This window comes from Leptospira sarikeiensis (genome assembly GCF_004769615.1).
GTDB classification, from domain to species: domain Bacteria; phylum Spirochaetota; class Leptospiria; order Leptospirales; family Leptospiraceae; genus Leptospira_B; species Leptospira_B sarikeiensis.
On record NZ_RQGF01000012.1, the window covers coordinates 172,153 to 229,823 of the forward strand.

At 39.5% G+C, this 57,671-nt stretch carries 50 protein-coding genes and 1 tRNA gene (1 of these 51 running past the window's edge); 22 read left to right on the top strand and 29 right to left on the bottom strand.

Annotated elements, in window-relative coordinates:
• Positions 1-22 precede the first annotated feature (22 nt).
• Entirely contained in the window at positions 23-826 is an 804-nt protein-coding gene (locus EHQ64_RS05220) for a penicillin-binding transpeptidase domain-containing protein (protein WP_135648445.1), read from the top strand.
• Positions 827-838: 12 nt separating this feature from the next.
• On the opposite strand, the gene EHQ64_RS05225 is transcribed toward EHQ64_RS05220, so the two are convergent.
• A tRNA-Pro gene (locus EHQ64_RS05225) sits at positions 839-910 on the bottom strand.
• A 98-nt stretch (positions 911-1,008) separates the two neighbouring features.
• Complete coding sequence (sixA, locus tag EHQ64_RS05230) at positions 1,009-1,491, bottom strand: phosphohistidine phosphatase SixA (protein WP_135648446.1); 483 nt, start codon at positions 1,489-1,491, stop codon at positions 1,009-1,011.
• Positions 1,492-1,590: 99 nt separating this feature from the next.
• Here sixA and EHQ64_RS05235 point away from each other — a divergent pair, with 99 nt between their 5' ends.
• From EHQ64_RS05235 to EHQ64_RS05245, 3 genes are all read left to right on the top strand, one after another.
• On the top strand, positions 1,591-2,511 hold the full coding sequence (locus EHQ64_RS05235) for an ABC transporter ATP-binding protein (RefSeq protein WP_135648447.1): 921 nt from the start codon (positions 1,591-1,593) through the stop codon (positions 2,509-2,511).
• Entirely contained in the window at positions 2,508-3,323 is an 816-nt protein-coding gene (locus EHQ64_RS05240) for an ABC transporter permease (RefSeq protein WP_135648448.1), read from the top strand. Before EHQ64_RS05235 ends, EHQ64_RS05240 begins: the two co-directional genes overlap by 4 nt.
• An 85-nt stretch (positions 3,324-3,408) precedes the next feature.
• Positions 3,409-4,929: an HDOD domain-containing protein gene (locus tag EHQ64_RS05245; protein ID WP_135648449.1), complete on the top strand. Its 1,521-nt coding sequence runs from the start codon at positions 3,409-3,411 to the stop codon at positions 4,927-4,929.
• A 54-nt stretch (positions 4,930-4,983) separates the two neighbouring features.
• Here the strand turns inward: EHQ64_RS05245 and EHQ64_RS05250 are convergent, their stop codons facing one another.
• A complete protein-coding gene (locus EHQ64_RS05250) occupies positions 4,984-5,757 on the bottom strand; it encodes an MORN repeat-containing protein (protein ID WP_135648450.1) in 774 nt (257 codons plus the stop codon).
• Positions 5,758-6,039: 282 nt separating this feature from the next.
• Here EHQ64_RS05250 and rsgA point away from each other — a divergent pair, with 282 nt between their 5' ends.
• Positions 6,040-7,167 carry a ribosome small subunit-dependent GTPase A gene (gene rsgA, locus EHQ64_RS05255; protein WP_135648451.1) on the top strand — a complete coding sequence of 376 codons (1,128 nt, stop codon included), beginning with the start codon at positions 6,040-6,042 and terminating at the stop codon, positions 7,165-7,167.
• Positions 7,168-7,209: 42 nt separating this feature from the next.
• Here the strand turns inward: rsgA and rsmA are convergent, their stop codons facing one another.
• From rsmA to EHQ64_RS05300, 9 genes are all read right to left on the bottom strand, one after another.
• On the bottom strand, positions 7,210-8,094 hold the full coding sequence (rsmA, locus tag EHQ64_RS05260; protein WP_167882359.1) for a 16S rRNA (adenine(1518)-N(6)/adenine(1519)-N(6))-dimethyltransferase RsmA: 885 nt from the start codon (positions 8,092-8,094) through the stop codon (positions 7,210-7,212).
• Positions 8,066-9,961, bottom strand: a complete 1,896-nt coding sequence (locus tag EHQ64_RS05265; RefSeq protein ID WP_135648452.1) for a ComEC/Rec2 family competence protein — start codon at positions 9,959-9,961, stop codon at positions 8,066-8,068. The genes rsmA and EHQ64_RS05265 overlap by 29 nt, the downstream gene beginning before the upstream one ends.
• 59 nt (positions 9,962-10,020) lie before the next feature.
• Positions 10,021-11,001 (bottom strand): tryptophan--tRNA ligase, encoded by a 981-nt coding sequence (gene trpS / locus EHQ64_RS05270; protein ID WP_135648453.1) that lies wholly within the window; start codon positions 10,999-11,001, stop codon positions 10,021-10,023.
• Entirely contained in the window at positions 10,998-12,833 is a 1,836-nt protein-coding gene (locus tag EHQ64_RS05275) for a hypothetical protein (protein WP_135648454.1), read from the bottom strand. The genes trpS and EHQ64_RS05275 overlap by 4 nt, the downstream gene beginning before the upstream one ends.
• A 2-nt stretch (positions 12,834-12,835) precedes the next feature.
• Entirely contained in the window at positions 12,836-13,426 is a 591-nt protein-coding gene (locus EHQ64_RS05280; RefSeq protein ID WP_135648455.1) for a LolA family protein, read from the bottom strand.
• 32 nt (positions 13,427-13,458) lie between these two features.
• Positions 13,459-14,418 (bottom strand): electron transfer flavoprotein subunit alpha/FixB family protein, encoded by a 960-nt coding sequence (locus EHQ64_RS05285; protein ID WP_135648456.1) that lies wholly within the window; start codon positions 14,416-14,418, stop codon positions 13,459-13,461.
• A gap of 11 nt (positions 14,419-14,429) precedes the next feature.
• Positions 14,430-15,191, bottom strand: a complete 762-nt coding sequence (locus tag EHQ64_RS05290) for an electron transfer flavoprotein subunit beta/FixA family protein (protein WP_135648457.1) — start codon at positions 15,189-15,191, stop codon at positions 14,430-14,432.
• A 98-nt stretch (positions 15,192-15,289) separates the two neighbouring features.
• Positions 15,290-15,586, bottom strand: coding sequence for an LIC10362 family protein (locus EHQ64_RS05295; protein ID WP_135648458.1), 297 nt, complete (start codon positions 15,584-15,586; stop codon positions 15,290-15,292).
• Positions 15,587-15,751: 165 nt separating this feature from the next.
• Positions 15,752-18,307, bottom strand: a complete 2,556-nt coding sequence (locus EHQ64_RS05300) for a glycosyltransferase family 39 protein (RefSeq protein ID WP_246048599.1) — start codon at positions 18,305-18,307, stop codon at positions 15,752-15,754.
• A gap of 135 nt (positions 18,308-18,442) precedes the next feature.
• Between EHQ64_RS05300 and EHQ64_RS05305 the strand changes: the two genes are divergently transcribed.
• The 6 genes from EHQ64_RS05305 to EHQ64_RS05330 all read left to right on the top strand — a co-directional run bounded on the left by EHQ64_RS05305 (position 18,443) and on the right by EHQ64_RS05330 (position 24,360).
• Entirely contained in the window at positions 18,443-19,630 is a 1,188-nt protein-coding gene (locus EHQ64_RS05305; protein WP_135648459.1) for an acyl-CoA dehydrogenase family protein, read from the top strand.
• 261 nt (positions 19,631-19,891) lie between these two features.
• A complete protein-coding gene (locus tag EHQ64_RS05310; RefSeq protein WP_135648460.1) occupies positions 19,892-21,019 on the top strand; it encodes an LIC_10091 family lipoprotein in 1,128 nt (375 codons plus the stop codon).
• Positions 21,020-21,069: 50 nt separating this feature from the next.
• The gene (locus tag EHQ64_RS05315) at positions 21,070-22,182 is read left to right on the top strand and encodes a CapA family protein (protein ID WP_135648461.1); all 1,113 of its coding nucleotides are present in this window, start codon (positions 21,070-21,072) and stop codon (positions 22,180-22,182) included.
• Between the two features lie 71 nt (positions 22,183-22,253).
• Positions 22,254-22,601: an ArsR family transcriptional regulator gene (locus tag EHQ64_RS05320; protein WP_135648462.1), complete on the top strand. Its 348-nt coding sequence runs from the start codon at positions 22,254-22,256 to the stop codon at positions 22,599-22,601.
• Positions 22,588-23,139 (top strand): hypothetical protein, encoded by a 552-nt coding sequence (locus EHQ64_RS05325; RefSeq protein WP_135648463.1) that lies wholly within the window; start codon positions 22,588-22,590, stop codon positions 23,137-23,139. Before EHQ64_RS05320 ends, EHQ64_RS05325 begins: the two co-directional genes overlap by 14 nt.
• A gap of 120 nt (positions 23,140-23,259) precedes the next feature.
• Positions 23,260-24,360 carry an alkene reductase gene (locus EHQ64_RS05330; RefSeq protein ID WP_135648464.1) on the top strand — a complete coding sequence of 367 codons (1,101 nt, stop codon included), beginning with the start codon at positions 23,260-23,262 and terminating at the stop codon, positions 24,358-24,360.
• A gap of 40 nt (positions 24,361-24,400) precedes the next feature.
• Here EHQ64_RS05330 and EHQ64_RS05335 read toward each other — a convergent pair whose 3' ends face one another.
• Together EHQ64_RS05335 and EHQ64_RS05340 are read right to left on the bottom strand one after the other, a co-directional pair.
• Positions 24,401-25,477 (bottom strand): SH3 domain-containing protein, encoded by a 1,077-nt coding sequence (locus EHQ64_RS05335; protein WP_135648465.1) that lies wholly within the window; start codon positions 25,475-25,477, stop codon positions 24,401-24,403.
• 238 nt (positions 25,478-25,715) lie between these two features.
• Complete coding sequence (locus EHQ64_RS05340; RefSeq protein ID WP_135648466.1) at positions 25,716-26,243, bottom strand: LIC10415 family protein; 528 nt, start codon at positions 26,241-26,243, stop codon at positions 25,716-25,718.
• A 502-nt stretch (positions 26,244-26,745) separates the two neighbouring features.
• On the opposite strand from EHQ64_RS05340, the gene EHQ64_RS05345 reads away from it, so the two are divergent.
• A complete protein-coding gene (locus EHQ64_RS05345; protein ID WP_135648467.1) occupies positions 26,746-27,270 on the top strand; it encodes a hypothetical protein in 525 nt (174 codons plus the stop codon).
• Between the two features lie 83 nt (positions 27,271-27,353).
• On the opposite strand, the gene EHQ64_RS05350 is transcribed toward EHQ64_RS05345, so the two are convergent.
• Positions 27,354-28,514 carry an LptF/LptG family permease gene (locus EHQ64_RS05350; RefSeq protein WP_135648468.1) on the bottom strand — a complete coding sequence of 387 codons (1,161 nt, stop codon included), beginning with the start codon at positions 28,512-28,514 and terminating at the stop codon, positions 27,354-27,356.
• A 155-nt stretch (positions 28,515-28,669) separates the two neighbouring features.
• Here EHQ64_RS05350 and EHQ64_RS05355 point away from each other — a divergent pair, with 155 nt between their 5' ends.
• Positions 28,670-29,143 (top strand): HEAT repeat domain-containing protein, encoded by a 474-nt coding sequence (locus tag EHQ64_RS05355; protein WP_135648469.1) that lies wholly within the window; start codon positions 28,670-28,672, stop codon positions 29,141-29,143.
• A gap of 10 nt (positions 29,144-29,153) precedes the next feature.
• Positions 29,154-29,915 (top strand): HesA/MoeB/ThiF family protein, encoded by a 762-nt coding sequence (locus EHQ64_RS05360; protein WP_135648470.1) that lies wholly within the window; start codon positions 29,154-29,156, stop codon positions 29,913-29,915.
• Here the strand turns inward: EHQ64_RS05360 and EHQ64_RS20165 are convergent.
• The 4 genes from EHQ64_RS20165 to EHQ64_RS05385 form a co-directional block, all read right to left on the bottom strand.
• Positions 29,909-31,699 (bottom strand): cell envelope integrity TolA family protein, encoded by a 1,791-nt coding sequence (locus EHQ64_RS20165; RefSeq protein ID WP_167882360.1) that lies wholly within the window; start codon positions 31,697-31,699, stop codon positions 29,909-29,911. The genes EHQ64_RS05360 and EHQ64_RS20165 overlap by 7 nt on opposite strands.
• A 123-nt stretch (positions 31,700-31,822) precedes the next feature.
• The gene (locus EHQ64_RS05375) at positions 31,823-33,157 is read right to left on the bottom strand and encodes an LA_0442/LA_0875 N-terminal domain-containing protein (protein WP_135648472.1); all 1,335 of its coding nucleotides are present in this window, start codon (positions 33,155-33,157) and stop codon (positions 31,823-31,825) included.
• A gap of 208 nt (positions 33,158-33,365) precedes the next feature.
• The gene (gene lpxK / locus EHQ64_RS05380) at positions 33,366-34,451 is read right to left on the bottom strand and encodes a tetraacyldisaccharide 4'-kinase (protein ID WP_135648473.1); all 1,086 of its coding nucleotides are present in this window, start codon (positions 34,449-34,451) and stop codon (positions 33,366-33,368) included.
• Between the two features lie 11 nt (positions 34,452-34,462).
• Positions 34,463-36,346 (bottom strand): ABC transporter ATP-binding protein, encoded by a 1,884-nt coding sequence (locus EHQ64_RS05385; protein WP_167882361.1) that lies wholly within the window; start codon positions 36,344-36,346, stop codon positions 34,463-34,465.
• 9 nt (positions 36,347-36,355) lie between these two features.
• Between EHQ64_RS05385 and EHQ64_RS05390 the strand changes: the two genes are divergently transcribed.
• Positions 36,356-37,861 carry an ABC transporter substrate-binding protein gene (locus EHQ64_RS05390; protein WP_135648474.1) on the top strand — a complete coding sequence of 502 codons (1,506 nt, stop codon included), beginning with the start codon at positions 36,356-36,358 and terminating at the stop codon, positions 37,859-37,861.
• On the opposite strand, the gene EHQ64_RS05395 is transcribed toward EHQ64_RS05390, so the two are convergent.
• Positions 37,836-40,223, bottom strand: coding sequence for a transglycosylase domain-containing protein (locus EHQ64_RS05395; protein ID WP_135648475.1), 2,388 nt, complete (start codon positions 40,221-40,223; stop codon positions 37,836-37,838). The two genes, EHQ64_RS05390 and EHQ64_RS05395, sit on opposite strands and share 26 nt — an antisense overlap.
• 201 nt (positions 40,224-40,424) lie before the next feature.
• Between EHQ64_RS05395 and EHQ64_RS05400 the strand changes: the two genes are divergently transcribed.
• Positions 40,425-41,345 carry a class I SAM-dependent methyltransferase gene (locus EHQ64_RS05400; RefSeq protein ID WP_135648476.1) on the top strand — a complete coding sequence of 307 codons (921 nt, stop codon included), beginning with the start codon at positions 40,425-40,427 and terminating at the stop codon, positions 41,343-41,345.
• Here EHQ64_RS05400 and EHQ64_RS05405 read toward each other — a convergent pair.
• Positions 41,335-42,591: an FAD-dependent oxidoreductase gene (locus EHQ64_RS05405; protein WP_135648477.1), complete on the bottom strand. Its 1,257-nt coding sequence runs from the start codon at positions 42,589-42,591 to the stop codon at positions 41,335-41,337. The genes EHQ64_RS05400 and EHQ64_RS05405 overlap by 11 nt on opposite strands.
• A gap of 89 nt (positions 42,592-42,680) precedes the next feature.
• Positions 42,681-44,525, bottom strand: a complete 1,845-nt coding sequence (locus EHQ64_RS05410; RefSeq protein WP_135648478.1) for an OmpA family protein — start codon at positions 44,523-44,525, stop codon at positions 42,681-42,683.
• Positions 44,526-44,765: 240 nt separating this feature from the next.
• Between EHQ64_RS05410 and EHQ64_RS05415 the strand changes: the two genes are divergently transcribed.
• Entirely contained in the window at positions 44,766-44,945 is a 180-nt protein-coding gene (locus tag EHQ64_RS05415; protein ID WP_135648479.1) for a hypothetical protein, read from the top strand.
• Between the two features lie 90 nt (positions 44,946-45,035).
• Here EHQ64_RS05415 and EHQ64_RS05420 read toward each other — a convergent pair whose 3' ends face one another.
• Positions 45,036-45,296, bottom strand: coding sequence for a hypothetical protein (locus EHQ64_RS05420; RefSeq protein WP_135648480.1), 261 nt, complete (start codon positions 45,294-45,296; stop codon positions 45,036-45,038).
• A gap of 202 nt (positions 45,297-45,498) precedes the next feature.
• Positions 45,499-45,864, bottom strand: coding sequence for a DoxX family protein (locus tag EHQ64_RS05425; protein WP_135648481.1), 366 nt, complete (start codon positions 45,862-45,864; stop codon positions 45,499-45,501).
• 560 nt (positions 45,865-46,424) lie between these two features.
• Between EHQ64_RS05425 and EHQ64_RS05430 the strand changes: the two genes are divergently transcribed.
• Both EHQ64_RS05430 and EHQ64_RS05435 read left to right on the top strand, forming a co-directional pair.
• The gene (locus tag EHQ64_RS05430; protein ID WP_135648482.1) at positions 46,425-47,381 is read left to right on the top strand and encodes a methyltransferase domain-containing protein; all 957 of its coding nucleotides are present in this window, start codon (positions 46,425-46,427) and stop codon (positions 47,379-47,381) included.
• Positions 47,378-49,699, top strand: coding sequence for an FAD-binding oxidoreductase (locus EHQ64_RS05435; protein ID WP_135648483.1), 2,322 nt, complete (start codon positions 47,378-47,380; stop codon positions 49,697-49,699). Before EHQ64_RS05430 ends, EHQ64_RS05435 begins: the two co-directional genes overlap by 4 nt.
• Before the next feature lie 90 nt (positions 49,700-49,789).
• Here EHQ64_RS05435 and EHQ64_RS05440 read toward each other — a convergent pair whose 3' ends face one another.
• Positions 49,790-51,025 carry a glycosyltransferase family 4 protein gene (locus tag EHQ64_RS05440; protein WP_135648484.1) on the bottom strand — a complete coding sequence of 412 codons (1,236 nt, stop codon included), beginning with the start codon at positions 51,023-51,025 and terminating at the stop codon, positions 49,790-49,792.
• Positions 51,026-51,144: 119 nt separating this feature from the next.
• Positions 51,145-51,516: a YfeK family protein gene (locus tag EHQ64_RS05445; RefSeq protein ID WP_135648485.1), complete on the bottom strand. Its 372-nt coding sequence runs from the start codon at positions 51,514-51,516 to the stop codon at positions 51,145-51,147.
• Positions 51,517-51,652: 136 nt separating this feature from the next.
• Here EHQ64_RS05445 and EHQ64_RS05450 point away from each other — a divergent pair, with 136 nt between their 5' ends.
• Complete coding sequence (locus tag EHQ64_RS05450) at positions 51,653-52,234, top strand: hypothetical protein (protein ID WP_135648486.1); 582 nt, start codon at positions 51,653-51,655, stop codon at positions 52,232-52,234.
• Between the two features lie 34 nt (positions 52,235-52,268).
• Here the strand turns inward: EHQ64_RS05450 and EHQ64_RS05455 are convergent, their stop codons facing one another.
• The 3 genes from EHQ64_RS05455 to EHQ64_RS05465 are packed head-to-tail and all read right to left on the bottom strand — an operon-like array spanning position 52,269 to position 54,054.
• Positions 52,269-52,634: a cereblon family protein gene (locus EHQ64_RS05455; RefSeq protein ID WP_135648487.1), complete on the bottom strand. Its 366-nt coding sequence runs from the start codon at positions 52,632-52,634 to the stop codon at positions 52,269-52,271.
• 54 nt (positions 52,635-52,688) lie between these two features.
• Positions 52,689-53,234: a hypothetical protein gene (locus EHQ64_RS05460; protein WP_135648488.1), complete on the bottom strand. Its 546-nt coding sequence runs from the start codon at positions 53,232-53,234 to the stop codon at positions 52,689-52,691.
• 40 nt (positions 53,235-53,274) lie between these two features.
• Positions 53,275-54,054, bottom strand: a complete 780-nt coding sequence (locus tag EHQ64_RS05465) for a class II glutamine amidotransferase (protein WP_135648489.1) — start codon at positions 54,052-54,054, stop codon at positions 53,275-53,277.
• 128 nt (positions 54,055-54,182) lie between these two features.
• Between EHQ64_RS05465 and EHQ64_RS05470 the strand changes: the two genes are divergently transcribed.
• Both EHQ64_RS05470 and polA read left to right on the top strand, forming a co-directional pair.
• Positions 54,183-55,310 carry a glycosyltransferase gene (locus EHQ64_RS05470; RefSeq protein WP_135648490.1) on the top strand — a complete coding sequence of 376 codons (1,128 nt, stop codon included), beginning with the start codon at positions 54,183-54,185 and terminating at the stop codon, positions 55,308-55,310.
• Positions 55,307-57,671: the 5' portion of a DNA polymerase I gene (polA, locus tag EHQ64_RS05475; protein WP_135648491.1), read on the top strand. The gene runs 395 nt beyond the window's last position; the window shows 2,365 of its 2,760 coding nt (coding positions 1-2,365); the start codon lies at positions 55,307-55,309; its stop codon lies off the right edge, out of view. Before EHQ64_RS05470 ends, polA begins: the two co-directional genes overlap by 4 nt.

Sequence of the window (57,671 nt, forward strand, 5' to 3'; positions counted from 1 at the left end):
CCTCTGAAAGTAAGAACGAACTATGTTTCGTTTTTCAGCGGGGAAGGTTCTAACCCTGGTTACAGTTTTACTCTTTCAAATTCTCCCTTTTTCTTCCGTTCTATTTTCTAACCCTATAATCATACAACCAAATCCCGACGAATTAATCCTGATCTCTGAGGTTTCTCCCGATCGGGAATCAATTGCGAAGCCAAGGGCGATCGGTGAGCTCAAATTTTTAAAACAAAAATATTCTCCAGCTTCTACCTTTAAAACCTATCTTGTATTATCTCTTTTGGAAAACGGAGCAATCGATCCGGAAGAAAAAATCGAATGTTCCGACAAACATATCCCGAATTCTCCTAGGAGTTTGAATCTAAGAGAGGCTTTATTCTATTCTTCCAATGATTATTTTGAAAAAATATTTCCGAAATTGGGTAAGGAAAAATTGGATCTTACCTTAAGAAAAATTGAATATATGGAAAATGGATCCGAATGGTGGACGGATATGTCGGGTTTAAAACATGGGGGGAAGATCAGGCTCTCTCCGGAAAAAGTCCATTCGTCCTGGTCGAAAATTTTTGAGAACGGATACGGGTTTTCAAAACAAATTCTATCCGATTGGAAACAAAGCCTATTCTGGTCGGAATGCCCGGAAAGAGCGGCTAACGTATATGGTAAAACCGGTTCTTGGGAAGGAAGTTTTTGGTTTCAAGGCGCTATTGTTCGATCTGAAAACAATTATGTCATATATACAATTTTAAACAGAAGTAAATCCGGATATAGAACAGGAACCATTCAAAGGTTTTATGAAATAGCGGGATGTAAGGTTCCGAGTTTGGAATAAAGAAAGAAGACTTCGGAGTGACTGGACTTGAACCAGCGACCCCTTCCCCCCCAGAGAAGTGCGCTACCACTGCGCTACACCCCGGTCCTCTTGCTACGTAAGATTTTTTCCAGTTTATTCAATGTAAACAGGTTTTTAAAACATGCTTACTGAGAGAGTTTAAGGAGAAGAAAAGGAAAAATTCAACAAAGGAAATCAGGTGAAACAAACCAAATGATCTGTCCGCCTTTGAATTTTTCTCTAGCGATGTTTACTGCAAGTGCGGAACCGGGAGTGAATAAGAAAGATTGTCCTACTCCAGAAATTCCTAAAAGAGTTTCTGCAAAAATACTTACGTCAGGGCTATGGCCTACTAAAAGGATCGCGTCAGAATTCGAATTATCTTTTAAGAGAGGACAGATCCTGAAATAGTCTTCTCCAGGTAGAAGATATTCTGCGGATTCTGTTTCTAATTCAGGCTTTAAAATTTTAGTATAAATTTCGGCAGTCGCCCTAGTTCGAACATAAGGACTATGGTAGATCTTTTTGATCTTAAAGCCCGTCTGAAAGAATCGGGCCATTTTTTCTATATCCGATTCTCCCTTAGGTGTAAGGATCCTGGAAGAATCTTTGCCGTCTTCGGACGCGGGATCGGCTTCCCCATGTCTAGCTATGATAATCTTCATACAATAAATGTATAATTGTGCGTACGCGTTCTAATAAAAAAGATTGCTTGGGAAAGCAATGGAACTATCGTCTCCGGCACTTGGTCTAAGGATTTTTGAATGTCTCAATTTGCAATTGAAATAGAACAACTACGTAAATTTTATCCGAAGGTACAGGCTCTTAAGGGGATCAGTTTACAGGTTCCTCAAGGAGGAGTTTTCGGACTCCTCGGACAGAATGGTGCCGGTAAAACAACTTTGATCCGTATCCTTCTTGGATTCTCAAAACAGACCGAAGGTCATTGTAAGATATTAGGTTTTGAACCTTCTGCATTGGCTCGAACTAAAATCGGATATCTTCCAGAAAGAATGGCGGTGCCTACTTATTTGAGTGGGAAAGAATTTTTAGAAGCAAGTTATAAGCTTGCCTTACTTCCTTCTTCTACAGCTAAAAAAAAGAGTAAGGAGTATCTGGAGAAACTCGGTCTTGCAGAAGCTGCGGATAGAAAAGTTTCTACTTATTCCAAAGGAATGTTACAAAGACTCGGTTTAGCAAACGCCTTAGGCGGGGAACCGGATTTATTATTATTGGATGAACCCGGTACTGGCTTAGACCCGGCCGGCTACAAAGAATTTAGGGAACTTATCTTAGAAGAAAATAAAAAACGTGGAGTGACGATACTGATCAACTCACATCGTTTACTTGAAGTGGAGCAGATTTGTACTGAGATAGGGATCCTACACCAGGGCAAATTGATGGCCCAAGGAAAACTGGACGAACTAAGGCAAGGTAAGGATCGGATCCGTATTCGACTAGAATCCGCCCCTGAATCCTATTTAAAAGAAATCTCTTTAGAACATAAACAAGACGGAAAAACATGGGATATCCGTCCGAAACCGGAAGTGGATCTAAAAAAACTCCCTGCAATTTTAGTGGAAAAGGGAGCGGAACTTTTCTTGTACGAAAGAAAGACAGAATCGTTAGAAGATGTGTTTTTCAGACTTACTCAGGGTTCTGCAGAAAAAGGAGAATCAAATTGAACTTCCAATCATCTTTCAAATTTTTTCTCTCTTCTTCTTTCAAACAACTTCCTGTATTGCTTCAGCTAACGTTTACGCAGGTATTAAGACGTAAGGCAGTATTTTTCTACTTTTCCCTTTTAGGTTTTTTCCTTTTGGGAGAATGGACCTGCACCACTTCGGTTGGAGGAGAGACTTCTCATGGAGTTTCCCCTTATATGTATTTTATCCTGACCTCTTTTTGGACTCTGATGTTTTTGATCATTCTGACTTCGGATCTACTACGCCAGGATCTGGATTCTCAGGTGCATACTTTATGGTTAAGCCGCCCTCTGGATCCTTTTGCATTTGTGGGAAGTAAGGGGCTTACATTACTTATATGCGTCGTTGTTTTTATTCTTCTAACTTTCGGAATTAGTACCTGGTTCTCGTTGGAGGCTAGTTGGGAATTTCTTTTTTTCCAAGGAACGATGATGCTGGTGTATTCCTTCTTCGTTTTGTTAGTTCTACAAATTACCTTATCTTCCAATCAGACTCTTGCGATCCTTACCTCCTTAGGTTTGATCGTATTCGCTTTGATCTTGGATTTTGTAGGTTATAATCAGAATATCGATGCTTCCGAAGAGGCAGGAGATATCAAAAAATTCGTACTCAAAACGATCTACTGGGTTCTGCCTCAGATCGGGACCGTTTTTTATCATTCTTTCGCTCTTTTTCTGGGAAAGGCCGATCCAAAAAATTACTACGGACCGTACTCATTCGTCCAAGTAGGAGTATGGATCCTGATTTTAAAATCCACTCTTTGGTGGACCACTCGACGCAAGGAGATTTAACTTCCGGAAGGTTCGGGGAATTTAATCTAGGGTTGACAAAACCTGCTCAACAGTAGGATATAGCAGGCCCTTCCGCCGAGCGAAAATGAATATAAATTGGTACCATTTCGAAAAGGAAGGATACTATCTGAGCGTTCGTAACGTTAACGAACGCATTGAAAAGCTAAATCCTCTCTATATCCGTTTTACCACCTTAAATAAAAGCGTAGATAAATTGTTGAGCGTCTTCTTAGACCGGTACTTGGTCTATCTGGACGCCATATCCCTTAAAGAATCCGTTTTTTCGATCTTAAGAGAAAGCGCAATGAACGCCGTTAAGGCAAATTCCAAACGGATCTTCTTCGCAGAAAATAATCTGAATATCTCGAATCCGGACGATTACACTCGAGGGATGGAGAACTTCAAAAAGGAAATGATCAAGGATAAGGAGAGATACGCTGCCTTATTGGAAAAAGTAAAATTCCATTGTTTGATCACCTTAGCATTCAATCGTACAAGCTTCTTAATGAGAGTATCGAATAACGCACCGATCATCGCAGAAGAATTGAAAAGGGTGGAAAACCGGATCGGTAAAAGTAAAGAATATAACGATTTAGGAGAGGTTTTTGCCGACCACGCGGACGATTCTGAAGGTGCGGGTTTAGGACTTGCCATGTCCCTCCTGATGTTAAAGAACGAAGGGATAGACGCGGATTGTTATAAGTTAAAGGCGGAGAGCGGAATTACTTCCGCCTATATCAAAATTCCGTTGGACTTCAAACATCGCAATGTTTCCTACCAAAGAACAGTCGAGATCATTGCGGAGATAGATAAACTTCCTACTTTTCCTGAAAACTTGAATCAGATCATGAGCCTGATCAACAAGCCTGATTCCTCCATTCAGCAGATCACAGAACTGGTCGGAAGAGACGTTTCTCTTTCTACGAATATCCTGAAGCTTGCAAATTCCGCGTCATTCGCTCAAGGAAGAAAAGTGGAAACCTTGGATGACGCGATCAAGTTGATCGGTCTATCAGAATTAAATAATATTCTCTTAAGCCTCGGGACCAAAAAGATCCTGGAAGAAAGATACAAGGAATTCGAACATATTTGGGAAATGTCCAGCCTTTCCGCTTATATTTGCAGAAGACTTGGCGAAAGAATGGGTTGGAAGAAGACCTTCCTTACCAATTTAGTCTGTGCTGCCTTACTTCATAATATAGGGCTTGTGCTATTACTTTCTTTGGAAGGGGATACGATCGCTAAATTGACCGATATATCCGGTAAAAAACTTTTACCTTCTACTCTTGGACTGGAAGAAGCTGCTCTAGGGATTACTCATACTTCTTTGGGAGCAATGATCTGTGAGAAATGGAATTTTTCGGATACGATCCGAGTCGCTGCGGAATATCACCATAGACCATTAATGGCTAAAAAAGAATCCAGAGATGTAGTGTTTGCAGTTTACTTATCCGATTGGATCATAGAATGTTTGGAAGGAAAAGCGGATCCTGCCGCAATCCATTGGGAAGTCCTACAACATTTCGGATTTAAGAAGGATGAAGAATGGCTGGAGTTCGGTAAGAAGGTGATCGAAGAATATAAGGCCTTCCAAAAATATTCTTAGACCTATCGGTAATTTAGAAAAAGAAAAGGCGGGAATATTTCCCGCCTTTTTTTCTTAGTTAATGTGTTCCGCACATTGGATTGTTTCTTTAGATACTTCCACGTATTGAACCTTAGGACTATCCTTTTGGCGTAATCGATCTAAGGAATTCATTTGTCTGCCGATCTTATATATTCCAGAAGTGAATCTTTTGAATTTGCCGTCCATTCTCCATTCCCCATCCATAAGTTCGCTTTCGTCTGAAACATAAAGCCCTTTCATCAATTCACCTTTAACGAAAGTCCCTTTTTCAAAGGCTGCACAATTCTTATAAATTCTTTTACCAGATCCGTTTTTACAATCCCCGGTTAGGCATATCCAACCCCCGTCGTAAAAATTACCTTCTAAAGATTGCCCGTTAGCCGGGGTGATTTTGCCTTTGCCTTCGGGTTTATTTTCCTTCCATGTGGTTTCTATTTTACTTCCGTCCTTGTAAAATAAGGTTCCTTTCCCGTTGAGTTGGATGTCTTCGTGTTTGTCAATGCCGACTCCACCTTCGTAACGATCTCCCGGATTTCCGACAGAACCATGAATTGGGGAACCGAGCGCATATCCGTTAATATAGATATTGTACCATCTACCTGAACCGAATTCTACAGAGCCTACTCCGTCTGGGATTCCATTCTTTAATTCGCCATGATATGTATGTCCGTACTGACTGATCACCGAACCTTCTTTTATTGCGTTACAAGTTTCTCCACTAACACATTTCCAGGGGACTGTAGCACAATTCCCATAAGAGAACAAAAATAGAGATAAAATTAAGATACATATTAACTTTCGATTCATCAAGGACTCCTTTATTATACTTGAATGAGAGATTTGAACTTATCTAACGTATTATAACAGAACAATAAAATTAAATGTTCCTAACGTTAATTTCGATTTGTGAAGACTATAAAATCTTATGAAAAAAACTTTACAGGATTGGGAGAGTTTTCAAGTTTAAGTAGAACCGCATATGATTGCCTGATTTAATAAACCTTTTCCCCAAAGGACCCTCGATTCTCGAGGGAGATTAAATGAACAAAGTCTGATAGACTACCTATGCATATAGGTTTTGGCAAAACAATGAATCAAGATCGTTCTTTCTATTTATCCGTATGGGACGGTGATAGAGAAAAAGAATTTAACCAAATTTCTATAGAATCCGGGATTTCCGACCCCATATGGGCGAGAGTGATTGGAGAACAAGGCCAGGAATTTCGCCTATCGATCAAAGGGTCAAACGAAGAAGGGACCGGTATATTAACTGGCTCCTTACGTTTTAACGCATCCTCTGCTTTGGAATTTCCGGTCGCAGGAGATTGGGTACTTGCAACTAAACTAGGTGAAGAAGAATTTCTGATCCATTCGGTTCTTCCTCGAAGAAGTTTATTGGTCAGAAAATTTAAGGGAGAAACTCAAAAGCCGGATCCGATTTGCGCGAATATGGATCGGATCTTTCTTCTCCATGGTTTGGATGGAGATTTTCAACCTAGACGATTGGAAAGAACTCTAGTCCAAATTTGGGAAAGTAAAGCGACTCCTGTGATCGTTTTAACTAAAAAAGATCTATATTCCGAAAACGAAGAAGAGTTACAGAATAAGATCCAATTGGTTAGAGAGTCTTGTCCAGGTGTGGAAGTTTTTTGTATTTCCAATCATAATCTGGAAGGATTACAAGAGCTGGATGGTTATTGGAAGGATGAAAGTACTTCAGCATTCATCGGTTCTTCAGGCGTAGGCAAATCTTCTCTATTAAATCTTTTGATCGGAGAAGAAATTCGTTCCGTTAAAGAAGTGCGCGAATCTGATTCCAAAGGAAAACATACAACGACCAATCGGTGGATGTTTCGAATAAGATCAGGAGCTTGGATCTTAGATACTCCCGGAATGAGAGAGATCCAACTTTGGTCTGACGGTTCCGGTTTGGAGGAAACGTTTCCTGAAATTTTTGAGGCTTCGATAAATTGCAGATTCCAAGACTGTTCGCATATCAGCGAACCTGATTGTGGTGTGAAAGAAGCGATTGCCTCCGGAAAAATTTCGGAAGGAAGATGGGCTAGTTTTCTGAAATTAAAAAGAGAATTAGAGAGAAACGCAAATCTTGCCGCTCCGAATTCTTTGGAATTTAGGAACCAAAAAGCGAAATGGAAATCCATCCATAAAGAACAGAAACGGATGCAACAACAACGAGATCGGGAAAGATATCGTTAAACTTTTAGAAGAGGGGAAGATATCGATCTTCCTCTCTTTAGATCAGATCTTCTGTAACGGAAACCCGTCCACAGCCTGATAGAAATTTTCAGCACTTAGCTCTTCCGGCCGTTTATCCAAGGATAGACCTGCTGATTCCAAAGATTCACGAAGTTTTTGTCTTATATCTTCTTCAGAAAGATCTAAAGGCAAACGGTTCGGATAAAAAGATTGTAGAGGAGCTTCCTTGATGGAAGAACCGATCTTTTTTCTTTTTCCCCAAAAGGAGACTCTGCAAAGTAATTCTAAGATTTGATAAGAATTTTTATTTACGAAACGTCTATTTGCGGTAAAAGTCAGGATACTCGAATCCACATTCGGTGCGGGATAAAAACAACCTGCTTTGATAGTTTTTCTACTTTGGAATTTTCCATAAGCCCCGGCATATACGGATAAAGAGGAAATTTCCTGAGTTACTCTTTGTGCAAATTCCTTTTGAACTAAAAAGACAGCGCCTAGTAGTCCGGAAAGTTTCTCCAAAGATAAAAGTATCAATTCGGAAGTTATGTAATAAGGAAGATTTCCGAATAAAAAACAAGTTAGACCATGCGGATCGTCTAAGGTCTCCCTTGCATCTCCCAAGGAGATGTCTATCTCCGGAAGGAACTCTTTTAGCCATTCATAATATACAGGATCGATCTCGTATAATTTCAGCTTCTTATTTAATCGATAAAGAATATGGGAGAGAGCTCCCAAACCGGGACCGATCTCTATTAGTAGCTCGGATTTTTGTAGGAGTTCCGACTCAGCACTTGAGAATAGAGTTTGTACTGCATTAGGATCTATTAAGAAGTTCTGGCCCCATTTTTTCAGAGGTGCAGAAGATTTTTGGGAGAGAAATTCCCGGATCACGCTCGGCTTATAAAACGGGTATTCCGGGGAGTTCATCACTTCCAATAAATCTCCAGCCGGGGCCGATTCCAAGTCGTTTTCTGAATTGATTCCACTCTGAGGATCTTTCAGGGATCCCGAATCTAGGAATAAGCAGGATACTTCCTTTCCCGTTTTTTGTAAGAACTGCTAGCGAGATCAGAGAATCCTTTCCGACTTCGAATCGTATTAACTTTTCTTCCGGATCAGGTAAATTGAACTCTTTTCGTTTAGGGATTAGGATCCAATTCTCGAATCCTGCGATTTTAGGTTTTTCTTTTCCTCCGTATTGTAGGGAAAGATTTTTGTTCCTTCTTATACATTCTTTCACCCAATCTAAACAAGATTCATGTTCTATATAAATGTTCCGTAATTCTTTTTGATTTCCACAGAATAGTTCCGGATCTTTTCCGATCGATTTGTATAAGATCTTTGAACTATATTTACATTTTCCAGCGAGAACTAGTTTCCCTTTTTCTTGGAGTAAAAAGCTAAACTTATCCCCGAAAAAATAAAAAGGTGATCGGATCCAATTGGAAGATCCTGCGATTATAAATTGAAAGAGTAAACATATGCCAAAGCCCAATACCCAAATCGATTTTAAGAAATTGATCTTATAACTTTTTACATTTTGATCCGAGTTTAGATCTAAGTCCGGATTTTCTTCTTTTTCAGGATTTGGAACTGATTTCCAAAGGAATAAGAAGAATAGAAGTAAGACCCAAATTGTTAAGCCGAATAATTTAGTCTTTCCCCTATAATAATGAATTAAATTCCAATCGGATCCAGCCCAATACAATGTAACCTTTTCTAAGACTTCTAAAAGGAAAGACACAACGAACCAAAATGGTTTAGCTAAAATGGAAAAATGGATCGCTTCTAAAACTAAAGAGAAATATAATAAAGGAAGAAGAATCCCGCAGATAGGAACTAAGATTAGATTTAATCCCAAGGATCCGAAACTATATGTTCCGAAGTAAAAGATGAGAGAAGGCATGGTCCCGATCCCTGCGGAAACCGAGACCAAAAGATTTTCTTTTAAAAAGCCAAAGATCCTATTCACGAAACTTTTTTCTTCCGAATTAGGCGGTAAGCATTTTTGAAGACTTGGAAGTATAAGTAAGATCCCCGAGACTGCTCCGAAAGAAAGTAAGAAAGAAACTCCAAAAGACCTGATTGGATCCCAAAGATATACTATACCTGCGGAAGATATCAGCAAATCTGCCGGTCTCGATCTTCTAAAGAATAAAGATTGTAAAAGGATCCATCCAGAAAAGATCCAAGCTCTCGCGAGTGAAATTGGAAATCCTAAAACCGCTAAATATACAAACCCTAATAAAACCGGAAGGATCCTTGGAGTATAATAACCTAAGAATGGGATCCGTTTTAGAATAGAGAACAAACAACCGATCAATATTCCTAGATGAAGCCCAGAAGCCGCAAATAAATGGAGAATACCTCCTTCTCGCGCACTTTTTTTAAATTCCTTATCTAATCCTTTTGCATCTCCTAAAACTAAACCGAGAGAAATTTCCCTTTCTCTTTCATGTATATTCGCTCTATCTAATATACGATTGATTTGATCTGAAAATTCTTTTTTCCAAGATTGAGATTCTTTCAGAAACGGTGCGGTTTTGTAAGTATATCCGGATAGAGCTAATACGAAATATAGTATAATTCCCCAAGAAAAACTTACCAATTTCTTTTTGGGGATTGGAATTAGGGAAAGATATATTAGGAATAAAAGATGGATTGAAACCCAGATCAAGATTAGGTCCGGAAAAAAATGTTCAAAAAAACATCCGGATAAAATTCCTAAAACCAGGTAGGAGAATAAAGAGCTGGGGATCCATTCCTTATAGGTTTCTTCCAGGGATTCGATCATAAGAATACCTGGTTTTGTTGGAAGAATTCGATTGCGGAATTTTCATTCCGCGTCTGATTTTAAGAAGAAATTTTAGAAATTCCGATCCCGAGTCGATCGCGGACCTTATCCAAAATTATGGAAGCCTCCGCTCTGGCCTTATCGGATCCCTTTTTCATTACGGATCTAACATAAGTTGGATCTGCTGCGATCCTTTCTCTTTCTTTACGGTAGGGGCCGAAATAATCCAAAATAGTTTCTAAAAGAGCTTTTTTTAAATCCCCATATCCGGTTCCGGGAGTGGCAAATCTGGATTCTAAATCTTTTTTGCCTGCCGAATCCAAGAAAAGGGAATGGATCGCATATATTATACTTTCTTTATGGTTCTTAGCTTCGTCGACACCCGCGGAATCCGTTACGATCCCCATGACCGATTTTTTCAGCTTCTTCTCGTCATCGAAAAAGTTGATCGTATTGCCATAAGACTTGGACATTTTCGCACCGTCCACTCCAGGTACGATTGCAGTCTCTTCGTCTATCTCTGGTTCGGGAAGTTTGAAAGTTTCCCCGTATTGAGAGTTGAACTTTTCTGCGATGTCTCGAGTGAATTCCAAATGTTGTTTTTGGTCTTTTCCTACCGGAATCTTATCGCTATTGAATGCGAGAATATCCGCGGCCATTAAAACAGGATAAAAGAAAAGTCCTCCACTCGGAACGATCCCTTTTGCGACCTTATCCTTATAAGAATGTGCCAATTCCAATTTAGGAACGGTAATGGACATACTTAAATACCAAGTAAGTTCGGTAACTTCCGGAACCTCGGATTGGATCCAAAAAGAACATTTGTCAGGATCTATCCCGAGAGCTAAAAAATCGCAAACTGCATCATAGGTATTTTCAGTTTGATTTTTTGAAGAAGTGAAAGTTGTCAATGCATGAAGATCGGCGACAAAGCAGAATAGATCGGATTTGTTTTGGTAGTCGACTAACTTGCGTATAACAGAGAAGTAATTGCCTAAATGTAATTTACCAGATGGTTGTACTCCGGTGAGTATCCTCATTGTTCCTCCGAGGAATGGAAACGGTTTTGGTGGGGATCATCGAAAGTTCTTCCGGAAAGACGTTCATACTCCGCTTTTAATGCCGCGAGCTCGCCATCTATTTTTCTGTGAGCGGTCAGTTTATTAACAGTGAATTTATCTTTATAGATGACCGCATAATTGAAGAGCAATTGGGCCATGTCCACAAAAACGTATTCCAAAGTTTTACCGTTCAAACGGTTTCCGGATACCATCGTAGAATCATAATAAGGAATAAAACGGTGAAGCACTTTTACTTCTTCGATCACTTTTTCCTTGGACGCTAACACTCTTTCGTTGAGTTGTCCTTTAGTTTCGTAATCTTTTGCGAGTAAATGGTTTTCTACAAGAACGTTGATCCTTTCCGCAAATTTTCCCATAAACGCGGAAGCTTCCGAAAGTAATCTAAGTAGATTCACAGTGATCTGATCTTCTACGGATCCACCGGAAGTGTTTTGGTTAAAATTGGAGAATGTATATTGGAAGCTAGGATATTTTTTATTAAACGCATCCAATTGTCTCAGTAGATTGTTGATCTCTTCGATCTCCGTTTTGAATAAACCAGGTTGAGTAACCAAAACATCTCTGTTATGATTTTTGGTACCGATCTTTACGGTCCCTTCTAAAAGGGGGGTGTAACAGGACTGAAAATCCCGTAAGAGGATATGAATTAACTTATGAGGCATTCCTTTGTAGGAAGATTTGAATGCAGCAGAGTTCATATTCTCCGGCATATGATGGGCAAAATAATCGTCCACGACCCCATTTAGAAAATCGAAAGAGATCTTTCCGTTATCATCTATCTTAAAGTAGCGCTGTCTTAGCCCGTGTAATTCTTCCTTCTTGTTCATCCTAGTCAGAATATCATCTGACAATTTGATCAAAGTAGTTTCCACTTCTTTGGTAATATCAGGAGAACCCTGGAATTTGGTCTCATTGATCGGAGGAACATTCAAAGAATCTAATATTTCGTCCCAGCTGATTACTTTTTTATTAGAGACTACGTAGAACGCACGGATCGCGTCCGTAAGTTTTGGCCTTCCATTCTCCAGATTGAGCCCGTAGTTTAATCCGGAAATAATTGCGGGAAGTTTTACGGATAATTTTTCATCCTTCTTTACTAATTCAGGAACATGACCTAGGATAATTTCCCTCGCATCGTTCCTGGAAAGATGGCGAGCATAATACATCTGCATCTTTAAGGATCTGTTTAGAAAAATTTCAGGAGAGATCTCATCTATAAAAAGAGAATCCAAAGAGATGAAGTTATTAAAGAATTTATTAAAGTTTAATACTACGTTATAGACTAGAGGTCTCCAATGTCTCCAGCCCTGGCTTTCTGCAAGTCTGAGGGCCTGCAATGTGGAAATGATCTGATCTTCTTTTAAAGCCTTAAATAACCTTTCTACAGAAGGGGCGATCTTGGAATTTCTTCCTAAAAACCCGACTTCTACAGTTCCGGTATCCTTCGCAAATTTTGTAATGTTTGCATTCCCACCGAATAGGTTTGCGAGAAAGCCAAGCCCAGGGCCTGCATCTGGTTGTTTTTTTACAGGTTTAGGCGGAGTTTTAGACGCGGCTCCACCGGACGATTGTTTAGAAGATCTTTCTTCGTCTTCGTTCCTTCTCGGAGCGGATTCTTCTTTTTTCTTTTGTTCGAATTCTTCATCTACCTTTTTCATCAGGTCGATTCGGATGAAGATATCATTCGATTTTTGTATAACTTCGTCTATCTTCTGTTGGTGCTCTGGAGAACGAGTCTTTCTATAAAGATCCGCGAAGGTCTTATGGGCGTCTGTGCGAGAATTCGACAAAACTATTCCCTCTCGTTTAGCGGGTTCTCCACAATTTGTGCATTTGCTGGTGCTCCGAAATTGAAGAGAGATGCTGGCAGACCCACTCCGGTTTGGACTCCGGAAAAACTTACGGAAGTATATTCGCCTGTGGATCTGTTTTTCATTCTAAGAGTGCGAGGTGTATTGTCCGGACCGACGGTAACTACGATCTCTTCGTAAGTTCTGGTCGCAGACTTTAAACGAATAGATCCTCCTACCGGAGTCACTTCTTCGTAACCGGATAATAGCCCGGCCATTCCGCCTGTCATACCTTTGACGTCTTGTTTTCCAACAATCCCTCTTGAAGGAGAATAAAACCAGAGATAACGACCGTTCGAAGCAATGACTCGGCCGTCAGAAAATTTTACATGTATATGATTGGGTTTTTGGTAGGAGAGGGTCCCGGTCAGCTCATTATTAATGGTGATGCTTGCCCGGAAACTCGAGATTTCGCTCATTTTTCCGATGATCGAACCGAGTTTTTCCTTACCAGGATCGGATAAAATAGAAGTGCCGCAGACCAGTAGAGCTGCGGCACCCAAAAAGGATAATATACCCTTGGATGAAGCCATAATCGTTCCTACTATGGCTTCATTAGACGAAATTATCCAAGTACTTTTTTAAACTCGTCGGTAAGAGCCGGAACGACTTCGAAAAGGTCACCTACGACTCCGTAGGTAGCTACTTTGAAAATCGGAGCGTCTCCGTCCTTGTTGATAGCGACGATGTACTTAGAAGATCCCATTCCGGCTAAGTGCTGGATCGCTCCGGAAATTCCGCACGCGATATAGCAGTTAGGGGAAACGGTTTTACCAGTTTGTCCTACTTGGTGGCTGTGTGCGATCCAACCTGCGTCGACCGCAGCACGAGAAGCGCCTAAAGCTGCACCTAAAACATCTGCCAATCCTTGAAGAACAGGCCAGTTTTCAGGTCCTTTAATTCCGCGTCCGCCGGATACGATGATAGAAGCTTCTGCCAATTGAACTTTGTTACCGCCGCTCAGATCAGAAGAAACGATCTTAACTTTCGCATCACCAGCTGCAGGGCTAGCCGCTTCAGCAGCTCCCGCTCCAGCTTTGCTAGCTACTTCTTGAGAGTTCGGACGAACGGTGAAAATAGCGATATCGCTGGTAACTTTGATATTACCGTATGCTTTTCCGGAGTAGATCGGCTTCTTAGCCACTACTTTTCCGCCGTCTACAGAAAGACCAACTGCATCAGCAACGATCCCTGCTCCGACTTTTACAGCTACTCTTGGAGAATAATCTTTTCCTTGAGAAGTGTGAGGAATTAGAACTACAGAAGGTTTTTTGTCTTGGATCACTCCGGCTACTAAATTCGCCCAAGTTTCCGCGTTAAAGTCCCCTGCATTTACAGTAACGATACTGTCCGCACCTACTGCTCCTAAGTCTCCGGCAAATTTTTCAACTCCGGATCCGATAAGAAGAGCGGTTACTTTTCCTCCGAGGGCATCCGCAATTTTGCGGCCCGCAGAAGTGATTTCTTTGGAGATCTTTTTGAGTTCTCCGCCTTTGAGTTCGCCTACGATTAAAACGTTGCTCACGGGTGTTCTCCTTAGATAACCTTAGCTTCTTCGCGAAGAGCTTTTACTAATTGTTCAGCGAAACCTTTTGCGTCCGCTGCTTCCAGTTTGCGACCAGGAATACGAGGTGGAGGAGGTTCAAGTCCTACTACTTCGATCTTGCTTCCAGGATTTCCTAAGTCAGCAGGAGTTTTGGTTTCGATAGGCTTCTTCTTAGCAGCCATCAAACCTTTTAAGTTAGGATAACGAGGTTCGTTTAATCCTTTTTGAGCAGTAATTGCTACAGGTAGGCTGGTTTCTACAACTTGTGTTCCACCTTCTACTTCTTTTGTAGCTTTAACGGAAGTTCCGCTAATTTCTAAACTTACTGCGAAAGCGATATGAGCAATTCCAAGTCCTTCAGCTACTTGGATCACTACTTGCGAACTATCACTGTCGATAGATTGGCGTCCACCGATGATGATATCCGCGTTTTCAGCTTTTGCAAAATTTGCGATTAATTCAGCAGTTAAAACTGTGTCGAATGGAACGTAGTTGTCCACTTTGATCTGAACGGCACGGTCCGCTCCCATTGCGTATGCTTGGCGTAAAGACTCTTGAACGCGATCCGGTCCTAGAGAGACTGCAATAACCTCTCCTCCGTTTTTCTCACGTAATCTAAGTCCTTCTTCAATTGCGAATTCGTCGTACGGGGAAATAATCCATTTAATTCCGGCTTCGTTGATGGACTTGTCCCCGACTTTGATATTCGTTTCGGTGTCAGGCACCTGTTTCACTAAAACGATGATCTTCATGAACCTGGGTTCTCCAATAAAATAGGGCTATAAAACACGAAATTTCTAAAAAGCTCGAATGCAAACTACTTTTTTGTGCGTATTTCGGGAAATAGTGCTTATCGGAACAGAATGAGTGTTCTGCTCCAGAAATAGATCCAAAACAATCCGAATATGATCACTAGTACGTTTGCATCTGATTTCAGATAGAAGGTTAAACCCCAAAAGAATGGCAAAAGGAAAAAGCTTAAGAGAAATAAGAACCAGATCCAAGAATTTCCTACAAGTGGAAGAGAGAAAGAAGCTTCGATATCTAGGCGAATATCATCTAAACTTTTAGGGAATTTCCCAAGTTTCCGGATACCGAGTGAAAGGGTGGTAAGGCAAATAACAGTTAATACGACAGAATACAGCATTTTATCCTCTAATATTCGATCTGAGGATCGACAATAGGTTCGATCCTTTTTGGATCATTTAGAACGATCCGGAAAAGCGGATGTCTATAAGGCTCAGGAAAGCTTGAATGATGTCCAGTCGGATTCGATCCTTTTCGGATCGATCTAAGATCGAATTTTACTCTATTAGATCCTCCGAATTTGGATCGATTTTATGATGGCTTGTTGATCCCTTCTGGTATGAATTCTGATCTGGACATCATCCGTGGTAGGATCTTCAACATTAAACTCTATGATCATTCTTTTATCGTTTCCGTCTCCTGGAGATTCCTGGCGGATCATGGAAGAAGATTGATTTGCAGTAATGCTGAATTTTGCGAGCGTTAAAGATTCTCCTTCGAATTCTACTCTGAATTTTCCTTTAGGGACCGAGCCTAGGTAATGATCGTAAGCACGTACTTCCTCGAATGTAGGCGGTTGATTTTTCCTCTCGGATTTTACAGTTCTTAGTAAATAGGAAAATTTGGAAGTATCTATATCGCTGCTTTTTTCCTTGTTTAAGCTAACTCGATCATTCGCTTTCAATTTATATATCGATGAGAATGTTCCTCTATATAGAAGAGTGTCCGGATATCTGTTTACAGTATCTAACGGAAAATTTCCTTCTAATCGGATCTCATCGATCTTTTCTACGGAAACATTTTCGTCCTCAAGGCTGAAATCCTCATCTATCAAGTAAACATTCCATCCGGATTGGATGAGTTTATTTGCTTCTTGCAGAAACGGCTTAGTCCTTTGGATTAAATATGTTTCTCTTCCGATCAAATATCTAAGAGGGCTTGCTAGATCTTGTTTTTTCGTAAAATAGATCGCCTTGTCGGTCGGAAGAGCAGTTGCAAGTCTCTGGAACTCTTCGGAATATCCGGATAACATTCTTTCGAATAGAATTAACCGATCTCGGTTATATAGGTGATATACATATCCGGTAAATATCACTACGATTATGATCAACTTTAAGAATTGTTTTTTGATCGGTAATGAGAACAGACCAACTACTCCCATAATACACGCGTATGGGATAGGAAATAAGATCCATCTTCTTGAAACCCAAAAATGATCCGGGTAAATGCTCGGATCATAAAAATAAACGAACGATAGTAAAGAGCCTAATAGGATAAAGATGATGGCTCCCGAATATTTTTTCCGAAAAAGTAATAAATCATAACCTCCGATCCCGAATAAGACCAAAATGATCGGAACGTAGAGTAGGAAGAATAGAAAGCCGTTCCGCTTGAAATATGCGAAGTCATTTGCGGATTCTGCAGCGCTAATAACTGGTTGAACGGAATATGAAAATGCAATAAGACAAAACAAGGAGCCGAAAACAAATATTCTGAAAAGAGACTTATGTTTATATATGAAGTTGCGGATCGACTCTATAAATGATCTTCCTTTGGTAGTATTGGAAACCGATACAAAAGCCAAAAGTGCTAAAGAAGAGAAGACGCAAAGTAAGGTCAGCTTATATAGCTGTTTGCTTCTCCATAGATCTAGAATATACGGTTTAGAATTAATGTACCCGTATAAGATCCCTAATATGGAAATTACGGTGAAACCTATTAAGAGATCGATTCCCTTCCACAGATATTTTTCTCTAAAGATCGATAGGTAGATCGCAAAAATAGCGATCGCAGGGAAATAAATAAGACTATCAATCCGATTGAAACTGCTTAGGCCTAAGATACATCCTGCAAAAAACATCCAACCTTTCTTCTTGCGAAAAAAGTACAGAGCAAGATAGCAAGAAAAGAGGATCAATAATTGCCCTAGGGTTTCTGATAGAGTTGCTCTTACATTCCAAAGCTGAGCAGGATTGAACGCGCAGAAGAATACTGCGGTTAAGGCTCCGATCGGGCCGATCATTCTTTTAACGATCAGATAGATGAATAATAAGGAAAGAATTCCGAATACTGTGTTTACTCTAAAAATAGCATCTATGGAAAATAGATCTAATGCCAAGGCGATAAAAGTAGGGTAGAGTGGATAAAAACGTGGGGATAAGGATCCGATCGGAGCATTCGGATCTTGCGGAGACTGATCGGCATGGATCGCAGGATATCCTTGGATCAGATTCGTTCCGAAAATTTTTATTAGTTCTTGGTAACGAGGGTCATCGAAGTTTAATCCGCCAGTCTTCTGGATATGACTTCCAAATACGATATAAACTCCGTGGTCCCTATCCCCTTTGATGTATTCGATCGGGTATAATGAATACATAACTCCTGCAGATAGAATTAATACCGTTAGGCAAATAGATACGAACAGGTTTTGACGTTTACCGGTCCCTTGTAGCGGGTTGAATAGTAATTTAGTTTTACCAAAGAATAAGTAACCGATTAAACCGGCGGTAAGTAAAAATTGTAGTATAACTGTGGACCAGATTGTATAAGATTCGAAAGAGACTAACAATAAAGCGATCGAACCTACGCTCAAAATGCTTAGGGTCAGAGATACTAAGTTTCTTCCGAGAGGTTGTTGGAGTCCTTTTTTATGAAGAATGACCGATATAAAATACGCATTAAGAAAGAGGCTTAAAAAAAATAATAAATTAACCAAGGACGCCATTGCCTGAATACGTAATAATATCGCATACTCGATTTGTAAAGCCTGTATTTGTCCGATTAGAACTTTGACCAATGAAGGATTTTGGTAAAAATGCCTCGCTTCAAAAGTTTGTTTCAAAGTTCGAAACTATTCTAATAAAATCCGAAAAAAATAAGGGAATAAAATAAAAACTAGATAGAATAAGGATTGGAACACGGTTGCAATTTTGCAGGGGGTCCAAAATAATTCAGTTGGAATATAACAGGGCATAGTATGAAGGGAATCCAAGAAAAAAAATTAGATCTATATAATCCAACGGACGATCATCTTTCTCTCAGGGAAAACGTAAGCGCTTTTGCGAAAGAGAATTTAGATCTTCAAGCGAAGGATCACGACGACGAAGAATCCTTTAATAAGGAATTATTCCGTAGGTTAGGATCGGAATTGGGGATTTTTGGAGTCACAGTTCCTCAGGAAGACGGTGGAATGGGATTAGACCCAGTTGCAAGCGTGATCATTCATGAAGAATTCTCCGCTTACGATCCCGGTTTTACTTTATCATATTTAGCTCATGAAGTTCTCTTCGTGAATAATTTTTATAATAGCGGTAACGGAACACAAAAGGCCAAGTATTTGCCTAAAGTCCTATCCGGAGAATGGATCGGCGGAATGGGAATGACCGAACCAGGAGCCGGCACAGACGTTTTGGGAATGGGAACTCTTGCGATTCGGAAAGGAGATAGATACGTATTAAACGGTAGAAAACAGTTTATTACGAACGGGATCGTTGGTCAGATATTTTTGGTCTATGCAAAGACGAGTAAAGACTCGCGTAGAACTAGTTCTTTCATCGTAGAAAGTTCTTCTCCTGGATTTAGTTTCGGAAAAAAAGAAGAAAAAATGGGAATGAGGTCTTCTCCTACTACTCAACTCGTTTTTGAGAATGTAGAAGTGCCTGCTGAAAATCTGATCGGATCCGAAGACGGTGCCTTGACCCATATGATGAGAAATCTGGAGATCGAAAGGGTGACTCTGGCTGCACAGTCCTTAGGGATCGCAAAACGTTGTGTAGATATTATGTGCGAGTATTCCATTCTTCATCGAGAAGCATTTGATAAAAAGTTAATAGAGTTCGGTCAGATCCAGAGATTGATCGCGGAATCGTATGCGGATTACCAAGCTGCTAGAGCGTTGGTTTATGATGTAGCTTCTAAGATCAATCCTGAGAATCGAAACTCTTTAGGAGCAGCTTCTGCAAAATTGGTCGCAACCCAGATGGCGGAAAGAGTCTCAAGAAATGCGATCCAAGTATTAGGCGGTTATGGATATTGCAGAGAATATCCTGTAGAAAGACTTCATCGTGATGCGATCTTACTTTCGATCGGTGGAGGAACAAACGAGGCAATGCAGAAGAATATTGCAGCCGACTTAAAGAAAATATACTCAAGCTCTGGAAGCTGAGTTATCTTTAAGATAATATTCTGCCTATTACAAACGAATGCCAACGAGCGGCGTTGATCCGTTTAAGGAGCCGAAAGGAGCTCTCAGATCCGAGGTTTACCTTTGATCTTTTAACTTAAATAAGCAAGGGCAAAAGTCCCTCGCTTCTAAGCTAATCTCTATACCAAACTCCCGTAAAGTTCTTCCCGTATAAAAGCCACTTAATAAGTTCTGTTTCCAAGGGCCGAGTAAAAAGATGCCCTAGGGATGCACAGGAATTTCATGAGAAAAAAAGGGCCTAAAGCGGTCGCTTTATACAAAAATAAACGAAATCTATTCTTAACGATTTTATTCATTTGTTCGGTTTTTTATCTTTTAGATTGTTCTTCCGGCCAAGGCCAGGGAGAACATTCCGTTTTCGGAAGAAAAGCTTCTTTAACTAGAGAAGGTCTTCAGCTTTTAGCGACGGATCCTCCTCCTGCAGATAGGCATCTTCATGCGGAGCATTATCCTTCTTCTAATGAAAGAAGATTGGATCTATTCAAGTCCAGAGTTGTGGATTTGGGTGGGGGCTATATGGGAGTCGGAACGGATCAGAACTTAACATTGATCGCTTGGGCGAAGAGTGAATTCGCTTATCTTTTCGATTTCGATCCTGTAACGGTTTCTATCAACCGACTACATCTTCATTTTATAGAAATTTCTCCTACATATTCCGAGTTTGAAACACTTTGGGATCCAAAGAGAAAAGATGCAGTTCTTCCTATTATAGAAAAACGTTTTTCTAACGATCCAGAATATCAAGTTATTCTAAAGTCTTATCAGATCGCTCTTAGAAAAGGCGCAGTCCCGCAACGTTTGGGAGATCTTCATAAAATATCTAAGATTTATCCGGAATTTACTTCCTTTCATAATGATCCTAAGGATTACGAATACCTGCGAAATATGATCTTAGAAGGAAAAATTATAGCGATAGACGGGAATCTTTTAGGGGATAAAACCATAAATTCCATTTCCGAAAAGGCGAAAGAGTTAGAAGTGCCTATCCGTATTTTATATACTTCTAACGCAGAAGAGTACTTCAGATATCCGGAAGTAATGAGAAAGAATTTCCTAAACTTATACAGCGATCCTAAAAGTATTGTCGTGAGGACGGTCACTAAGGGAGCAAAAGTATACGGTTTCCCTGACGGAGAAATGTTTCCGAGAGAATTTCCGTTTCATTATAATATCCAAGCATTAGAAAATCTAAAACAATGGCTCTCCAAACCGGATATTCTATACACCACAATACTTTTGAGAAATCGTAAACCTATTGTTAAAGGATTCTCCGTAATCGAAGCGTTGCCGGGTGAAACAAATAAAGCGCCGATTGCTAAGGACTCTAATGCTACAGCTCCCAAAAGGTAACGTTAAAGTTTACCTTATCGTAGAAAGCGGTTAATTTAGGAAAATATCATATGATTCGAAATGTAATTCTCTGTTTTGCCTTATCCTTTTTTGCGGTTCCTTGCTCGTCGCAGAACGTAAAAACCACAGGCAGTTCCGATACAATTCGAGTTGTAGCGGTCGGGGACATCATGTCTCACCAAACACAGATCGATTCGGCTTACGATAAGGAATGTGATTGTTGGAAATTCGACGAAGTATTCCAGGAAGTTTCTTCAATGATCTCGGAGGCGGACCTTTCCGTCGGAAATTTGGAAACTACACTTCCTGGAGATCCGAAACAATATACCGGATATCCTCAGTTTGGTGCACCCGACTCATTGGCAAAAGCGATCAAGGACGTAGGTTTCGACGTATTGTCTACTGCAAACAATCATTCTTGCGATAAGGGAAGATTGGGTGTTGTGAGAACCCTTTCTGTTTTAGATCAACTTGGACTAAAACATTTAGGCACATACAAGGACAAAGAAGAATATGAGAAAAACAGAATATTGTTTGTCCCGGTGGGAAATCTGAACCTTGCTTTTCTGGATTATACGTATGGAACTAATGGGTTGGAGATCCCTGCCGGAACGGTCGTTAATTTAATAGATAAGGATCAGATCTCTTCGGATATCGCTTTAGCAAAAAAATCCAAACCGGATGCGATTATCGTAATGTATCATTACGGCACCGAATATCTACACCAACCGGATCCATTCCAAGTGGAGATGGTGGATTTCGCATTTTCTTCAGGAGCCGACATTGTTTTAGGAGGGCATCCTCATACTCTCCAGAAATTCGGTAAAAAGACGGTTAAGGATAAATTCGGGTCAGTAAAAGAAAGGTTTTATATCTATTCATTGGGGAATTTCGTATCCGGACAAGACAGGCGTCACGTGGACGGAGGGATTATTCTTAAATTCTCCTTATCCAAAGAGAATGATAAATTAAATATTTTTGATATAGCTTACGAACCCGTTTGGGTATATATAGATCGGACCGGATCTAAAACCCAGTTCAGATTATTGCCTGTTAAAAAATACCTGAACAACGACCAGGAAATAAAACTTCCGGATACCGCTTATCAAAGAATGAAACAGTTTTATAAGGATACTACGGAGCTTTTGGGTTCAACGAATTAATGAACTAATTTTTAGTCTATATGAACTAATTTTTAGTTGATATATCATTTTAGTGAGAATATACTTTTCATATGGAAATTATGGAAGGTGTATTCGGTAACCGGACTGCAGGAAGAGTTTTATTGCATATATTTCATTATTCCGAAATACATGCAGCCGCAATTGCAAAAGATTATGGAACCGCAGCAACTCCGATAAAAAATCAACTGATTCGATTTGAAGAAGCTGGAATTTTAATTTCTAAGCAAATCGGAAAGTCTCGGGTGTATTTATTTAACCAAAAATCTGCGTTTATCAAACCTATTAAAGAACTATTAAATATAGTTTATAACACTATGCCGATCTCAGAGAAAGAGCGGCTTTTTTCTGAAAGAAGACGTCCTAGAAGAAAGGGTAAGCCAGTTTATGGACGAGCCTGATTGGGCTTCTGTCACAGAAGAGAAATTATGGAAATTTCTTGCGTGGCATTTATCGGAAAATGGGATCGACTCTGTTTTAGTTGGTGGTGCAGTGGTTTCTGTTTATTCCGAAGGATTGTATCGTTCCGGAGATTTGGATATTGCGTATACTAGCTATGATCGTGCAGTTTGGTTGAAGATCCAAACTCTGATGAAAGGTCTTGGGTTCAATAAAACTTCCCGCCATTTTATTCATCCGAAATGTAAACATCTATTCGTGGAATATGTTTCTCCGCCGATTTCTATCGGAGAAGATTATCAAATTTTACCGGCAGAAAAAGAAATTTCCGGTAAAAGAATTAAACTTCTATCACCAACTGATTGTATTAAAGATCGTTTAGCTTCTTACGTTTATTTTAAGGCTAGAGAATGTTTGGACCAAGCTATACTAGTAGCAAAACGACAACCGTTTCTTTTAAAGGAAATCAAAAGATGGTGTGATGAAGAAGGAGGGGAGGCAAAACAAGCCTTTCTTGAATTCAAAAATTTACTCTCTTAGGCTAAAATTTAAATACCTCAGTCTAGACCATGTTGCAATAGACCGATCCATTTTTTTATTTAGGCTCTATAAAAAAGGTTCATGTTTAAAGTATTTAATGTCTAAGCTCTGAGGCAAAAAATGAACCTATTATTTTCAGAATATACATTAGGAAAAAATAAACTTAAAAATCGGACAGTTATGGCTCCTATGACTCGCTCTAGGGCAATCGGGAATATCCCGAATGATTTGATGGCGGAATATTATTCCCAAAGAGCAGGTGCCGGATTACTAATTACTGAAGGAGTTTCTCCTTCTCCTAATGGTCTAGGGTATGCAAGAATTCCTGGAGTTTTTTCGGAAGCGCAGATCCAAGGTTGGAAAAAAGTCACGGATGCAGTTCATGCAAAAAACGGCAAAATTTTCGTTCAATTGATGCATTCCGGAAGAGTAGGAAACTCCTTAAATTTGCCTGAAGGTGCATCATTAGCAGGTCCTTCCGCAATAGGATTAAAAGGAACTGTTTGGACAGACCAAGAGGGAAATCAACCTTACTCTACTCCAAGAGAAATGACACAGGCCGACATTCAAAAAGCGATCCAAGAATATGTGCACGCATCAAAATCCGCAATCCAAGCCGGGTTTGATGGAGTAGAACTACATGGAGCTAACGGATATCTTATCGAACAATTCTTACATCCGAGCGCAAACCATCGTAATGACGAGTACGGTGGAGATTGGAAAAAACGTAACCGATTTGCTTTGGAAGTTGTTAAAGCAGTAGTAGATGCTATTGGTGCGGACAAAGTAGGAATTAGACTTTCTCCTTATGGAGTATTTAACGATTTAGAAATTCATGATGAGATAGAAGAGCAATACGAAGACTTGGCTTCCGCTTTTGGAAAATTAGGTATTGTTTATATTCATATCGTGGATCATTCTTCTATGGGAGCTCCTAAGCCTAAGGACTCCACAGTCGCAGTGATCAGAGAATCTTATAAATCTGCAAATCCGTCCGGAACTTATATCCTATCAGGTGGTTACGACGTAGAACGTGCAAATTCGGATCTCAAACATAAGAACGCGGATTTGATCGCTTTTGGTAGAAGTTTTATTTCTAATCCTGATCTAGTAGAAAAATTAGAGAAAGGGATCCCTCTTGTCGAGGCGGACCAATCTACCTTCTATACTCCAGGAGAAAAAGGATACACTGATTATCCAGTAGCTGCTTTACAAGTGTAAGAAGAATGATCACCGCTCCGAAAGGGGCGGTGTTCCCCAATTAACAGGCGTCTCCTGCTCCTCTTAATAATAACTGCAAAGTCCCGTTCTTCAATTCATAGAGAGACTTGATAGAAGAGTCAAAACCTATGTCAGTAAATAATAAGATCGGGACCGGATCTTCTTCCCTATAAATGACTCCGATCAAATGGTAGGAGCCTCCGTAAAAACCGAGTTCTTCCGTTAACTTTTCTGATTTCTCATAAGAAACAAGGACACGATCCGTTCCGAATTTGCGGCCTAGTAGATATAAATATCTTCTCTCGGCTCCTTTCTTATGGTAGGAGATCCTACCTGAAATGAATGTTTCTTTTTTATTATTCTTAAAAGAATATACTTCTTCGATCGTGGAATGAAGCCATTCTGTTTCAGGATATCCCCTAGCTTTCCAAATTGTTTCCGCTAAATTTTTAAATAGAGTATAATCGGTATCTGTTTTAGGTAATTCCTGTAAGGGAATGGATTGTAATTTTAGGTCAGGCGAATAGACCAACCAATCTTTTTTAGATTTAATTTCCGCTGAAGGTTTTACTTTTAATGCTGGAAACTCTTGGCAACCGTAAGTTGTAGGAGCCGCGGCTGAAAAGGAAGGACCCTTTTCTCCTTCTTGTAGAGAGAAAGAAGGTAAAGAAGTGTTTACTCCACTTCTGAATTTATAATCAAATTCATATTCATCTTTCGCTTCTTGCCAACCTTTAGGACTAAAGAATGCGAGTGGAACAAAGATAGGAAGATCTTTCGGATCATATCCTGACCAAACAAAACCGATTAATTTATACTCATCCAAAGTTTCCGGCGGAGTAAGACCTAAATACTTTCTGGAAGCGTAACCTACTTTTCCATCTTCGGATTTAATCTTCACCCATTCGAACGCGCCTCCGGATTCTTCCGGAACGATTTTAACTTTATTCCCTCTATTCAAAGTGAAGATGATCTTTCCGTTTTCAGGAGTTTCCCTAACGTTCAAAACTCCGGAAGTGATCAGTACATAGTGATACTGATCGGATGATTGAGCAACCAATGAAACATATAAAGCAGGTAAGAATAATAGGAACAGTATCCGTAGTTTAAGCGACATTGCTAGCCACAGAATCGTTTTGAAGTGGGGGTCCGCAAGCTTTTTAAACGATCTAAAGATGAAAAGAATTCGTATTAGAAATATTAGGCGAATGATTCGATTATCAAAATCGGATAAGAGCCTGTTCTACAAATTTAAGGATTTAGTTATAAGAAAAAGTAGGAGAGAAGATAAAGAGGGTCCCATCCCCCGTTTAAGGGGTATATTCAAAATATTAGATATTGTGGGATCCTCTGTTTTAATCTTGGATCAGTCTTTCTATAGTTTTCTCGGATAGCTGCTTCATTTGAATATCTTTACCAGAAAGATTTTCAATGGATTTCCGGAAATTTTCCGGATTCTTAAGCATTCCGACAGACAGTACGTTTTCAGATTCTACTTCGAATTTACGGATAGAATCAATGAGCTGGTCCTTTTTTACTTGGACCTGTTCGCGCACTTGTTTTAAGTCTTGGTTAGGATTTTCCACCAATTCTCTGAACAAAGGTGTTTCACCAAAAAGGATATTGATTAAACCATCCTTAGGCGTTTCTTCCCTTTCGCTCAATATTCCGAGTTTCATTTGCTCTTTAGAAAGTTCTTCTTGGAGATTTGATAAGGTCTCTTGAACCTTAAGATATCTAGAAGTTAAACTGCTAGAAAACTCGGTTTTGTCGGCTGCGTTCTGGGCTTCCGAGGGCACTCCCGTTCTTCCTGGAACGGAAGATCTCTTGTCGCGGAGAAGTTTCTCTGCTGATGAGACTAGATTCGTAAGTTGAACGTCCATGTTCTTACCCTCCTTTTGGTGTGACCGGCGACTTTTCGGATAATCGGCAGATAAGTCCGATTCTTCTTTTTCCGAAGCGTTTATGTCGCATCTATGCGGTTACTCCACAGGTATATCTGTACTAAGTATCGGATAAACTTTAGGTAACCAATGAATTTTTTTTGCAAATGACGGGTTTTTTAGAAAAAAAGTTCCGAAAAATTAAAGATTCGCTTCGGAGCTAAAAGCTCTTTTGAGGGAATTCCTACCTCTTCTAAAGCTCTATTCTTATATAGAGGACATTTAAGATGTTTTCTATTCGGTAGAGTAGGTGCCCTTATATCCTATTTCGTGCAAACTAAGACAAAGGATAGATGTTTTTTGGAAATAAATTTCTGAAAAATTAAATACGATCCAAACATGCTCTCTTTTCGAAGCGTTGACATTTGCATTGGGAAATAAATTATTCATATTTATTCCGAATTCGTTTCGGAGGAATAGAATAGGTTTCATGGAGTTAAAAATGAAAAACAAAATCCAAATTTTCAGGCTGGTTGCGATCTTCGCATTCTATCTGAGCTTGTTACCAACCGGTGTATTTGCGGAAGAAGATTCCCATTATATCCAACCGGATGATTTTTTCATTTCTAGGGAAGAATACACTGATCAAACTTATATCAATGTTTATATCGGAAAAGAAATGACCCCAGCTTCTGCCACTAAAACAAAAGGAGAAGGTGAATTCTTGCAAGTCACTGATGGGAAGAAGTATTGGACCAAATATTTCTATATGACCAGGCTTGCAACGGATAAGGATCTTAAACTCGGAACTAAGGTGATCATGTTCGATATGGGGACAGAAGACGGATACAGAGCACCCGCAACCAAAGAAGAGGCTAGGACAGGAAGTTGGTTCATGGCCACGATTACCGATGTATCAGATCTATTCAAAGGAATCGTAACTGTTTCCGGAGGATATAAGATCCAAAAGAATAATATAAGAGCGATTGTTCCGAAAGCGACTGTAACACCTAAGGGTGCAAAATAATATTATAAAAACAAATTTAGATCGGATCGGACCTGATCTTGAAAAACCTCTCGGGAAACCGGGAGGTTTTTTATTATTCAGGATTAAACTTTTACTCTTTTATAAATAACATAAAGTCCGGAAAGAAATAGGATCGGAGTGATCCAGCTTGCAAGCCAGATCGGGATTACTTCGTTCTCTCCCAATGATTTAAAAGAAGGATCCATGATCATGTAAAGAAGTGCGACGCTGATACTTACTCCTAGGGAAGAAACGATCGCCATTCTTTTTGTGAAAAATCCGCTGGCACAACCAACTAAGGTCAAAACTACGATCAGTAAAGGTTCTGCAAATAAAGTATGTTTTGCGATATCTACATCTCCGTAGGAAAGTCCCTTTTTGATCCGATTCTCTTTCTCTTCAGTCAGCTCGAAAAAGTTCATTTCGTCCACAGAACCTTTTAACTTTTTGAAGTAGTCCGGCTTTTCGGGGAGAGTATATTCTTTTTCCGTAAACTTCTGGACGGACACAATTTGTAGATCTTCGTCAAATTTTGTTTCTTCTACAGTTTTAAGGATCCAAACGGCTTTTGCCTGATCATATTTTGCCTTTTGGGCTACCAGGAGATAGTCTGGAGTCTGTTCCGGGGTAAGGCGAATATAATTGAAACCACCCTTGATCTCTTCTTCTTTCGTATCGTAATAGTATATATAATAAAAACCTTCTTGGCCTTTAAAATGTTTCTGATAGACCACACCTACTAATGTGTTTTGGTCCCCTTCTTTCAGCCTCTTATGCTCTTGGTTTGCCCTTGCATTAAGAGGAGCAATTACTGTTTGTTTTAAGAAGAATGCCGCAAACCAAAGCACACAGCTGAAAGCTACGATCGGAGCTACGATCCGGCGGAAGGAAATCCCGGCGGCCATCATCGCCACCAATTCTTTGTTCGCCGAGAATTGTCCTACCGTGAAGGATACGGAGAATAAGATCGCAATATTCATAATGTATTGGATCAACATTTGGGGAAGGCGGAAAATTATGTACAACCATCCGTGGATCTTTCCACCTTTGGATGCGGCTAAATCCCCCTTGATATCGCTGTAGGAAGACATTAGGGCGAGAAAGCCCAATGTAACCAGCGCCCCGATAAAAATTTTTACGAATTCTGAAAATACGTACTTATCCAGAATTCTGGGAGGAAAAAATTCCTCTTTGATCTTGTGGAGCCATTCTTTCGGCCGGATCTGGGGAAAATGGAATTCCATGTTTCGAATCCATGATCGGAAGCCCGACGGATTCCTACGATACATTTTAGTAGGAAGATTTACGTCCCTTTGCAGGAAATCAGAGTAAGGGATCAGTTATTTCGGTTGACGATCTCGGCTCTCTAGAGAAAATTTCTCGGTTACAGGAGGAGATCATGAAAAAAAGCGTTCTTTCGCTCGCAATACTCATAAGCCTTATATTTACAGTTTCGGTTGCCGCCGAAAAAAGTACTGAAGAGCATATCAAAGCTCTTTCCAGCGGTTCCGAACAAGAGAAGATAGATGCGGCTCTTTATTTAGGAAATAAAAAAGAAAAGTCCGCTATTCCGGAATTGATCAACCTCTTAAACCGTTCCAACGATCCTAAAGTTGCAGTTCCTGCTGAGATTGCATTAGGCCAGATCGGAGAAGCTGGAGATTCCACAATCGCTCTTAAGAACAAGATCATTAGCTCTGACAACGGAGACATCGTTTATACTGCTTTGGTTTCTATCTTAAACATAGTGATCAAAAGTGAGAAAGCTGAAGATGCAGCAAGAGAAGCGTTAGAATTTGCTGATAAAAATCGCAGATCTGACGAGTTCGTTTCTGACTTTTTGAACGTTCTTACTAAAAAACTCAAAGGTTAATTTTTCTCTGGTGTTGAGTCCGGAGGAACTGAGTCGATATTCTCGAAACATTCTTCTAGACGAAGTAAAAAGAACCGGTCAGGAAAAATTAAGTAAATCTATCGTCACGATAGTAGGAGCCGGGGGTCTTGGATCTCCGGCTTTGTTGTATTTAGGGGCCGCGGGAATCGGAAAGATCAGAGTTATCGATTCCGATATCGTAGATACTACGAATCTTCAAAGGCAGATCATTTACAAACATTCTGATATCGGTAAAGAGAAAGCGATTGCTTCTGCCGAAAATGTAAAATTACTAAATCCTTTTATCCAAGTAGAAGGTATTAAGGCAAGATTCTCGGAAGAGAACGCGAAAGCGTTATTGGAAAGTTCGGATCTTGTTTTGGAAGGTTCTGATAATTTCGATACTAAGTTTTTAGTAAACGATATCTGTGTTAGGGAAAAAATCCCGTTTATCACCGCAGGAGTTCTCCGTTTTGAAGGAATGATAATGGGGGTTCGTCCGGGAAAGGATGCTTGCTTTAGATGCATTTATGAAGAACCTCCTTTACCGGAGCATGTTCCTTCCTGTGCGGATGCCGGCGTGATCGGAAGTATGGCCGGCATGATCGGGACGATCCAAGCAACGGAAAGTATTCAGTTTTTATTAAGTGATTCTAAAAGAGAAGAAGGTTTGTTCGGAAAAATCCTACAAATAGATTCCAAAACAATGGAGTTCAGAAAGATCTCTACAGCCCGACGGAAGGACTGTATTGTTTGTGGGAATTCCTACTGAGATCCTTTTTTAGAACTGAAATCGAAATTATATCCAGCTCCTATATAAATCGCTTTTGCTGTTGAATTTCCGGCTAATCCTTGCGTCAGAGAATGGATCAACTGTAATGATACGTAAGCAGACGCAGGAGAACCGTTTACATCCAAATCCCCTCCAAACTGTTCCATCTTATAGGATAACTTTGAATATTGAAAACCTCCCCAAAAGAATACAGTATCCTTCCAATGATAGATCAATTTTCCTGAAACTGATAACCCGTCCACTTTCCATTCATTTGTCAGGGCAGATCTAGATTCAAAAAATCCACCTAAGATGGTTGCTATTTGATCTCTAGTAAAAGTGGAATTTCCATGCAGGAATTGACGTTGGAAATCCAACCTAGCTTCCCATTTTTCATTCCATTTTGATTCTAAGGCAAATCCTAGGGAAGGTCCGCTTAGGTAATCGCTGAAGCTGGTCCCATATCGTATTACCCAGTCTATTGAGCTGGAATTGTTCGGATCTTTCGGAGAAATGTCTATCTTAGAGTCGTCTTTGCCGGTTTGCCAAATTTTATGATATCCTAATATAGGCCGTACTTCTAAAAAAGAGTTCTTGTAAACTGTGTAGGAGCCCTGAGCGAATATTTGTTTGTAACTGATCGTATGGGGTGGGGCCGAGGCGGTAAATGCTCCTTGGGTAACTGGTGTGGAAGAAAGATCAGAATATGGAATGATACCGAAGCTAGTTACAGATTCCAAAGAATTCATTTGGGATCCGCCAAATTCTCCTACAAATCGATTCCAGTTGTATCTAAGATTAATAGTTTTTGCGGTCGAATCCTTTCGATCGGGAGAATTATTGAAAAAGCCTCCTTTATTTCCTATTATAGTTGCGTAACCTTCTACCGCTCTATGGAAATTAGGGACCTGGCTTTCGTATTGGCTTCTACCTAACCCTACGAGTACTTCAAAACTATGACGATCAAATGAGGTAGAAGGAGTCGTTTTTTGAGAAGCTGGCTGTTCCGCTAATTTTTGCTTATTTTCTTCTTCTTCGATCTTCTTTTGTCTATCCTCTTCCTCCGCTTTTAGTTTTGCGTTTTGTTCTTGGTTTAATTTTTCCTCTTGTTCCTGTTTAAGCTTAGCCTCTTGTTCTTGTTTGAATTTGGTTTCCTGTTCTTGCTTAAGCTTAGTCTCTTGCTCTTGTTTTAACTTAGCTTCCTGTTCTTGTTTGAGTTTAGCCTCTTGTTCTTGTTTAAGCTTAGCTTCCTGTTCTTGCTTGAGTTTAGCTTCCTGTTCTTGCTTAAATTTAGCTTCCTGCTCTTGTTTTAACTTAGCTTCTCGCTCTTGTTTGAGTTTAGCTTCCTGCTCTTGTTTTAACTTAGCTTCCTGCTCTTGTTTAAGTTTAGCTTCTTGCTCTTGTTTGAGTTTAGCTTCCTGTTCTTGCTTCAGCTTAGTCTCTTGCTCTTGTCTTAACTTGGCTTCCCGTTCTTGCCTTAGCCTTTCCAGTCGTTCTCGTTTTAGTTTTTCTTTTTGTTCTCGCTTAAATTTGGCTTCGCGCTCTTGCTCTAATTTCGCCTCTAATTCCAACTTTTGTTTTTGATATTCCGCCTCGGCATTTTTAAAGATGATTCTCTTAATAGAGTTTTTTAGTATTTCTTCTTCCTTTCCTTCTGCGCTCTTGAATTTGATCTTGTCGGAACTTTGGTGAAGAACTTCTCCTTTTAAAATTCTTCCGTCTTTCATGTATACATACTGAGTTTCGGAAAAAACTTCCCTAGAAAGATAGATAAATAAAAACAAAACAAAGATCCGTTTTAAATAGAACATATTCGATTGATTTAGACGAAGGAAGAAGAAGCAATCTGCGAAATTCTTATTTTCCTTTTGATTTGAATGCAGAATTTATATGAAAAATTAAGATCTTTATTTGTTAAAGTCGTACGAGTAAGTTGCGCCGATTAAGAACGTGGTCGCTTGTGTTTCTTTGAGTGCCCCAGGTCCGACAAGGGATTCGAATAAAGCCTTTCCTAAAACTAGATTTTGGACAGGATCTTCGTTTGCACTATCTTCATTTTTAATAGTAAGAGAAGTATCCGAGAAAGTATATTTCCAACTCATACTGTTCAACCCAAGCCAGAAACTAACTCCATAGTTCCAAGAGTATAAAAATTTCAGATCTAGTATAGCACCCTTAGCAACCCATTTATTATACACTTCGATGCCGTTCGTTTGTCCGTCTCCATTTCCTGGGGCATACGTATATTCCGTTCTGCTATAAGTTCCAAAACCATGTAATTGTAGTATATGCAATCCTGTGCGGATCTCGAATTTTCCAAGTTTTACATCGTACTGTACTCCATACGAATATCCTTTTAGAACCTCCGCCACCGATGTAGGAATTACTCCGAAGTATTGATCTGAAAACGAAGAACTAGCACTTCCAGCTCCGAAGGTAAATGGGTTTCGGTCTTCTGTCTTTGTCCAAAATTGATGATAGCCAATTACTGGTCTGATATCGTGTTTTGGATGAGGAAAAACAGAATAAGAAAAATTTCCGTAGATATGTTTCATAGAAACATCATAGCTACCTTGTACGATTTTTGGAAAAGTGGAGTTACTCGGGCCGTCTGTTCCTACAACCTGCACATTCGATGAAGAAGTTAGAGATTGTCCTCCGATCTCTCCTACGTAACGATTCCAAGAATATCTAACTTCGACTACAGAAGCTTTTCCGCCTTTCGGTTTTGGTTCTGTGGGAAGTTCGAATTTGCCACCTTCTTGACCTAGGCTACTTCCGATCGCTATGACTTGATCGTAAAAATTCCCGCCTTGAAAGTTTAGGTTACTAGAACCTAATCCTAAAAAAACATCCAAACGATTTCGTTTTGCTTCTTCGATCTGCTTTTTTCTCTTCTCTGCTTTTTCGTCGGCGATCTGTTGTTTTTTGGCCTCTTCTTCTTTTTGTGCTAACTCTTCTGGAGTCGGTGTAGGAGGTACTACTGGATTTTTATCTTTCTGGTCTGGGGTTTTGACCTCTTTAAAAGCTACCTTTTTAATATCTTGTTTTGAGATCTCTCGAGTAGTTCCGTCCGATAGTTTGACCACCATCTTGAAAGCGGTTTGAGAAATGATCTCGGCAGTCAGAACTTTTCCATCTTTGAGATAGATGACTTGTTCGTTTGAATACAGGGAAGTTACAAAAAAAAGTAAAAGGCCGAAAACCAAAATTGTTTGAAATTCATTCTTTACTTTTTGCATTTTTACCCGCAACTCCGGAGGCCTTTGTTTGGGAAATATTCCGGTATATGAAATGTAGCTTCAAGCAATAAATTGACAGTAGGTAATAACTACTTGAATATAAAGTATAACAATTACTACAGGTCTGCCAAAATATCGAACTTGTTCCTTTCTTCAGCCAAGTCGGATCGATTGTTAATCGAACTTGGTCTTTTCTTCAGCTGTCGGATCAGTCGTCAATAAGGCTTGAGATCTTTATCGAGTGGTTATATAAGTTTGTACGTATGGATCTTAAAAGTTCGGACTCGTTCTCTAAAATTGTTTTCAGTCTAAGATAGAACCATTTGGAAGGATCTTGTCCGGAAATCGTTCCCAAGGCAGAGATCTTTACTCCGTCTTTCTCAGTGCAGATGATATAATCGTCTTTAGCTCCCTTTTGAGATATTTCAGAAAGATCTTCTTTTGTATAAGAATGATGGTCCGGATAAGAATAGGAATTGAATTTGTGCGGGTTCTTTTCTTTCAAAGAAGAGTAAAACGGTTCCGGATTTCCTAAACCTGAGAATGCGTATATCGATTTTCCGGTTATGTTTCTAGTTAAGGTCTCGGAATGGCCCGGATAGATCGGGATCAATTCTTCCGTAGAAAAACGAAACTTCAAGTATTTGTTCGGTTTATATTTTTGAAGCCAGGCGGAAAGTTTTGATTCCTGTTCTTCTTTAAATTTGGAAGCGATTAGAAAATCCGCTCTTGAAACAGAACGATAAGATTCTCTTAATAATCCTAAAGGAAGTAAAAATTCAATTTTAGAAAGCCTTGTACAATCCAATAAAACCAGATCCAAATCTCTTTCCAATGCGTGATGTTGAAAACCGTCATCTAATAATGCGAATACAATTTTATTTTCACTAAGCCCTTTGTCGGATCTGTATTTTAAATATGATCCAAATCTATTTCTTCCTACATACACTTCCGCAAAGGGAAGGTTTTTTTTGAGAAGTAATGGTTCGTCGCCGACTTCTGTTGGAGAAGAGTCAATATTAACTTTTCTTGTATCTGTACCTGAAGAACCGTAACCTCTTGTCAAAATTACGATAGGAAGATCTGGAAAATGAGAATGGAGTAACTGGGATAGATGAAGAATAAAAGGAGTTTTTCCGGTTCCACCTACGCTAAAATTCCCCACACTGATCGTGATCGCAGAATGAAGTTTGTTTTTTTTCTTAAGGCTACGATCTAAAAAAAATAGAATTCTGTAGATAAGGCTAAGAGGGAATAATATCGGAAAAAAAAGAATCTTCAAAAATAAGATCATATTCTTTTTTCTTAAACCGGTGATTCTGCAAACTGCATCTCGTATAATTTTTTGTATTTCCCGTCCAAACGGATCAACTCTGAATGAGAGCCAGATTCGACAACTTTACCACCTTCCATTGCGAAAATAGTATCTGCGATCTGTACAGTGGAAAGTCTATGAGCAATTATGATTACTGTTCTGTTTTTGTACAAGGATTCTAAGGCTTGTTGAACGACTCTTTCAGATTCGGTATCCAGAGCAGAAGTCGCTTCGTCCAAGATCAGGATTTCAGGGTTATTCAATAGTGCCCTCGCGATAGATATCCTTTGCCTTTGGCCTCCGGATAACATTACGCCCCTTTCTCCTACAACTGTGTCGAAACCATCTTCAAAAGAGAGAATAAAATCGGTAGCGAACGCTAACTCTGAAACTTCTCTCATTCGTTCTTCGGAAACGTTTTCAGTTCCATAACAAATATTCTCTCGGATACTTCCGTTAAATAGGAATACTTGTTGGTTTACGATTGAGATCTTTTTTCTTAAGGAAGCAAGATCCAAATTTCTGAGATCAGTTCCGTCCCAAGTAATGGAGCCTTCACTCGGATCGATCAATCTTGGGATCAAATCGACTAATGTGGATTTTCCCGCACCTGAAGAGCCGACTAACGCAATGGTTGAACCCTTCTGGATAGAAAGATCCAGATCTAAGAGCGCAGGAGTTTTGGCTCCCGGATAAGTATATCCTACTGATTCGAATTTTAATTCTTGTGATAGTCTTTTGGGGAAGATCGGGTTGGGAGGATTTTTTACATCCGTCTCACTATCCAACATTTCGAAAACACGAGTCCCGGCAGCCATCGCACTTTGGATAGAATTGGATAACATTCCCATCTGTTTGAATGGTCTGGTTAAAAACACTAGGGTCAAGAAGAAGATCATAAAATGACCTAGGGTTAATTTTTCCAACTCGATAAGATATGCTCCAAACGCCAGGAATATAACTGCGACTATGGAACTTGAAAGTTCCACTAATGAAGGCCCTACTTGATGATAAAAATGTCCTTTAAATGTTTTTTCGGAAAGATCGTTATTGATCTCCCAAAATCTTCCTGCTTCCGTTTTTTCCATGGAGAATGCACGGATCACTCTGATACCAGATATCACTTCCTGCAAATGACCGTTCAAAGCTGATAATCTTTCCTGTTGGTTCCTTGTGGCTTTTCGGATCCGGTCCGCGAAAGAAGTCACAGGGCCCATGATGATAGGCACCACTACTAAAACCGCGACAAACATTTCCCAACTTAAGAAAAGAAGAATTAATAAATGTGTAATGATATAGAAGAAGTCTACGATTGCATCTTTCAGATCCGAACTGATCAACTTTGCAAGAACTTCCACATCGTTGACGATTCGGCTCATAAAGATACCGGTCTTTTCCTGAACGAAATGATTAAGAGGAAGTTCCTGAGCTTTGGAATAAAGTTCTAAACGTAAATCACGAACGGCTAAATAACCGCCGGAGTTTATACAATACACTGCCCCCGTCAGAAACAAAAGTTTTGCAAGATAGATCGGAAAGATGAATAAACAAAATATAAGAACGAGTTGGTCTTTAGGAAGGGTAGTGAGATAATAATTTGCTTTAAGTTTGGTATCTGCGACTAATGCCTCAATTTTTTGGATCGCCTCCAGTTCTTTTCCTGCTTCACGATCATTTAAGGCTATCGTTTCTTTTTTGGTAAGAGTGATTTGGAAGTCTGCTTTTCCACCTTTTCCGATCGCATTAAAGATCGGGATAACGCTAGTCAAAGACGCACCGTTCAGTATGGATACGAAAAAGGATAATACTATCCCGGTAATTAATCTGTATTTATACTTGAAGGAATACCCCAAGAGGCGTCTATAGACGTTCATAGGTCCGGAATGTTTTATCCTAGGTTTCTTGACTCGGCCTCATCCACGTTTTATGTAGAGCGAAAACCGACTCTTACCTTTTCCCTGGCTTTCCTTCTTTTGTCCCTTCTTTTTTGTCATTGTGGAAATGTCGAAAGAAACCCCAAAACACTGGTATTTTCTCTGCCATCTGATCCGATCTCTTTGGATCCGATCCGATCTACCGACCTTTCTTCCAGAATCGTTCTAAAGTATATTAATCCTCAACTTTTCAAAATGGATGAAGAAGGGAAAATTATTCCTTCTCTAGTTCAATCCTATAAATTAGGAAGTGGACCTTCCGCAAATATCAGGAAATTAATGTTGGAGATCCGACAGACTTCTGTTACGAATTCTTCTTCTATAAATTCCAAAATTGTTTTGGCCTCTTTGGAAAGATTAAGGAACACTCCAGGTCCTCGAAAAAGTACATATTCCTTTTTGAAAGGAGGAAAGATCCTGTCCGACTCGGAATTAGAGATCTATTTTGAGGGCGGTTTAAGAGAGGCTTTAGAAAAACTTTCTCTACCTCAGTCTTGGATCTATTGTGGAGCTCCAGGATCTATTTGCGGAGATTTTAAACTTTCCGAATGGAAAAAGAATAATTATATTCGATTAACTGCAAACCGCCCGAACGAATTGGGTTCCGAAATATTGTTTAGGATACTCCCTCAAGCAAGTACTGGACTGTATCTATATTCCAAAAACGAACTAGACTTGATGAAATTACCGATCTTCCTTTCTAAAAGTTCTCTCATCAAAGAAGAGCATGTTTCCGTTAGAAAAGGAGGAGGGGTCCAATACATAGCAATCAATGCAAAAGAACCCTGTTTCGATAAGAACTTTAGAAAAGCTTTAAATTATTCTATAGATAAAAGAACGATCATCAATGTCTTATTAGAAGGAAAGGGAGAAGTTTCCGTCGGGCCTTTTCCTAAATCAGTAATTTCATCCTGGAATTCTTCCGAAGAATTATATCCGTTTGATTTAGTTAAAGCAAAAGAACTTCTCTCCAAATCGGTTTGTTATCCTAAGATCCTAGAAAGAGAATTAGAGTTTCGAATGAGAGGGGACGAGGAGAACCAAGCAAATGGAGCCGCAATCGTCCAAAACTTGAAAGAGTTAGGATTGAAGATCAAAATTTTAGCTATGGAAAAGGCCGCGCTTTATAAAGAAAATGGGGAAGGAAAAGGAGATCTTACATTACTTTTTTGGTATGCAGATCTTCCTGGGCCTTTTGCATTTTTAGATCCGCTATTTGCAGGGGATAGATTCGGAAATAGCGGAAACCGTGCATTCTATTCGAATCCTAAGATCGAAAAAATTTTCCGAGAGATCCGGTCCACTGATCAAACGAATATACAAACAAAGATCCAAGAAACTTTTTCCATTTTGGGAGAAGAAGCTCCTTGGATCTATTTATGGTCTCCCTATGAACTTTATTTAGTCGGAGATCGTTTGGACAAAGGATCTATTCGTCGTTTTGATCTTCCTTAATTTCCGGAAGGTCCAATTCAACTGCGTCTTCTCCGGACAAGGCCTCATTAGATCCGTTTGTGTTTGTTCCTTCCGTTTGAGTGACTGGAGAAGTTGTTGCTCCTCCTCCGGGTTGATCTCCCACGTAATAGTATTGGCCGTAAAGAGGATGTTTGCATTCCGACTCGTTGGATAATAATCCTCCGGTTTCGGCACAGATGTCTACTTTCACATAATCACTGTTAAATGGTATGATCAAACTTTCCCCAAATCCTAGAGTTCTTGCCACATGAGATACATATCTAAACCAAATGGAACCGCTTGTTCCGGAACCGGACCCTGGGAAAGGAGCTCCCAGATCATTACCTACCCAAACTGTGGTGACTAAATTCGGGTTCACTCCTGCAAACCAAACGTCTCTGACTCCTTTTCTGGATCCCCAACGTTGTTGTGCTTCCTTAGGAGATTGTACTGTTCCGGTTTTTCCTCCTAAAGGAAATTTTTCTCCGTCTTTAAGTGCGATCTTTAAAGTACCTTCTTCGGAAACAACTGCTTCCAATAGGTTCAATGTCATTGCGCAAGCTACTGGATCTAAAATTTGTTCCGCTTCTTTTGGATCCGGAAGATTATTCATATAAAGTTCCGAGCCTTCGAAATCAGTGATGCGCAGTATTTCTACCGGTTTTACTTTTTTACCGTTGTTCGCGATCGTAGCATAGATCGTGGCCAATTCTTTGGGAGATAATTCTCCGGAACCCAATGCAAGAGTAAGGTTGGGTTGGAATCTTCTGCTTAACTCGGAGCTATCTAAATCTAAAATTTTGCCTAGAGTATGTATAAAATCACTGACCCCGATCTCATCCATGAACTTGACTGCGATCGTATTTACGGATTGAGCGAATGCGACTCGAACCTGCATCGCTCCTCTATGACCTTTATACCAGTTTTTAGGGGCATAACCTCCGATCTTGATCGGCTCATCCACAACAATCGAAGTAGGAGTAGCGATCCTTTTTTCGAATGCCATTTGATAGACGAGTCCTTTGATCGCAGAACCCGGTTGTCGAACTGCGGAAATTGCCCGGTTCATTCTGAATATATTAGAAATTTTGTAACTTCCTACCATCGCTTCTACATATCCGTTACTCGGATTGATGGAGATCAGGCTCCCATTCATATTTTCTATAATTTTATTTTCTTTGGAAACCTCTTCAGTTTTTCCTGCTTTTAAATAAGCCGCCTTTTCCTCTGAAAGTTTTTTGCGGACGGATTCTATTCCTTCTCTTAAGGAACGTTCTGCTGCCTCTTGTTTATCGTAGTCCAGAGTAGTATAAACGTTCATACCTCTGCTTTCGAAATCGATCTCTGAAAAATTATCGATCACGAATTGACGGATCCCGAAATTGAAATCAGACGCAAGATTGATCGTAAAATCCTTATCGAATCCGTATTTGCCGATCTCGGAAATAACGAGGATCTTATCCTCTTCTTCCTTAATTTCTTCCACCTTGTAATCGGATCTGAATTGGCGAATGTTCTGCTCTATTCTCTTTTCGAATTTTTTCTCTATCGAGCTTGGATTCGGATGAAGATTTTGGAATTGGGCCATCGCGGTGAGCACCATTTTTTGTCTTTTCAATGCGATTTTAGGATTTCGGACCGCATTAAAATTAGAAGGAGCGGGAATTGTTCCTACAAGCAAGGCGGCTTCTGCAGGAGTCAATTCATATGCAGGTTTATTAAAGTAATAACGAGAAGCTTCTTCTACCCCGTTGTTTCCCTCTCCCAAGAAGATACGATTTAGATACATCGCAAGGATTGTTTCTTTATCGAACTTACTTTCTAAATAAAAGGTACAATAGAACTCGGTAAGTTTATTAAAAATACTACGAGCTCCCAAATCCAATGTAAGTTTTGCAAGCTGTTGAGTAAGAGTGGATCCACCTTGTCTTCTGAAAGTGGTCAGGTTCACTATGATCGCTCGACCCAAAGCGGAAAAATTTACACCGTTATGTTGATAAAAGTCCCTATCTTCCGAGCTAAGCAATGCCCAAATAATATTTCCGTGATTTACTAAATTATCAGTTCTGATCGGTCTGAATTTTCTGCGAGAAAATTCTCCGATTAATTTTCCGTTCTTATCTAAGATCCGGATCGGTTTGATCTCATTCGGATCGTAAGCATCCGATACCTCTCTTTGGAATGTTTCCAAATTACGAGCGACTTCTTCTTGTTTGCTGAGCCAAACTACATAGGAGCCTCCTATAAAAAAGGATAGGATGGCGATTCCTGCAATTGCGGAATATTTTAGGATGATTCTCCAGTTTTTTTTCCCGTATTGAAATATGGATAATAAGATTCCAAGGATACGATCTTTGTTCATAATGTCCGTCGGTAGGTTTTCCGCCTTAAGTTAGGGGAAGAAAAGGACTTTTTTGTCCATTTTTTGTACTTCGTACTCAGGCATTTATTGTATCCGATTAACCCGAAAGAACGGACAAACTAAGATTGTTTCTTGTAGACAGTTTTGAAATTCCGTGTTCAATATCTTTCGTTTTGGCCGGAAAGGAATTCCAGGAAACAAATGGAAGATTATCCTCTTAAAAAAGAAACGTTTACACATCATTATTTTCCGACTACCCCGAAGACAAATTTATGGTCAAGTGTTCAGCTTCTATTTGGGGGTGAAGAAGGAATTCCTACAGATCTTTCCCATCTATATTTGAACGAATCAGGAGGATCCTGGGCGAACTTAGGATTTTGGGAAGAAACGGACGACTATAGTACTGCCTGTGAGGATTTAGCAGAACATTTAGGAAGAGTCGCCGGTTTAAATCAGAATTCTAAAATTTTGGATATAGGATTCGGTTGCGGAGACCAATTTCGAATTTGGGAAAATTTGTTTGAAGTCTCTCCCAAAAATATTACTGCACTGAATATTTCTAAAACACAATTGGAATATGCAAAATCCAAATATAAAGATAAAACTTCTTCTCCGGATCTAATACTTGGAAGTTTGGAAAAACTGGAGGAGTTCGAGAATGAGAGCTTCGATATTGTTCTAGGTTTGGACAGTTTATATTTTATTCCAAATCGAGAACTTTTGATCAGTGAAGTATATAGGATCCTGAAAAAAGGAGGAGCTTTCGTTTCTGCGGAGATCTTATTTGCAGATCGAAAAATTTCATTTTGGGAATCTTGGAAAAGATCATTGATCGTTCGGATGGCAAGAATGTCTCCTGATCTGAAAAATGTAGAGGAGATCGTATCCGATTATTCAGTTCTGGGTTTTAATTTCGAAGTTTTAGAAAGAATAGATCCTTTCGTTTTTCCTGGATTTTCGGAATTCATTCTTTCTAAGATCCGCTCGGATAAAAAAATCCCGAAACGATTGGCAAATCGATACAAAATGTTGGGAGAATACTTTGGTTCTGAAACGATCAAAAAACATTTTGAGTATTGGATCTATAAAGTAAGAAAGCCGGAATCTCAACCTATCGTTTGATCGATTGTTCTACCCATCTTTTTACATCTAAAGATGTGGAAACTCCCGCTTCTAAAAGTGGGATTCCATATCTTGCATAAGAACCGCAAAGCCAAACCTTTCTATCCGGAAGCTCTTGTAGGTTTTTTAGTTCAGCTAAAGTTTTTTGGGAAGCAAGATCAATCACAGGTCTTTCGAATTTGGAACGACTAATAAAATTTTCCTCTTTAGGTTGAACCAAAGGATTCCAAGTTTGGAATACATCCTTTCCTTTCATAGAAGGAAGAACTTTATTCAGAAGAATTGTGGCAGTTGCAGAAGAACCGTCTTGGGAAAGAGAGAAACACATTGGAGCCCAATGTTTTTTGTTTTTAGGCATAAAACTGTCATCCGAATGAGTAACCACTTCCGAAGCCTCGTATTTGAGTTTGGAAAGTAACTCTTTCTCTCTGGTATATTCGTTTGGAAGAATGGATATTGCCTGATTTGCAGGAGCAGCGACTACCACCCGATCGAAATATTCTTCTCCATTATCGAAAAGTAATTTTACTTTATCTTTTTCTAATACTATTTTTTTAGGATCCGTGCTTAAACGAACTGAAGATGCACCTTTGGAAAGTTTTTCCGTCACGTCCCTTGTTCCTTTTAAAGGGGTAAGAAAACGTAAGAATTTCAAACCTTGGGAATGATAGCCGATCACCGCTTCTGCAGGATAATTTTTAGCACTCTCAGAAGTGCATGTATTAATCGTGGAAAACATAGGGATCAAGTAGAGATCCTCGAACTCGATAGAATAACCGAATCTACTTAAGAATTGTGAAATAGTGAGTTGTTCTCCATCCAAGGAATGAAGTTCCCTTTCAGACTCTTCGTAAAACCGGATTGCATCTGAAAAAATACGTCTAGAGGTCTTATTAGAAAAACAGACTAAGTAAGGGATCGGAACAAAATTATTCCCGATCCCTAAGGTAGAAAAACCGAAATACGTAGTGCCGTCCCCGTAGTTTAAAGAGAAGGAATAATCTACAGGTCTTACTTCGATACCTGCTTCTTCATATAATTCCAAAAGGCAGGGATAATAATTTCTTTTAAACGCTCTAAACGGAACATCCACACGTACAAAATTTCCGTTGGAACTTAGGTCCGTTCCGTGTGCATCCATTCCGACCAATGGATGTTTTTCTAAGAGAGTGACTTCATGTTCTTTACCTAAATACCAACTAGCACTTAGGCCTGCGATACCGCTCCCGATGACTGCGATTTTCATTCCGGATTAGAATCCTTTTTTAAACCAAAAGTTCAAGGTAAAACCATAGTTTTAGGAAGGAATGATACAAAAAAGGAATCAAACGATCTTCATTCTACGATTTGTAATACAACTCTTCTGTTTTTTTGGCGGTCCGTTGCAGTATCGTTGGAAGAGATCGGTTGGCTATCTCCGAAACCTTGGGTTTGGATCCTAGTCTGATCGATTTTATGTTTGGAGATCAAATAATCTGCGACCGCTTTGGCTCTACTCTCGGATAATTCTTGGTTCAATTCTTTTTTCCCCACATTATCCGTATGCCCTTCCACCAAAATTTTGGTTTTAGGATTCGATTTTAAAAAATTCGCCAAACGATCCAATTCAGGTTCTGAATCTTTGGAAATCTCGAATTTTTTCGTTTCGAAGAATAGATTGTTCAGAAGGATCTGTCGGCCGACGGCTAACGCAGGAAGACGAAACTCAACTTCCATTTTTGCGTCTTCTTGTTTGGATTCGGTAAGGTCTATGTTTTTGGAAACGGAAAGATGGCCTTCCTTCTCCGCATAAAATCCGTATTTTTCTCCATAAGGTAGGACTAGGCTAAAAGATCCTGTCTTAGAGTCACTTTTCGCACTTCCTCTTTTTTCCAAACGTGTTAAAGATTCGTAATGTATTTCGGCGCTTAAAGGATTTCCTTCTTCGTCCAAAACTTTTCCGTTGATCACTACTACTGGGTTCGGACGGAAATTGTGAGGGAGATATGCCATGTATAATTGGCCGTCTTTACTTACATACGCCCAATCGCTATTGACAGGAATGGAGAAAAAGTTCACACCTTTTAAGTTTGCGGAAACTTCCACAGGTTTGGTCCAATTATCCCAACCGTCCCCGATCCGTTTTGTTACATATACTGAAAGCCCTTTATGACCATCGCTACAAAAATATAGAGTTCTATCATCTCCGGCTAAGAAAGGAGCAGTTTCTTCGTGAGAAGTGTTTACGATCTCTCCTAGGTTTTTTCCGATCGAAAAACTCCCGTCTTCTTTTTGGATACTAACGTACAGATCCAATTTCCCGTGAGAATCAGGTTGTTGCACCGAATAGATCAGTATCCTACCGGAAGAAGATAAAGTGGAGCCTCCGAAAACCGAAGTATTATTCTTCAAATATAAATTGGTAAAATCAGGAAAGTTGATCGGCTTAGGATAAGACCAAGAGCCCTTATCTTTATAACTTTTATATAATGGAACAGTTACCTTATTTTGAAGATGATTTAGTTTTCTGAGATATTCATAAGCGAGTTGGTCTTCCTTCAGCCTGAACTCCATCTCGTCTCGGGTATTTCTTCTCAATTCTTCTCTTTTTTCCTGAAACTCAACTTGGAGCTTTCTAGACATCTCATCGTCCCCAAAAGAACCGAAAACGAAAAGTTCGTTATTACTTGGAAGAACTGCGATCACCGCGGAATTCAGATCGTTATTTAAAGGAGAAGGCATCTCTTTGCCGTCTCTCCAAAAACCTTTTTCGTCTTTTTCGGAAAACCAGATCCTTTGGTTCCCGGATTTTCCTTTGCTAGAATATACAGTCCAGAAGATGGATTGGCCGTCCGGAGTTACAGTAGGGTTAAATGCGAAGTAACCTCGATTCACATAATTCGGGATCTTCTTTAAGGTCCAATCGGGCAGGCCTTTCGTTTCCGAAAAAGGATAGGTCTCGTAACGGATCGGATCACAATTCTCGCCTCTCATTTGGCAAAGAACTCGGATCGTTTGGTTATGAAGCCTAGATAATTCGGGACTAAGATCGTTAGAGAGAATTTGGATATAATCGTTGCCGGAGCTAAGCATTCTTCCGAATTGCAAAAGTTTTCCTTCTACAATTCTTTCCTCCGAAGAGATCTTGGAAGAGAAACAAACGATCAATAGAAGGAAAAGAATAGAATGACGGCCGATCATAAGATAAGTTTCGGAGAATTTTAACAGTAGCGGAAGAGCGGAAAAGAAAAATTTTATGCTGAGCAAGACTAGAAGGCATAGATCCGCTTTGTTTGAAGGAATTTTCCCCCGACACTTCCCCAAAAATTGAAATGAGGAAGGTTGTTATAAAAAAATTAAGAGATCCAACCTGGAAAAAACTTTCGAACGACGAATAGGGAGACCAGCAAAATCCCCAGATTCAAGGCGGAAGAAAGGAGCATGAATCTCATTTTGGAAATTTCAGGTCGTTTATCAAAATGTTTGCTCGCCACAAAAGCCGCCCCGATACTCAAAACTAAGCCGGATATAAATGGGATCTCAGGCAAACTTTCCTCGGATCGAATAAAGGAAGTGAACCGATCTGAAATCACCAAAAAGATGCAGAGTATCGCTAAGTAAACGATACCCCTTAGCACTCCGGCGATGTAGGAAGAAATAATATTATTCATTTGAATTATAGGACGGATCGATCCTATAAAGATTTTACAATTAATTACAACTACAAGAGGCTCCCTTACCGCCTAAAGATTGAGCGTGATTGTCCGCATCCGAAGAATAATCAAATTCTTGAAGCACACATACATTAGAACCTCTTGCGGATTTCATTTGATCCAATGTCCGAGTGTCCACTTCGATCTTTCCATCCGCGCAAAAGACTGCATATTTCGTATTCGCGAAAACCTTGGAAGAAGAAAGAGCTAAAGCGAATACAAAAGAAGTAGCAAAAAAAGCTATAAATAACTTGTTCATCTGGGTCTCCAAGTGGAAAGGAGACTAATCTTTCTTATAATTCTTTCAATAATTTTATGACAAAAATAAAAAAGAAAATCTAATGTTTTGCAAGCAAAAGAAATCGACTCGGATTGTAACTGCGGTCTCAAGAAAAGAAATCAAATTTGGAAAGGAAGATATTGTCGGCACTTAGATATAGAGGTGCCGACTAAATCCGTTTTCAGTAAGTAAACGTATAAGCCCAGTAGATCAAGACCAATTGTAAAGGTAATCTTAAGATCAGAGCCCATGTAGGAGGATCTTTTTTAGTTCTGGATTGAAAATGATACACGTTAGCCGGAAACACAGCGACTAAAAGAAGAATCACTCCCCAGGCAGCGAAAATTCTTGTTTGAGAGAAAAAAAGTCCAACGCCTAAAGCGATCTCAACGATACCGCTGAACTGGACCATTAATTTATGATATGGGATCCAAGGAGGCATGATCCTTAGATAAAATTTCGGGATCACAAAATGAAGGATGCCGGCGATCGTATAAATAGTCGCCATGATCCAGAGACTGATAGTTTTAGCGTCAAGGTTTTCCATGGAAAACCATGATAAGGATACTAAGGCACTAAGGTCTGCCTTTTTTCTCTGTTTTTATTTCTAAACCTTTTCTGTCTGGAGTGAGATGATTTGTTCGAGATTTTAAGGAAGGTAAGATATTTTTCTCGAGTGACGAAGGGGCGATTTCTTTCTTGATGATCCGTACGAGGTCCGGGAAATTTCAGCATAGGCTAAACTCCTTGCCGCAAAATTTGCCAGTCATTATAGGTTCTGCGAATAAAGTACAAGCGAAAAAAACGATCTTTGAAAAAAATCAAAACGTTTTGTAGGAAGATTTGGGCGCGTCCCTTGCACTCATCGGATTAGCGAAAGCCTAGTATAAAAAATGCAAGGGTCGGTCTTTTACGGGCTCGCGGATACCCGCTCGGTCCTACGGACCCGCTTCGCTGCCCTCCAAAGACCTCGCGCGTTGTGGTTGGGGGATCGGGATTAGGTAATGATACCTTTCTTTATTTTGATAGTATTTTCTAACTTTCATGTCTTATTTTACAATTCTATCTCATATATTTAGACCGGACAGGAAAAGGTATTCGAATTGCATGAAAGAAATGGATCGAAAACAGTTTATAAAATCTATCATTGCGTTATTTGTAGCAGGACTCGCCCCTAGAATATTAGGACAGCCTCAGCTCGATATAGATCCCAAATCGAATTTTCAATCCGTCTATTTGGATCCTAAATTACGCGAAGAATTTTATCTTTTTCTAAAGAATGTATATCATCTTTATCCGGAGGATCAATTTCATAAACTGATCTTGGATATAACTAAGACCGGCAAAACGGATAAGGATATTTATGAAACGATCCTATCTAAACTTCCGGGAATTAAACCGTTCGCAGGTGTGATTACTTATGCACTTCCTTCTCTTAAAAAACAGAAAGAGGAAATATCCGGTCAAACCGTAAAACTTTTGGGAAAACAAAATTCTTATAATGGTTACATGGAGATTGGGACAACCGGGCGATACGTAAAAGATTTAAAAAAGAAATTAGGGATAAAAGGCAAAGTTTATGTATTGAATGATCTGGAGCCTAAATACAGTGCCGAAGATTTGGCGGAAAGGGGGCAACTTTTCAAGGCAGGGACTTTTATACAGATGGGGAATTACGAATCAATCGCCTCCGACAAGATCCCTTCCGAGAGCCTGGAATTAGTCACGAATTATATAGGATTCCATCATTCCCCCGCAGAAAAATTGAACGGATTTATCTCATCCATTTCCAGGGTATTAAGACCGGGCGGAAAGCTTGTATTAAGAGATCATAATGTATATTCGGAAGAACAGAGATATATAGTCGCGCTGGCTCACGACGTTTACAACGCAGGTTTGGAGATTCCCTGGAGAGAAACTTCTACCCAAATCCGGAATTTTACATCTTTAGAAGAGATCCAGGAAAAACTGTACGGATTCGGATTTCAATTGGTAGGGAATCACTATTTACAGAACGGGGATCCAACAAAAAATACTCTTATGGCTTTCGTGAAAACTAAATGAAAAGATCAATTTTACTTTTTCTATTATTCACCGCTCATCTATATTCTAGTCCTGTCATCGTAAATGACGTTACTCAGATCAATCCGATCCCGGTTTCAAGAGTAGAAACTCCTAAAACGATCGAAGAAATCCAGAATTTGGTAAAAGAACATTCAGGAATGATCTCCATCGGAGGAGGGAGATTTTCAATGGGAGGTCAGATCGCCACAGAAAATGCGTTATTTATAGATACTCGAGAATTCGATCAGGTTTTGGAATTCGACGAAAAACAAAAAAAGATCAGAGTTCAGTCCGGAATTACTTGGAGAAAAATACAAGAATTCATAGATCCATATAATCTTTCTATAAAGATCAAGCAGACGTATTCTAATTTTACCGTAGGCGGTTCTCTAAGTGTAAACGGACATGGAAGATATATGGGCCAAGGTCCTCTGATATTATCAGTGGACTCCATTAAAATTGTGTTAAGTGATGGGCGATTGATATCGGCAAGCCCAAAAGAAAATCAGGAGATTTTTTACTCTGCAATCGGAGGTTATGGAGGGATCGGGGTAATAGTCGAAGCAGTTTTACAATTGACGGATAATACTAAGGTCTCTCGTTCCGTGAAAAGGCTTCCGATCTCGGACTATAAAAAATTCTTTTTTGAAGATATTCGCACCAATCCAAAAGCGGTATTTCATAATGGAGATATCTATCCTCCCGCTTACGAAAATGTGAACGCGATCACATGGATAGAGACGGATGAAGACGTAACAGTACAGGATAGATTAGTTCCGGTAAAAGAAGAATACTGGATGGAAAATATAATGTACTTCTGGCTGACAGAACTTCCGTACGGAAAGGAATTCAGAGAACATGTGTATGATCCGAATTTTACCACAAGTAAACGAGTGGTCTGGAGAAACTTCGAAGCAAGTTATGACGTAAAAGAATTAGAACCTCCAACCAGAAAGATCAGCACATACGTATTGCAGGAATACTTCGTCCCTGTTGATAAGTTCGACGAGTTTTATCCTAAAATGAGGGAAGTCCTACAGAAACATGATGTAAATGTGCTGAATATATCCATCCGTCATTCCTATAAAGATCCAGGTTCTTATTTAGCTTGGGCAAGATCGGAAGTTTTTTCATTCGTAATCTACTATAAACAAAGGACGTATCCTTCCGCAAGAAATGAAGTCGGTGTTTGGACTAGAGAACTGATAGATGCGGTTAATTCTGTGGGAGGTGCATATTATCTACCTTATCAACCTCATGCGAATCAGTTCCAATTCGAAGCAGCATATCCTAGTTCTAACAAATTCTTTGAATTAAAAAGAAAACTGGATCCTAATTATAAATTCAGAAATAAACTTTGGGATAAATATTATTTCTCTGATATTAAGGATCAAAAGATCCGTTTGGAATTGGATTCTAATAAAACATATCTTAGAAACGAAGACCAAACATTTTTAACGGTTCCTGAATGGTTCATCGTATTCAGTTCGGATGAATATGCTAAATTCCAAAAACATTCTCCTCCTAGCGACTTTCCTTATTGGAGAAGTATAGGTCAGTTCTGGAAGATTTATGGAAACGTAATACAAAAAACCTGGGAATACGAAACGAATTGGGGATACCACCTGATGATCTGCGTTATCGGGGTAAGTTATTCAGGAGAATTGGCTTTAAAAAGTATTTACGAAAATACGACGGGAGCCTTTACGGAATGGATAGATTCGCGCAAAGAGATCAACGAGGACAGAAAGGTAGAAGCGTATATCCAATGGGTCACTCAAGATTATACTGATTTCGTACGATTGAGGCCTTGGTACGAATACCCTTTTTATTCTAAATTTTTGGAATTCATAAAGATAGAAGACGGAAAAAGCGCAGGAAAGATCAGAACATGGGAAAGACGGATATTTTTCTCGATGGAACTTCTCGCGAAAGCGGGATATGGATGGCTTATCGGTTTAGGAACTGGAGCGGTTTACGAGGCGGAAAATTTCCATATTCTTGCATGGGCGGATGAGAACGGTACTGGAAAAATCATTTCCATTCCAAGATACGAACCTTTTACAAAAGAAGTTCCTATTTTAGTGGATAAGGGAATTTCATTCAAGGAAATCGCAGGGAATAAAAAAATCGTTCTAACGGTTGTCTCGTCGGAAGATCAAAACTGGGAGGACCAGAAAATTCTCTCGTCTTGGCCGGTTCTTACGGAACCAGGCAAAAAAAGAACTGCATTAATTTTACCGGTGGATCAGCTTCACCTGATGATCCTTTACTGTAAGCAGAACGGAATCTTAATAGATCATATATTCGATTATTAGAATGTATGATCTATTACGTTTATGTATTCTAAAATCATTGAAAGAATCGCCTTTTTCGGAGGCAGACAACGGACTTTGAGAAGGTTTATGTTAGCCCCTCACCATCTGCACTTTCAATTTCATTGACTTCTTGGATTTAGAAGATTTTTTCTTAGAGAGAGAAAGTTTAGAATACATCATTTCCAAAGAATCAGTTACGTCTTCCCAGGTGCAGGAAGCGGCGATCTTTCTTGCGGCAATCCCTAGATTCTTTGCCAACTTTTTGTTTTCTGCCAGAAGACAGGATTGTTCTATAAATTCTTCTTCTTTATCAAAACCACTTAACAGCGCAGATTTGCCGTGTTTCAAATGTTGGCTTGCTGCTGCGTAATTATATGCAACGATTGGGAGCCCGGAGGCCATCGCTTCTACGATCACATTTCCGAAAGTTTCGGTAAGACTCGGGAATAGAAAAAGATCTCCGGATGCATAATGTTCCGCGAGTTCTTTTCCTTTTCTCATTCCTCTAAATATAAAATCAGGATTTTCCTTTTGTAATTTCTCTTTAGAAGGACCGTCTCCGACTAAGATCAATTTAGCGTTTGGAACTCTGGATTGGATCTTGCGGAAAGATCTTACTAAAAGGTCCAGATTTTTTTCCGGAGCAAGTCTTCCTACATACAAAACTCCCAGATCGGAAGGTTTTAATCCCCATTCCGATTTCAGCTTGGAACTTCTACGTGCAGGATGAAAAAGATCCGAATCGATCCCTCTAGAAACAACTTGTACATTGGAATAACCTTGGGACAATAATTGTTCTTTGATCTGAGAAGTAGGAACTAAGGTAGTTTGAGTTCTATTATGCAATCCTTTCAGATAGTTATGAACTAGTTTTCCTGCGAATCCGAATTTATAGTATTTTGCATATGCATGGAAATTTGTCCTGAAATCGCTAATGATAGGAATTCCTACATGTCTTGCCGCCCTTACTGCGGACCAGCCGAGGGGTCCTTCAGTGACCACATGAACTATATCAGGTTTTTCTAATTCTATAAGTCTTCTTAACAGATATTTTTCAGGGAAGCCGAATCTTAGGTCTTCATATAAAGGGATTTTAGCCCCTCTTACCAGGACTTCCTTATAGTTGCCGCTTGCGGTTGCATAATCGTTCGGTCCTTGTTTAGGACGAACTAATGTGATTTCGTGCCCTCTTTGTAATAGATCCCCAAGCATTCTATGAAGGGTCTTTGCAACTCCGTTGATCTCTGGAGGAAAGGTTTCGGTCACAACTAAAATACGGAACGGACCGGCTTTAGGATAAGAATTAATATAAGTCGATGGAAGCATCGACTTTCGATCATCTCGAATTCTTGTATCTACTCCATGAAGAGAAGATTACTTTTTCGTTACAGATCCTGGACTGAAGTTTAAGCGGACCTTTCGTTTTAGCAGAAAAGTTCTTGGTACTACTTTCCTTTTTTCTTTTTTACGGGGGAAGGATTTCTAAGTTCGCTCAGTTTGTCAGTAAGCCATTTTTCGGATTCTACTTCTTTCCCATCCGGAAATTTGATCTTATAGGGAGTCCCTGTAATTGAGGACTTGCTTGCTAAACCTTTGATAAAATCTTCTGTCGAACCAATCTTACTTTTAGCAGCATCGTACTTGCGAAGTAAATGCGCTTTTGCTTCGTCCAGTTTATGCTCGGATCCGTTCCGAACAAATACACATCCTTTACAGGAGTCTAAAGAGGAGATAAGCGCTTTGATCTCGTCTTCCGGTTCGGCGGCTAAAATCGGCAATAAGCTTAGAATTAAGAAGGACAATAGGATTTTTTTCATAATAGTTCTCGGCGAATATGGATCGATCTTTAGGTTTCTGCAACCAAGTATTGGAAATTGAGAAAATTTCTTAGGTTCCTGATTTTTCTCTGACCTCTTTCATTTCTTTCTGCGTACATTTCTATAGGAAGTATTTGTGAAAAAAATAATCGTTCTTTCTATCATTTTGTCTTCATTCATTTCGATCCATTCTCAAGAATTCGAGAAAAAGGAAGAAAATATCTCGGCCGGTTTTCAGGACAGGTCTCGCTGGGATTTGGTATGGAGGAGTGCTGTTCTTCCCGGTTGGGGTTTACTTCATGCAAAAGCGTATCGAAAAGGGATATTTACTTTAGGGATCACATCCATTCTTCTTATATACGAATATAAAGGCCATAAGGAAGAAGAAGAGAAAAAGCAAAACTTGGAATATTCCAGAGACCTTTTTCTGACTTATTCTTATTTCAATTCGCAAATAGATCCGCAGTCATATTTGATTTTTGCGGGATATCAACATAAGAAACAGGAAGATCTAGAAGAGTTGCAAAGTAAGAACGATCTGAAATTAGGACTCTTAGGTTTGAAATATTTTCTACAATTAGCATATACATATTGGTATGGGATCAAATGGGAAGGAGAGAATACTTCCGGATTCAGATTGGATATCAGAACTGCTTCTTTCGCAAATAAAAATGGAGGCGAAACAGGGTTAGATCTGAAATATACTTTTATGTTTTAATTTTTTATAATATTTAAAAATAGGATAATTCGGATTAAGCAGAGATTTGACCGACAACCAGCCCTAAAAAAGTTTGAGAATCGAATTCGAAACTCCATCCTAAATGATTTCCACAAGAGGCGCAGGTCCCGATTCTCCAAGCAAATCCTGGAAACCATGTATGTTCCAGATAAGAATTTTTTTGCCAAGAGATCCCAATCCCTTGAGAAAAAGTCAGGATCCTAAATTCTATTCCAAGAGGATTTACGAAATTGTGGAGATACGCCCCATCTACGGAAGTTTTCCATTCTTCTTTTGTGATTTTTTCTCCACAGGATAAACATATCTTCCAGTTCTCATTTTTATTTTCGATTTCCTGAGAAAATTTTATTGTTTGAGGACTTTGTGGAATTTCCTGCATAAACTTAGCCTAAGTGAAAAATGAAAATATACAACATGATTCAAAACCGGCCGTTCAGTTTTCCGAATATCGATCCAGTAGTAAGGAACTTAGGAATAATATGGAGAAGATGGAAAAATTCATAAAGATCCAGAAATAAAAATAATTCGAGAATAAAATATCCCAAGGAGGCCAGATGGAATATACTAAATTGATATTATAAGCCGGATCCGTAAAAAGATAACTGAGTATTTGTACAAAAAAGTACCAGAGATAAGCTCCGAACCAAGGGAACGGAATGATACCGATCTTTTTGAAAAAATAAATAGATAGAATAGTATATAATGAATGTGTGAAATAGGAAAGTTTATCTAGAGGGTAATCGTTTAATAATTCATCCGAAAGCCAGAAAATGGAACCTAGGATCGCCCAAAGACCTCCGATCCGAATTCCTTTATGAAATCCTAAAATTAAACTCGCCGAGAGTAAGAATGCTGAAACATGGCAGATCCAAAAATAATTATTCGGTTCTCTCCATATATAATTCGTGATCAGCACATAGAAAAAAAGAAATATTCCTAAAAGCCTGAAATGAAACGGATATTTACCGAAAGGTTTCATGAGTTTATTTTAGAAACTAGAATGAATGGGAGAGTTTCGATTAGGGAGAAAATCTTTGCCATTGTTTTCCATCTTTCCAAACCTGAAATTCTCCCGGTAAAAAATGGGTCCAAATCTCATTCTGTGTTAAAGGAGATGTTGCAAGAACAGTCACTATATCCTTAGGCCCAGTATGTTTTCTAAAATCGATACTTAAATCAGCATCTATCAGTTTTGCCTCTCCGAAAGGGGCATGTCTTGTGATGTATACAAGTTTTGTAGAACAATACGCGTATAAAAATTTAGAATCCGAAATCAGGATATTAGAGACTCCCTTTTTACCCAATTCGGAAAGTAACTTATGCATCTCTTTGGCGAGTACGATCTCGTTTTTAGGCCTTTCTTTAAATTTCTTTTTTAGTTTGGAAAGAACCCAACAAAAAGCATGTTCGCTATCCGTAGTTCCTACCGGAATAAAACCTTGTAGGACTTCCTTCTTCACACCTTTTAATTGCCCGTTATGAGCGAATGTCCAATAATTCCCCCAAAGTTCTCTAACGAACGGATGTGTATTTTTAAGATCTACCTTACCTCGATTCGCCTTCCGAATATGAGATATGATTAGGTTACTTTTGATCGGAAAAGTACGGACTAATTCCGCTAATTGGGAATCTGCACTTGCTTGAGGATCTTGAAAGACTCTACAACCTTTTCCTTCATAGAATGCAATTCCCCAACCATCCTTATGTGGCCCGGTCTTTCCTCCTCTTTGGACAAGGCCGGTAAAGCTGAAGCATATGTCTGTAGGAACATTCGCGCTCATTCCTAAGAGTTCGCACATTCTAAGCATCCTCTGTTATATTGAATTTATTGTCGCTAAGGCGAATTCGGTTTGTCCAGGACTTTTTTCCGAAAAAGAAAGAATGGTAACTCCTTGCAGAATTCGAGCCGGAACCCCAATTTGATCGGGTGATTCTTCATATCGACACAGAAACCGGCTGGAGAGGAGGAGAGAGGCAACTTTTTCTTCTCGCGGAAGGTTTAAAAAAGCAGAAAATTCCCCAACTCATTTTATGTAAACCGGGTTCCGCATTGGAAAGCCGTTGCAACGATGTAGGACTTCCAACAGTTACGCTCCCTCTCAAAGGAGAATGGGATCTTGGCTCTGTAAAAGCATTAAGAGAATTGATTACTTCTCGTGGGATCAAACTCATTCATGCTCATACTGCAAAAGCACATTCCATCGCATGGATGGCAAAAGCAAAACTTCCGAAAGTGAAGTTAGTCGTATCCAGAAGAGTCGATTTTAGGATCCGTAAAAATTGGTTCAGTAAACGTAAGTATGTTTCCGATCGAGTGGATCTATTCTTAAGCGTATCGAATCGGATCCGTGAAATTTTAGTCACTGATGGGATCGACCCTGCCAAGGTAGTTACAGTTTATAGTGGGATCGATTTAGGAAGTTCTAAGAAAACTGGCGACATTTCTTATTTAAGAAAAGAATTCAATCTGCATAAAGACGATCTGATCATCGGGAATATCGCTGCTCTTGTGGATCATAAGGATCAGAAAACATTACTGAATGCCCTCGCAAAAACGGAGACGGATAAAAAGTATAAAGTCCTGATCGTGGGAGAAGGCGAACTAAGAAAAGAATTGGAACGTCTTGCATCCGAAAAAAAACTTTTAGATAAGGTTATCTTCACCGGTTTCAGAACGGATATCCAAGAATTACTTTCCTTATTCGATATATTCACTCTTACCTCCAAGGAAGAAGGTTTGGGAACTTCGATCCTGGACGCAATGGCTTCCGGCCTTCCGATCGTCGCTACGAACGGTGGAGGGATCTCCGAAATGTTGACCGAAGGAAAAGGTGCATTCGTTTCTTCTGTAGGAGATCCGGATTCTCTTGCAGTTTCTTATAAAAGATTATTAGAAGATCCTAAACTAAGAAAATCGATGGGTGCCTTTAATAAAGAATCCGTAAAACGATTCTCCGTCAAAAATACGATCAAGAAAACGGAACTTGCGTATTATAGTTTATTGGGAGAAGAGATCTATTCTTCACAAAAAGGAAAATCTGGAGAAGCAGCATGAAAAAATTACTCATAGTAGACGGACATGCATTCGCATTTAGGGCGTATTATGCCTTTGCTGCTTCTAACTTAAAAAACTCTAAAACCGGACAGCCTAGCGGAGCGGTCTTCGGTTTTTTTAGAATGTTATTCAAACTTTTCGAGGATTATGCTCCTAGTCATGTTGCCATGACATTCGATCCAGGCGGTCCCTTGGACAGAGGGACCACTTATAAAGAGTATAAGACGAACAGAAAGCCTATGCCTGAGGATCTTCGCCCTCAATTGCATGAGATCATGGACACCTTGAAAGTCCTAGGCTTTAAGATCTTAAAGATAGAAAGGCAAGAAGCTGACGATATCATAGGAACACTTGCGGAAACGTATAAATCTTCAGCCAAGGAGATCTTGATTTTCTCCGGGGATAAGGACTTATACCAAATATTAGAAAAAAAGAATATAAAAATGCTCCGCGGGAAAAAGGGAGTCACCGAATTCGTAGAAATAGATTCCGGATGGGTAAAAGAAGAACTAGGTGTGGATGTAAAACAGATCCCTGATTATATGGGGATCGTAGGAGACACTTCCGACAATATTCCAGGTGTAAAAGGGATCGGCGAAAAAGGAGCCATGAAACTCATCCAAGAATATAAAAACTTGGAAGGAATCTATAAAAATATTGAGAAGATCAAAAATCCGGGCTTAAAGACAAAGCTTGCAGAACATAAGGATAATGCATTTTTATCCAGACAGTTGGCAACGATCAGAAGAGACTTAGATCTTGGAATTAAAGACGACGATCTGAAAATTCCGGATTATACTTCGGATGAAAGGATCCAATATCTAAAAAACCAAGGATATAATGTTCTTTCTAGAGATCTTGCAAAATCTGTAGGAAAAGAGCCTCCGAAAGATGAACCGGAAGAAGCCGGTCCTAACTCTAAGGCTCCTGCGGCTAAAAAAGGAATTTATAAACGTGTAGAGAGTATCGAAGAACTCACCAAACTCGCAAGGGCTTGGAAAAAATCTCCGATACTTTCGGTAGATACGGAAACAACATCCCAATACGCATACGATGCAGAATTACTTGGGATCTCTCTTTGTAATCAAGAAGGTACAGGATTTTATATCCCTGTAACTCATACCCAAGAAGGTCTTTTTAGCAATCAAGATCAACTTCTTCCTTTAGATCAGGTCCGTGAAATATTGGGTCCTATTTTGGCGGATCCGAATATTCCAAAAGTCGGGCAGAACATTAAATATGATCTGATCGTTTTACAGAATCATGGTTTCGAAGTCGCGAACATTGTATTCGATACAATGATCGTTGCCTATATTTTAGCACCGGAAAGCCGCAGGTTCAATATGGATGATCTTGCTGAGGATCTTCTAAATTATAAAACCATAACGTATGCGGATCTAGTCGGAACGGGTAAGAACAAGAAAAATCTTTGGGAAGTGGATCTGGACAAGGTCAGCGAATACGCTGCAGAAGATGCAGATGTAACTCTTAGATTGTATAATGTCCTAAGAAAATCATTAAAACAATCCGGACTCGAAAGTGTATTTAAGGACATAGACCTACCTTTGATCCCTGTGCTTACCAAAATGGAAAAAGCAGGAATTGCAGTAGATTCCAAATACTTCGGAGAACTTTCTAAAGATTTCCAAAGAGAAGTGAAAGATCTTGAAAGAGGAATTTATAAAGCTGCAGGAAAAGAATTCAATATCGCTTCCACAAAAGAGCTCCAAAAAGTCCTTTTTGACGAATTACAACTAAGAGTCGTAAAGAAAACTCAAACTGGATATTCCACAGACCATGAAGTATTGGAAGAATTGCTAGGAGAACATCCGATCATCGAAAAACTTTTGGATTATCGAAAGTATACAAAGCTGATCTCTACTTATGTGGAAACTCTTCCCACAATGGTTTCTCCTAAGGATGAAAGGATCCATACCAGTTATAATATGACGATTGCCGCAACCGGAAGGCTTTCTTCTACGGATCCGAACTTGCAGAATATTCCGATCCGTGAAAAGGAAGGTAGATTGATCCGAAAAGGATTTATCTCCGGTCATAAAGATTTTGAGGTCTTGAGTTTGGATTATTCTCAGATTGAACTCAGGATCATGGCACATATTTCCAAAGACCCTGCAATGATGGATGCTTATAAAAAAGGGATCGATATCCATAAAAGGACTGCGGCAGCGATTTACGGAGTTTCAGAAGATCTGGTAAGTCCTGAAATGAGAGACAAGGCTAAAGTAGTTAACTTTTCTGTAATATATGGAGTTACACCATTCGGCCTAAGTCGAAATCTCAGGATCCCAAGAGACGAAGCAAAAAGTTTTATAGATCGATATTTAACTCAGTATCCAGGTG

Coding starts and splice junctions, on each gene's coding strand:
- EHQ64_RS05460 (WP_135648488.1), bottom strand. CDS start 53,234: ATGAAACCTTTCGGTAAATATCCGTTTCATTTCAGGCTTTTAGGAATA.
- EHQ64_RS05390 (WP_135648474.1), top strand. CDS start 36,356: ATGTTTTATCCTAGGTTTCTTGACTCGGCCTCATCCACGTTTTATGTA.
- rsgA (WP_135648451.1), top strand. CDS start 6,040: ATGAATCAAGATCGTTCTTTCTATTTATCCGTATGGGACGGTGATAGA.
- EHQ64_RS05340 (WP_135648466.1), bottom strand. CDS start 26,243: ATGGACGTTCAACTTACGAATCTAGTCTCATCAGCAGAGAAACTTCTC.
- lpxK (WP_135648473.1), bottom strand. CDS start 34,451: ATGATCTTATTTTTGAAGATTCTTTTTTTTCCGATATTATTCCCTCTT.
- EHQ64_RS05315 (WP_135648461.1), top strand. CDS start 21,070: ATGATTCGAAATGTAATTCTCTGTTTTGCCTTATCCTTTTTTGCGGTT.
- EHQ64_RS05355 (WP_135648469.1), top strand. CDS start 28,670: ATGAAAAAAAGCGTTCTTTCGCTCGCAATACTCATAAGCCTTATATTT.
- EHQ64_RS05435 (WP_135648483.1), top strand. CDS start 47,378: ATGAAAAGATCAATTTTACTTTTTCTATTATTCACCGCTCATCTATAT.
- EHQ64_RS05350 (WP_135648468.1), bottom strand. CDS start 28,514: ATGGAATTCCATTTTCCCCAGATCCGGCCGAAAGAATGGCTCCACAAG.
- EHQ64_RS05265 (WP_135648452.1), bottom strand. CDS start 9,961: ATGATCGAATCCCTGGAAGAAACCTATAAGGAATGGATCCCCAGCTCT.
- EHQ64_RS05320 (WP_135648462.1), top strand. CDS start 22,254: ATGGAAATTATGGAAGGTGTATTCGGTAACCGGACTGCAGGAAGAGTT.
- EHQ64_RS05280 (WP_135648455.1), bottom strand. CDS start 13,426: ATGGCTTCATCCAAGGGTATATTATCCTTTTTGGGTGCCGCAGCTCTA.
- EHQ64_RS05400 (WP_135648476.1), top strand. CDS start 40,425: ATGGAAGATTATCCTCTTAAAAAAGAAACGTTTACACATCATTATTTT.
- EHQ64_RS05430 (WP_135648482.1), top strand. CDS start 46,425: ATGAAAGAAATGGATCGAAAACAGTTTATAAAATCTATCATTGCGTTA.
- EHQ64_RS05220 (WP_135648445.1), top strand. CDS start 23: ATGTTTCGTTTTTCAGCGGGGAAGGTTCTAACCCTGGTTACAGTTTTA.
- EHQ64_RS05385 (WP_167882361.1), bottom strand. CDS start 36,346: ATGAACGTCTATAGACGCCTCTTGGGGTATTCCTTCAAGTATAAATAC.
- EHQ64_RS05325 (WP_135648463.1), top strand. CDS start 22,588: ATGGACGAGCCTGATTGGGCTTCTGTCACAGAAGAGAAATTATGGAAA.
- EHQ64_RS05330 (WP_135648464.1), top strand. CDS start 23,260: ATGAACCTATTATTTTCAGAATATACATTAGGAAAAAATAAACTTAAA.
- trpS (WP_135648453.1), bottom strand. CDS start 11,001: ATGAGGATACTCACCGGAGTACAACCATCTGGTAAATTACATTTAGGC.
- sixA (WP_135648446.1), bottom strand. CDS start 1,491: ATGAAGATTATCATAGCTAGACATGGGGAAGCCGATCCCGCGTCCGAA.
- EHQ64_RS05295 (WP_135648458.1), bottom strand. CDS start 15,586: ATGCTGTATTCTGTCGTATTAACTGTTATTTGCCTTACCACCCTTTCA.
- EHQ64_RS05310 (WP_135648460.1), top strand. CDS start 19,892: ATGAGAAAAAAAGGGCCTAAAGCGGTCGCTTTATACAAAAATAAACGA.
- EHQ64_RS05290 (WP_135648457.1), bottom strand. CDS start 15,191: ATGAAGATCATCGTTTTAGTGAAACAGGTGCCTGACACCGAAACGAAT.
- EHQ64_RS05445 (WP_135648485.1), bottom strand. CDS start 51,516: ATGAAAAAAATCCTATTGTCCTTCTTAATTCTAAGCTTATTGCCGATT.
- EHQ64_RS05245 (WP_135648449.1), top strand. CDS start 3,409: ATGAATATAAATTGGTACCATTTCGAAAAGGAAGGATACTATCTGAGC.
- EHQ64_RS05455 (WP_135648487.1), bottom strand. CDS start 52,634: ATGCAGGAAATTCCACAAAGTCCTCAAACAATAAAATTTTCTCAGGAA.
- EHQ64_RS05305 (WP_135648459.1), top strand. CDS start 18,443: ATGAAGGGAATCCAAGAAAAAAAATTAGATCTATATAATCCAACGGAC.
- EHQ64_RS05465 (WP_135648489.1), bottom strand. CDS start 54,054: ATGTGCGAACTCTTAGGAATGAGCGCGAATGTTCCTACAGACATATGC.
- EHQ64_RS05420 (WP_135648480.1), bottom strand. CDS start 45,296: ATGAACAAGTTATTTATAGCTTTTTTTGCTACTTCTTTTGTATTCGCT.
- rsmA (WP_167882359.1), bottom strand. CDS start 8,094: ATGAACTCCCCGGAATACCCGTTTTATAAGCCGAGCGTGATCCGGGAA.
- EHQ64_RS05415 (WP_135648479.1), top strand. CDS start 44,766: ATGAATCTCATTTTGGAAATTTCAGGTCGTTTATCAAAATGTTTGCTC.
- EHQ64_RS05345 (WP_135648467.1), top strand. CDS start 26,746: ATGAAAAACAAAATCCAAATTTTCAGGCTGGTTGCGATCTTCGCATTC.
- EHQ64_RS05235 (WP_135648447.1), top strand. CDS start 1,591: ATGTCTCAATTTGCAATTGAAATAGAACAACTACGTAAATTTTATCCG.
- EHQ64_RS05440 (WP_135648484.1), bottom strand. CDS start 51,025: ATGCTTCCATCGACTTATATTAATTCTTATCCTAAAGCCGGTCCGTTC.
- EHQ64_RS05425 (WP_135648481.1), bottom strand. CDS start 45,864: ATGGAAAACCTTGACGCTAAAACTATCAGTCTCTGGATCATGGCGACT.
- EHQ64_RS05250 (WP_135648450.1), bottom strand. CDS start 5,757: ATGAATCGAAAGTTAATATGTATCTTAATTTTATCTCTATTTTTGTTC.
- EHQ64_RS05335 (WP_135648465.1), bottom strand. CDS start 25,477: ATGTCGCTTAAACTACGGATACTGTTCCTATTATTCTTACCTGCTTTA.
- EHQ64_RS05410 (WP_135648478.1), bottom strand. CDS start 44,525: ATGATCGGCCGTCATTCTATTCTTTTCCTTCTATTGATCGTTTGTTTC.
- EHQ64_RS05405 (WP_135648477.1), bottom strand. CDS start 42,591: ATGAAAATCGCAGTCATCGGGAGCGGTATCGCAGGCCTAAGTGCTAGT.
- EHQ64_RS05375 (WP_135648472.1), bottom strand. CDS start 33,157: ATGCAAAAAGTAAAGAATGAATTTCAAACAATTTTGGTTTTCGGCCTT.
- EHQ64_RS05395 (WP_135648475.1), bottom strand. CDS start 40,223: ATGAACAAAGATCGTATCCTTGGAATCTTATTATCCATATTTCAATAC.